We start from the raw sequence: 56,513 nt of genomic DNA, 5'->3' as shown, positions 1-56,513 counted from the left end.
CACCGCCCGCGCCGCGTACACCGGCGTACTCGAACTGCCGATGCCGACGATCGCGGCCGTGCACGGTTTCGCGCTCGGCGGCGGATTCGAGCTGGCCCTGTCCTGCGATCTGATCGTCGCCGACCGCACGGCGGTGGTGGGCCTGCCCGAGGTGTCGGTCGGTGTCATTCCGGGCGGCGGGGGTACGCAGCTGCTGCCGCGGCGGATCGGTGCGGCGCGCGCCGCCGAGCTGGTCTTCACAGCCCGGCGGGTGGAGGCGGCCGAGGCCCGTGATGCGGGGCTGGTCGACGAGCTGGTGGAGGCGGGGCGGGACCGCGAGGCCGCGCTGGCGCTCGCGGGCCGGATCGCCGCCAACTCCCCGGTGGGGCTGCGTGCCGCCAAACGGGCGCTGCGGCTCGGGCACGGCCTCGATCTCCGGGCCGGACTCGAAGTCGAGGACGCCGCCTGGCGTTCGGTGGCCTTCTCCGGTGACCGGGCCGAGGGTGTGGCCGCGTTCAACGAGAAGAGGAAGCCGAACTGGCCCGGCGAGTGAGCCGCGTATTCACAGGGACACGCAGCGGACGTCGTCGACGTACCAAACTGATCAAATCACTACAAAACTACATAAGCTGTAGCGATGGGTGGTGATGATGCGCGGCTGCGGGCCGTGGTTTCGCTTGCGCAGACGATGGCGGCGGCACACACCCCCCGGGGGTCGTGGCGAGCGGCTGCGCTGGGGGCGTGCGAGGCGTTGGGGGGCAGTTTCGCCGCGCTCTCCGTCTGGGAGCGCGAGCGCGGGCGGCTGCGCGTGCTGGTCAACGCGGGCGAACGGGCCGAAGGGGAGGAGGAGTTTCCCGAGGAGGAGACGTACCCGGTGCATCAGTTCCCGGAGATCGCCGAGTTCCTGCACGAACGGTGGGCCGGGGGTGGTGAGCCGGACGCCTGGGTGGAGACCGCCGACGGCCCGGTGGGCGGCATACAGGGCGGGGGCGCGGGGGTGCGGGGGTACGGGCATGTGTACTGCCACGAGCGGGTGGCCGCCCTGCGCCGGCGCCGGCGCGGCTGTTGCGTGGTTGCGCCGATCGTGCTGCACGGGCGGGCCTGGGGTGAGCTCTATGTGGCCCGCCCGGCGGGGGAGCCGGTGTTCGGGCGGGGGGACGCGGACCTCGCGACCGTGCTGGCTGCCGTCGTCGCCGCCGGGATCGCCCAGACCGAGCGGCTGGAAGAGCTCCGCAAGCTCGCCTTCACCGATCAGCTCACCGGGCTGGCCAATCGCCGCGCGGTCGATGTGCGGCTCGACGAGGCGGTGGAGCGGCATCGGACGGACGGGGCGGTGGTCAGCCTGGTCGTCTGCGACCTCAACGGTCTGAAGCGGGTCAACGACACCCATGGCCACGCGGTCGGCGACCGTCTGCTGGAACGTTTCGGCTCGGTGCTGTCCCGCTGTGGCGCCATGCTGCCCGGTGCGCTCGCGGCCCGGCTCGGCGGCGATGAGTTCTGCCTGCTCGCGGTGGGCCCCGAGACGGACGACGTGATCCGGATGGCCGCCGAACTCTGCGAACGGGCAGGCGAGTTGGAGCTCGGCGACGGGGTGGCGTGCGGGATCGCGTCGACCGGTGATCCGATCGGCCCGGTGGTGTCGGCGCGGCGGCTGTTCCGGCTGGCGGACGCGGCCCAGTACCGGGCGAAGGCGGCCCGCTCCACGAAGCCGGTGGTGGCGGGGCGCGACGGCGAGGTGATCCGGCTGGCCGACTTGCCGCCGAAGTCCCCGCACGACCGCCGCCACCTGCGTGGCAGCCGGCCCTGACCGTGTGACCGGATCGGTAAGGGGTCAACCGTACGACCACTAGTGACATGAAGGGATTCAATCCGTACGCTTCTGAATATGGATATGCATACAGTCGTGGTGGGGACGTCCGGTACCACCGCCCAGGACGTCATCGCCGTGGCCCGCGGCAACGCTCGTGTCGAGCTCTCCGCGGCCGCCGTGAGCGCACTCGCCGCCGCCCGCGAGATCGTGGACGCGCTCGCCGCCAAGCCCGAGCCGGTCTACGGCGTCTCCACCGGCTTCGGGGCGCTGGCCAGCCGGCACATCAGCCAGGATCTTCGCGCACAGCTCCAGCGCAACATCGTCCGCTCGCACGCCGCCGGCATGGGCCCGCGGGTCGAGCGCGAGGTCGTGCGGGCGCTGATGTTCCTGCGCCTGAAGACGGTCTGCTCCGGCCACACCGGCGTCCGCCCCGAGGTCGCCCAGACCATGGCCGACGTACTGAACGCGGGCATCACCCCCGTTGTGCACGAGTACGGCTCGCTCGGCTGCTCCGGCGACCTGGCACCGCTCTCGCACTGCGCCCTGACACTGATGGGGGAGGGCGACGCGGAGGGCCCCGACGGCACCGTGCGCCCCGCCGGTGAGCTGCTCGCCGCCCATGGCATCACCCCGGTCGAGCTGCGTGAGAAGGAGGGCCTTGCCCTCCTCAACGGCACCGACGGCATGCTCGGCATGCTCGTCATGGCCCTGGCCGACCTGAAGAGCCTCTACACCTCCGCCGACATCACCGCCGCCCTCTCCCTGGAGGCGCTGCTCGGTACGGACAAGGTCCTCGCCCCGGAACTGCACGCCATCCGCCCGCATCCGGGCCAGGGCGTCAGCGCCGACAACATGCTGAGGGTGCTCGCCGGTTCCGGCCTCACCGGTCACCATCAGGACGACGCGCCGCGCGTGCAGGACGCCTACTCCGTGCGCTGCGCGCCCCAGGTCAACGGCGCCGGACGCGACACCCTCGACTACGCCGGGATCGTCGCGGACCGCGAGCTGGCCTCCGCCGTGGACAACCCCGTGGTGCTGCCCGACGGCCGGGTCGAGTCCAACGGGAACTTCCACGGCGCCCCCGTCGCGTACGTACTCGACTTCCTGGCGATCGTCGCGGCCGACCTCGGTTCGATCACCGAGCGCCGCACCGACCGGCTGCTGGACAAGAACCGTTCGCACGGGCTGCCGCCGTTCCTCGCCGACGACGCCGGTGTGGACTCGGGCCTGATGATCGCCCAGTACACCCAGGCCGCCCTGGTCAGCGAGATGAAGCGGCTCGCCGTCCCCGCGTCGGCCGACTCGATCCCGTCCTCCGCGATGCAGGAGGACCACGTCTCCATGGGCTGGTCGGCCGCGCGCAAGCTGCGTACCGCCGTCGACAACCTCGCCCGGATCGTCGCCGTCGAGCTGTATGCGGCGACCCGCGCCATCGAACTGCGCGCCGCCCAGGGCCTCACCCCCGCGCCCGCCTCGCAGGCCGCCATCGAGGCGCTGCGCGCGGCAGGTGTCGAGGGCCCGGGACCGGACCGCTTCCTGTCGCCGGACCTGGCCGCGGCGGACGCGTTCGTACGTGCCGGGAAGCTGGTCGCGGCGGTCGAGCCGGTGACCGGACCTCTGGCGTAGGTCCGGCAGGGGGTCAGACGGACAGGGCGTCGGCGCGGCGTACCGAGTAGGTGACGAACGCTGCGCCGATGCCCAGGAACGCCGTGCCGCCGATCAGATACGGGGTGGTGTCGACCCCGGCCCCGGTGTCGGCGAGCCTCGGGCCGGCCGCAGTGTCCACGACGGCGGTGACCTGTCGGCTCCGTGCACCCGGTGTGCCGGTCGACTCGTCCGTCGCGTTGGCGGACGGTACGAACCACAGGGCGGCCAGCAACGTGCCCGCAGCGGTGGCGGTCAGGAGCGGGCGGCGAGCAGCGGCCACGGAATCGATCCCCCTTGTCACAGCCGTGAGTTAGGCCTGTACGCCGATGCTAGTGAAAGCAGCGGGTCGCAGGAAAGTCGCGAGGGCGGGGAGCTTACGCTCCGGCACATGAGTACTTCTGAGACATCACGGTTTGTTCGACTTCAGGTCGAAATGGTGCTGGAGATCACGGACCCCGCCGCCCTCAGCGGTACCGCACTGGAGTCCATCGCCGCCGAGTACGGGGAGCCCGGCGGCGAGTCCGCCGAGGAACGCATGCAGGCCGAGGCGGCCGTACGGGAGGACGGAGCGGAGGCCCTCGCCTCCCTCATCGATCCGTTCGACCTGGTCAGCGAGGTGCCGGGGGTCGAGCTCACCCAGGCGTCCTGGAGCAGTGAGACCGTCGACTACGACCCGGACGCCCCGGACGACTGGGACCTCGACGACGAGGACGAGGAGGGGGTCGCCGGCGACGTCCCGCACAATGGTGAGGACGACGGCGAGCACAGCGGCGCGAGCGGCGGTGCGGAGCGGCGGATCTAGCAGGCGGTGAGCCACGGCCCCGGCCCGCTTTCCGCGGACCGGGGCCGTCGTGCGTACCGGCCGTATATACGCGACCGGCACCGGGAACCACCGCCGACGCGGATGCGTCGATGAGTGTTGTTCCCCACATCCCTCTTGGATGTGGAACGGAAGACCCCTTCCATGGGTTCTAGGAACATTGACGGGTTTCGCCGGTCGTCGGCGGCTCTGCTCGGGGTTTTTGGGGATTAGGCAACGATGGAGAAACGTGTGATGACGGACAGCAAGCGGCGCAAGGGCCTGATGGCCGCGTCCGCACTGCTCGGTGGCGTTCTGGTGCTCACTGCCTGCAACGACAACGGCGCGAGCGCCGAGGGCTCGAAGAAGTCGCAGGCGGCCGAGGTCGACAAGGCGGCCGCCCAGGACGCGTCGGAGGCGCAGATCACCATCGCGCCGAAGAACGGTGCGACCAACGCGAGCATCAACAACGACGCCAAGGTCACCGTCACCAAGGGCACGCTGTCCCAGGTCGCCATGACCACGTCGGCCGGTGCGACCGTCAAGGGCACGCTCGCCGCCGACGGCAAGAGCTGGAAGCCGGACGTCCAGCTGGAGCGCTCGACCACGTACAAGATCAGTGCGGCGGCCAAGGACTCCAAGGGCCGCGAGGCGCACGAGAACTCCTCGTTCACCACCGTGTCGCCCGCCAACAGTTTCATAGGCAACTTCACGCCCGAGGACGGCTCCACGGTCGGCGTCGGCATGCCGGTCTCGATCAACTTCAACAAGCCGATCACGGACAAGAAGGCCGTGCAGGACGGAATCACCGTGACGTCCAGCAGCGGTCAGCAAGTCGTCGGCCACTGGTTCAACTCGCAGCGTCTCGACCTGCGCCCCGAGCAGTACTGGCAGGGCGGCTCCACCGTCACGCTGAAGCTCGCGCTGGACGGCGTCGAGGGCGCGGACGGCGTCTTCGGTGTGCAGCAGAAGACGGTCACCTTCAAGGTCGGCCGCAACCAGGTCTCGACGGTCGACGCCAACACGAAGATGATGACCGTCACCCAGAACGGCAAGACGATCAAGACCATCCCGATCTCTTCCGGCTCCTCCGCCAACCCCACGTACAACGGGCAGATGGTGATCTCCGAGAAGTTCAAGGAGACCCGGATGAACGGCGCGACGGTCGGCTTCACCGACTCCGACGGCAAGGGCGAGTACGACATCAAGGACGTGCCGCACGCCATGCGGCTGTCCACCTCGGGCACCTTCATCCACGGCAACTACTGGGGCGCGCGGTCGATCTTCGGCAGCGCCAACACCAGCCACGGCTGTGTCGGCCTCGCCGACGTGAAGGGTGCGAGCGACGCCAACCAGCCCGCCGCCTGGTTCTACAACAACTCCCTCGTCGGCGACGTGGTCATCGTCAAGAACTCCCCGGACAGGACCATCACCCCCGACAACGGCCTCAACGGCTGGAACATGAGCTGGGCCCAGTGGACGGCGGGCTCCCAGGCCTGACCCGCACGCACCTCCCCTCCCGCAGTACCGAACCCCCGTACGCAGGCGGCGGCACCCGGATCCCCTCGGATCCGCGGCGCCGCCGCCTGTGGCGTTCGCAGCGGTTCTCATCCGCCTCTCGTCGTGGACTTAACTCACCATCACGCCCCGTCCCTAGCCTCACGCCATGTTCTTCACCTACCTCCGGCGCGAGCTGCGCCGCCGCAGAAAGGCGGCGCTGGTCGTCGCCTCGGGACTGGCCCTGGGCATCGCGCTGGTCATCATCGTCAGCTCGGTCTCCTCCGGAATGAGCAAGGCCCAGGACAAGGTCCTGGAATCGCTGTACGGCCTCGGTACGGACATGACCGTCACCAAGGCCGCCGCCGCACCCGGTTCCGGAAAGGGCTTCGTGTGGGGCGCCGATCGGTCGGGTGGGCGTCCTGCCGTCGATCGGCGGGCGGGTCCGTCCGGCCTCGGCCGTGGTCCGGTCCGCCTCCCGGTGGTGGTCAGGTGCGGCCCCAGCGGTGTTCGGCCGCGGCGCTCCGGTGGGCCGCGAGGTCGCTGTGGCGGACCTGGCGCAGACCCACCGGATCGTCGTGCCCGCTGCTCCAGAAGGCACTGAGGGGGAGGACGCCGGGGCCCGCCAGGAACGAACTCATCGCGTACCAGGGCTGCAACGGCAGCCGGCACAGCCCGTACAGCCAGCGCCGCACCAGCCTGCAGGGCCCCGGCCGCCCGGCGTCGGGCAGTCTGATCACCCGTATCCCCATGATCAGCTTGCCCGCGCCGCCCCCGGCGATCGCGGTGAGGACCACCTGGTTGAGGAACGAGAACGCGAGCGTCGGGCCGAGCAGCAGACCGACGGTCTCGGGGACGCGGGCCGTGTCCACATACGGCCGGGCCAGTAAGCCGCCGGTGACCAGGCAGAGGTAGCAGTCGAGGCCGACGGCGAGATAGCGGCGCATGTCGCCCACACGCGGTGGGATTCGGGGCGCGGCGCGCTGCCCGGGGACGGGCGGGAGAGCCGGATGGGCGTACGGCCCGGCGGGTCTCGGGTGCCCCGGTCCGGGCGGTGTGCGGCCGGCCGGTAAGGCCGGCGCGGAACAGCTTCGGTTACGTCTGTGCCCCCGCGACGTGGTCATGACGGCATCATGTCCGATTGCCGGTCACCGTGTGCCCGGGACCGCTTTCCTGCTGCCCCGTACGCCGCATTAATCTCGCGGTCATGACCGCCGCCATAACTGCCATGATCACCGCAGTAGTCGGGGTGCTCGGCACCCTCTTCGCCCCGGTGTTCGCACAGCGCCTGACCGTGCGTCAGCGCGCCGAAGAGGCCCGACTGGTCGGTGAGCAGCGGAAGTTCGAGGAGCGGCGCGCTCAGTACACGGCCATGAACCGCGCCTCCCGGCAGTTCCACACACTCCTCAAGGACGCCCTGCACCGCATCCGCGACGGCGTCTACACCGAGCAGGAACGCACCCAGCTCGAAGAGGCCCGCCTCGACCACCGCGACCGCTACGCCGAGGCTCAGATGATCGTCCCCGAACGGATACTGCAGGCGTCCCGCGACCTCAACCGGGTCCTCGCCCTCGGTGACGCCGCCATCAAACGCCTCGACCGGGGCCTCGCCCGTGACGGCGAAAGCGTCGAACGGGCCCTGGAAGACCTGAGAGCGGCCGACCCCTGCCTCGACACGATGCGGGAACTGATGCGTCAGGACCTCGGCGTCACCGACTGAACCGCGACCTCGACGTCACCACTGACCGCCGAGCAGCGTCCGCCGGCAAGCCCCGGACGGCCACAGCCGGTAGCGCGAGTCCAGCCGGTACTCGCCGCCCCGCTCCACCGTGAGCCGCGTCCACTCACCGTCCTGCCGTACACACCCGCCGCCGTCGGCCCGCAGCCAGGGCGAGTATGCGATCCGTACCGTCACCGATCCGGCGGCGGGCATCCGTACCACCAGCGAGGCGTCGTCCCCGCGTACGACGGCGCCCGGCGCGGAGACCAGCGGGACGGCGCCCCGCACCCGGTAGATCCGCCACTCCGCGTCCTGCCACACCGGCTCCAGCCAGTCGGTCCCGCGCCGGACGATCTCCGCCTCCGCCTCGGCAGGGCCGTCCGGCCTGCCGCTGTGCAGCACCACGAGACCCACGCCCCACCGGTCCAGCCAGGCGCGGTACGCCGCCGGAGTCGGCTTTCCCCCGTAGAACAGCCGCCCGCGCTCCACGTCGAGCTGCCGGTTCCAGCCGCGCGCCATGTTCACATGCGGTGCGAGCACGGACGCCTCCCGGTGATTTCGGGCCGGTACGACCTCCACCCGGGTCCGTTCGGCACCGAGCCTGCGCAGCTCGGCGACCACACCGTCGGTGTGCGCCGCCCAGGCGGGCACGGCGGTGGAGACCCGCAGATCGTCATCGGTCTTGTCGACCAGCCAGCCGGTGTTGAACGCGAGCATCCCGACGAGCGCGACCGCCCGCACCCGCAGCAGCAGGCCGCCCCGCGCCCAACCGGCCAGGGTGGCCAGTGCCGCCGCGAGCAGCACGGGCGGGCCGGCCACCCCCACCAGCCGCTCCACATTCGTCCCGATGGGCGAGGGGATCAGGAAGGTCAGGACGACTCCGACCGCGTACACCACGCTCGCGAACCGGACCACCCGCCAACCGCCCTCGCGCGGCGCCGCGAGCCACAGGGCCGCGCAGGCGGCCAACGGCATCCACAACTTCCCCGGAGCCATCGGCTGTTCGCCCGTGAACGGAAACGACACCGTCGTCGCCACCACCACCGCGAACGGCGGTACGAGGAGCACGGCCGCCCGCCGCCACTGCCGGTCGAGCCCGTACGCCGCACCCGCCACCACCAGGAACAGCCCCGCCACCGGACTTGCCGCCGTCGCCAGCGCCGCGCATCCCGCGGCGACGCCCGCACGGTGGCGTACGTACAACAGCGCGGCCAGCCCGATCGCCACGCCCAGTGCGAACGTGGTACGCCCGGACGCGACATTGCACCAGAGCACCAACGACCCCAGCACCGAGACCGCGACCGGCCACCGCACCCCGGCCCGCACACAGAGCCGCCCCAGCGCCCACGACCCGCAGAGCCCGGCGGCGACGGTGACGGCCCGCACCCCGAACACCGCCATGAGCGGCGGCGTCAGCAGACTGTAGTTGGCGGTGTGCGCCCCTCCGTACCAGGAGAGGTTGTACGCGGACCAGGGATGCCGGGACGCGAACCCGGCCCAGGCGGACTGCGCCGCCAGATCACCGCCGCCGGTGGCCAGCACCAGCGCCCACACGAGGTACAACGGCACGACGACCAGCACCGCGAGACCCGGCACCCACCACCGCGCCGAGTCCGGATCCGTGACCGCTCGGCGCACACCGGCGCCGACCCGCTCGTCTCCCCGCCCGCGCGTCGCAGCTCTCTCGGTGATCCCCACCTCGCAAACCCTAACGGGACCGCTCGAACCGCACGATGGTTCAGCTGGCTACACCACGGATGTGGGGGACCGGTCCCTCGTGACGGCGGATACGCGCCGGGAGAATGGATCCATCACCCGACAACGGAAGGCGAAGCTCATGAAAGCACTGCTCTGGATCGTGCTCTGCGCGGCGATCGCCGCGAATGTCTCCCTGAACTTCCTCATGGACGACAGCGGTCTGCACATCGCGCTGAGCGTCGTCTCCGGCGTGGTCGTCCTCGCGTCCGGAGCGCGGCTGTGGATGCTGCGCCGCCCGGCGGAGTCGTAGACCCGGCCCAGAATGCGGACGCGGTGAACGATTCTCCGGGGCCATTGGGACAATCGATATGCCACAACGGTTCTGTACGTCGCTTCCGTGAGCCGCAGAGCGTGCGATGTCTGGGCGACGCCCTCAATGGGGAGGGGGACCGCTGGTGCCCCCGGGACGGGGCACCCACGCGCGCGATGCCGACCCAGGGAAGGTATGACCCACATGAGTGTCATCGAGCCGCTGTACGCGGAGATTCTCCGCCGCAACCAGGGCGAGAGCGAATTCCATCAGGCGGTACGGGAGGTCCTGGAGACCCTCGGCCCCGTCCTCGAACAGCGGCCGGAGTTCGTGGACGCCCGGATCATCGAGCGCATCTGCGAGCCGGAGCGCCAGCTCATCTTCCGGGTGCCGTGGTCCGACGACTCCGGCGACATCCATGTGAACCGCGGCTTCCGGGTCGAGTTCAGCAGCTCGCTCGGACCGTACAAGGGAGGGCTGCGCTTCCACCCCTCGGTCAACCTCGGCATCGTGAAGTTCCTCGGCTTCGAGCAGATCTTCAAGAACGCGCTCACCGGCATGCCCATCGGCGGCGGCAAGGGCGGCGCCGACTTCGACCCGAAGGGCCGCTCCGACGCCGAGATCATGCGGTTCTGCCAGTCGTTCATGACCGAACTCCACCGTCACCTCGGCGAGTACACCGATGTCCCCGCCGGTGACATCGGTGTCGGCGGCCGCGAGATCGGCTACCTGTTCGGCCAGTACAAGCGGATCACCAACCGTTACGAGTCCGGTGTCCTCACCGGAAAGGGCCTGGGCTGGGGCGGTGCCCAGGCGCGCACCGAGGCGACCGGGTACGGCTGTGTGCTCTTCACTGCCGAGATGCTCCGCAGCCGTGGCGAGTCCCTCGACGGGCAGCGCGTCGCCGTGTCGGGCTCGGGCAATGTCGCGATCTACGCGATCGAGAAGGCCCAGCAGCTCGGCGCGACCGTGGTGACCTGCTCCGACTCCAACGGGTACGTCGTGGATGAGAAGGGCATCGACCTCGCCCTGCTCAAGGAGATCAAGGAGGCCGGCCGCGGCCGGGTCTCCGAGTACGCGGAGCGCCGCGGCGAACACGTCAAGTTCGTCCCCGGCGCCGCCGGCCTCTGGAACGTCCCCTGCGATGTGGCCCTGCCCTGCGCCACTCAGAACGAACTGCACGAGGCCGACGCCCTGGCCCTCGTACGCAACGGCGTGAAGGCGGTCGCGGAGGGCGCCAACATGCCCACCACCCCGGAGGCCGTACGCATCCTGCAGGACGCGGGTGTCGCCTTCGCCCCCGGCAAGGCGGCCAACGCGGGCGGCGTGGCCACCAGCGCCCTGGAGATGCAGCAGAACGCCTCACGCGACTCCTGGACGTTCGCCCACACCGAGGAGCGGCTCGCGGAGATCATGCGCCACATCCACGACTCCTGCTACACGGTCGCGGAGCGCTACGGCAGCCCGGGCAACTACGTGGTGGGCGCCAACATCGCCGGCTTCGAACTGGTCGCGGACGCGATGCTCGCCCAGGGGCTCATCTGATCCGGCCGATCCGACGCCACACCGGCCCGGCCGCCTTCCGCGGCCGGGCCGCGCCGGTGCCCGGGTGTAAGAGCAAGTTCCAGGGTTCCCCTTGGCGCCGTTTCCGCTGGTCAGCTCGCTGATTGGGGCACAAGGCCCGTTGATTCCCAAGCCCGGAGCGCGAGTTCGATTCTCGTCACCCGCTTCAGCGAGACGGACTTCCTGTGACCTGCGCTACCCCGTCGCTGGTCGTACCTAGTCACCTATGTGAACGCCGTCGGGCCTCTCGGTTCCCCAACTGGCACATGAACTGGCCTGGACAGGCGCGAGGGTGCGGGACTTGCTGGGCGTCCAGGAACAGAGGCCGGTGCTCCGCCTGGTCCAGTAGCGGTCGCCACTCGGCCTCGGGAGCCGCAGGCGAGGTTCTGCTGCCCGGCACTCCGCCGCGGCCCTCCAACATTGGAACGCTGCTGTGCCGGCAGCGCATGGGCGCGCCGCCAGGGCCGACACATCTCGGTGCCGGCCCCGGTGGTGTGTTGATGTGCTCGAAGGCTCAGAGCGTTGCCTCGCCTCCGAGGCTTCCGGCACTGATGGCTCCCCGCAGAACGTGAGCGATCTCCTCAGGCTTCAGGTCGATGCCGTCGAGCCCCTCCACGGTCAGCGGGATTTCCTCCAGCGCGTATTCGCCGCGGCCTTCGGCGCTGAACTCGGGACCAGTGCGGTCATCGAAGGACCAGGTCACGATGCGAGCGAGGTAAAAGAGTTGACGCTCGTCGTCGGACTCCATCGTGTGGAGGAGGCGGATGATATCGGCCTTCCCCGCGATCTCCTCGTGGATCTCCCGGTGGAGGGCGGCCTCCCGGGACTCGTCGCTGGGTTCAACGCCGCCGCCAGGCAGGACCCAGTACTCGGGGATGCCGGGCCTGGTGCGGCGGATGACCAGCATCGTGTCGTCAGCGGTGACGAGGACGGCGCGGACTCGTTCGATCATTTCGGTTCGTCTCCTTGCTTGTTGGCGGTCTCAGTGCAGCAGCCAGCCGCCGTCGACGTGAACGGACTGCCCCGTGATGAACGAGGCGGAGGGGCCCACGAGAAACGCCACCAGGGCCGCGACGTCCTCGGGCCGGCCACGGCGAGGGACGCACTGGCGCTTGATCTGGTCCTCCGGCCGCGCACGGTGCTGGGCGGGGATGGTGTTCTCGGCCTCGACCTGGATGGCCCCGGGCATGACCGTGTTGACGCAGATCCCGTACGGGCCCAGTTCGCGGGCGAGGGAGCGGGTCAGGCCCAGCAGTCCGGCCTTCGCGGTGCTGTACGCGACGAGGTTCGTCCGGCCGACGCGTGCGTTGACGCTGCCGATGTTCGCGATCCGGCCCCAGCGGCGTTCGACCATGCCGGGGGTCAGCGCGTGGCAGGTGCGGTAGTGGGCGGTGAGGTTCACGTCAAGGGAGTAGTTCCAGGCGGTCTCGTCGGTGTTCTGCCAGGGGACGCGGGGGTAGGAACCGGCGTTGTTCACCAGGATGTCGACGGGTCCGATCTCGGCGCGGACGAGGTCGGCCATGGTCTGGACGGCACCCGGATCGGTCAGGTCGGCGTTCACCGCGATTCCGGGGCTTCCTGCGCGCTCGAAGGCGGCAAGGAGGGCGTAAGCGTCGGGGTCCTGGCCGAGGTGGTTGACCGCGACGGTCGCTCCGGCGGCGGCGAGCGCCCGCCCGATCTCAGCACCGATGCCGGTGGCCCCGCCGGTGACGAGGGCGTTGCGGCCCTGGAGCGGCCGGGTCTGGAGAGGGGTCTCAAGCAGGGGCAGGGACATTGCTGCTCCGTTCGCCAAGATCGGGGTGAGGGGCCGGTGTGGTGGTGAAGAAGGTGTCGATCGTCGTGCGCGGGTTCTGGCTATCGGCGAGCTTGATCAGTACGAGCAGGAGGTCGTGCCCGGTCAGCCGGGAGGCCGGGATGACCCCGAGGATGCGCAGGGCGAGGAAGGCGTGGATCTCCTCCAGGCCGCTGCCGTTCTCCCCACGAAGACCGTCCAGGGCCCGTGTGATGGCCGCACCGCGGCCGGGACCGGTGTTCCAGGAGTACCGGACGTCGATGTGCCGACTGCTCTGGTGCAGTTCCAGGTGCTCGATGCGCGGGCGGGACAGTGGCGGCAGGGCGAGGCGGAGGGTGCGGGCGTATACGTCGGGCTGGTAGCGGGGGACGAGCCAGCCGCCCAGGGCCATCAGGTACCAGAGCAGGTTGGCGGCCTCGCCCGCGACGGTGTTGCGGCCGGCGAACTCGAAGTCGAGCCAGCACAGCGGGTCGGCGATGTTCGGTTCCGTGGCATCGCCTTGCGTCAGACTGGCGAGCCGACGGCGGTCGGGAGCCAGGGCGTGGCGGAGGCTGTCGATGATGTCGACAACGTTCAACGTCAGCTGCCTGCCGTTGGCGGTGAGCGTGAAGTCGGCCAGCTCCCGGAGGGTGACGACCGTATCGGTGTGGGGCAGGGCGAGCGGCAGGTCACGGCGCAGATACCAGCGGTCCAGCCGACCACCGGGACGGATGCGGTCGAGGTAGAGGTCCGGGACGCACTCGGCCAGCGGCACGCTCTTCCCGGTCTCCTCGGCCGCCGCCCGCAGGTCGGTGCAGACGCCGTCCACGAGGCAGTCCAAGCGGGGCTGCACGGCCGGATCGCGGTCGGCGAGGGCGATCACGTCGCCCATGAGCAGCTCGCACCGGCCGGTGGCGAAGACGTCCTCGTAGACGAGGAGTTGTCTGTCCGGTAACGCGATCTGCCCGTGAAGGGCCGGAACCGCGATGCGGGAGGCGAGCCGCGCCCATCCCTTCGCCTCGGCTTCGGCCTGCTCGCGGGTCGCCACCGGCTTGTGGAAGGCGCCCGCTGTCGTCGGGGACCGCCGGGCGCTCGCGCTCACCGCGTCTCCCCGGGGAGGGTATCCAGCCAAGCCTGGAGAACGAGGCGTGCGAGCGCCTCAGCGGCGGGGCGCTCGGTGCGGGCGGTGGTGACCACGCTCGTGTCCTGCCGTCCGGCGTCGAGGAGGACGGTGAGGGCGTCGCTGTCGGAGGGGCACTCGATCCCCCTGAAGCGGAGCTGGATCTTCGCGAGCAGCGCGGTGACCTTGTAGAGGCCGCGGAGGTCGGGTGTTCCCTTGAGGAGCTGGCGGCGGATCTCGATGGCGGCCTGGATGCCGTCGCGCAGGCTCACGGCGACGTCGGTAGCCGCGTCCGGAGCGGGCAGGGCCAGGCCAGGGGTGGACCACAGAGGGACCAGCGCCCCGCTGCCGATGAGCGCGAGAACGTGGAGGAGTCGGGAGGTGACAGCGCCGGCCCGGCACTCGGCTCGGGTCAGTACGGTCAGACCGAGTTTGACCCCGCCGAGTTCGGCCTCCAGTTCCGCGAGGATCTGGCGCATCTCGTCGAGGGAGGAGGTGTCGGCCACGACCAGGACGTCGAGGTCGCTCCAACCGTGCTGGTACTTGCCCCGAGCACCGCTGCCGGTGACTGCCAGCAGGTCGATCAGCGGGCGCAGGCCGGTGGTGCGGTCGAGGAACTCGGCCAGGTAGGACTCCAGGTGCACGGGGAGTCCGAGTGCGTTGACCGGCATGGTGCAGGGCTGGTGCTCCGGCCAGCGGCGGTCGAGCGCGATGCGGTCCAACCGGCGCTCCAGCCTCAGGCGCGGCCCGTCGTTGCCGATGACCTCGTGGGCGATGGAGACGATCTTGTCCGCACCTCGTGCGCTCTTGACGAGGTCGCGGTCGGCGACGTCCTGGGCCCCGGCGGTGCCCCGCCGGGTGCGCGTGGCCTCGGAGGCGTCCAGGTAGGCGATGGTGAGCTGAGGTCCGAGCATCCGGGCGAGTTCGGCGGTCGAGTCGAAGTCGTGCAGCGACTCGATGCTGACGGAGTCGAGGAAGTGGTGGGCCTGGCAGAAGCGGTCCAGCGCGTCCACGATCAGCTCGGCCTGCACGACCGATCCCAGCCGGTACGGGTCGTGAATCCCCGCCCGGCCGGCCGCGTCCTCGATGAGGTACCCGATCTTGAGGCGAGCGTGGCCGTGCTGCGTGCGCAGGTACTCGCCGGCCGTGCTCTTGCCGCTCTCCGACATGCCGCCCAGCGCGGTGACGTGCACTCCTGCCAGGGCCCGGCTGGGCACGTTCGGGTGCAGGGGCGCCAGGAGCCGGCGCACCTCGTCCTGGATGGTGATGGTCGGCCGGCCTCCGATACGGATCGACATCGGGAAGCGGCCCTCGGCGACGAGCCGGTTGATCTGCTCGTGCAGGTGGCGCTGGTACGCCGCATAGGTATCGGTGACGGTCACCTCATGGGCCAGGCTTCGGCGGGCGCCTTCCTCGGGGTCGTCGCAGTGCAGGAGGACGAGGGCGTATTCGTCCTCCTCGGCGGCCCGCAGGTCGGCCTCGTACGGGGCCAGCAGGAGCCGAACCCTGTCCGCGGCGTGCGTGGTGCCCAAGTTCTCCCGTACGGCGACCGTCGCGGCGACGGTCGCCTCCAGCATGGGGATACCCCGGTCCAGCAGGCGCACCGGCGCGGAGAAGGGGTGACGGGAGCGTTCCAGGTAGGAGGTGGCGAGGACATCGGCGACCTCCTCGACCCGGCTGGTCTCGAACCACCAGCGGGCCATGCCGTCGGCCTTGATGGTGGCCCAGCGCGGGGCGTAGCGATCGAGCGGGCCCGCTGAGGTCGCGGCCGGGCCCATGCGCCGGGCGAGGATCCCGATCTGCTTGGTCTTCCCGGTGTTGTCGGGGCCGCTGAACGCGACCGACGCGGGGAGGGGGTACGTTTCGCTGGTGTACTGACTGGACATCAGCTTCCCTTCACTGGTGATGCGGAGCGTGTACGCCGCAAGGTGCCGTGGACGACCTGCGGCGAGAATGCGGTGGGGCTCCGGCTGGGTAGGACAGGCCGGGGCCGGAGTGCCTATCCGGGGCCGTCGGCCAACGGAATGTCCTCGGCGCTGAGCGTCGGATTCGCCAACGGGATCTGGGCGGAGGAGTGCTCGGCGTGGGCCAGAAGGCCGACCATGGCGAGTCCGGCAGCCGTGCCGAGGGCCCAGACCCAGCTCGGGGCCGTCTCCAGCGGGTCGGATAACGGGGAACGGCTCACCGGATCGCCTCTCGGGCGGCGGTGTGCTGTGCTGCACCGGGCCGTCGCGAAGGCGGGATCGTGCAGGTCCGTGCGCTGTCAGTGGGCATCGCCACCGTCGGTTCCTCTCACGTGTCCGGGCAGCCGCCAACAGGCCCTGAACGGGGCCTGTTCGAGCCATTCGGAGATCTGCGGGGTGATGTTCAGTGAACGGCGGTCCGCGGTCCCGGGACAGGGCCCAGGATGTAGTCCTGCGTAATCCCGCGTAATCCAGGTGGGGAGGGTGACGGAGTGCCGAGGAACCCGGCCGTCGCGGAACTGATCAAGCGGGCCTGCCAGGAACGTGGCTGGGGGCCCTCAGAGTTGGCACGCGCCCTCGGTCTCGCCGAATGCGGTGACCCGCGCCGCCTGCAGCGCCAGCACGCCCGGCGGTGGATCGAGGGCGAACGGACCCCTGGCCACTGGTGGCCCTACATCGCACAGGTGCTGGCACTGGACCCCGAGGCCATCAACCTCCCCGAGCCCATGCCTGCGGCACTCCACACAGATACCGTTGCGTCAGTCCTGCACCTGGGAAGGAGCGACGTGGAACGTCGGGAGTTCATCCTCGCCTCCAGCGGATACGCGCTGTCCGCACTCGGCCTGCCCGACATGGACAGCATCACCCGCCGGACCAAGACCGCCCTTCCCGGAGCCGTCCGCGTCGGCCAGGGCGAGGTGGCCGCCGTACGCCACATGGTCAAGGCCCTCGGCGACTCCGCTTCCGAACTCGGCGGCGGGCACGCCCGCCACCTGGCCGCCCGCTACCTCACCCAGGACGTCGCCCCCTGGCTGGAGGGCCGCTTCACCGAAGCCACCGGCCGTGATCTGTTCGCCGCCACCTCCCAGCTGGTCCACCTCGCCGGCTGGATGGCCCAGGACGAAGGCGACACCCCCGAACTGCGCGGGCTCGCCCAGCGCTACTACGCCCACTCCTTCCGCCTGGCCGCCGAGGCCGGCGATCCGGAGCTGTCGGCGACCGCTCTCCGCGGCCTCGCCGTGCAGTGCGTCGACCTCGGCTACCGGGCCGAGGCCGTCCAGCTCGGACTCGCGCCCGCCCTCGGTGGGCTGTACGCCGTCTGGCTCAGCCGCCCACTCGGCCGCCTTAAGTAGATGCCCGGGCCGCTCTTGTAGGTCCAGGCGGCGTACAAGAGCGGTCGCTGCATCACCCACACCCGGGCCCTGCTCATGCAACGGGGGCGAGACCGACCCCGGCGGGGAGAGAGCCCTGCCGCGCACAGCCTTCCCGGCCCCTCCCGGCGTGGCCAGCCAGACCAGCGACGCCCCTACGAACGGCTGAACTTCCCTCGCACTGCCATACGGGCCGCCCACTCCCTTGCTCTCGACACCGCTCCACCGGGGCTCCGCAGACGTGCCACAACGTGCCAGTAGAGGCGGTCAACAGCGGAGAACAAGGGGCCCGAAGAGGCCGCGAAACAGCGACTCCAGAGCGACGTTTCCGCAGGTCAGAGGCAACATTCGAGCTCTAGCACCGGGTGATTCCCAAGCTCAGAGCGCGAGTTCGATTCTCGTTACCGCTCTGCGCAAAGGCCCCATGGGCTCAGTCCTCGGTCGTCGGAGCAGCGGCGACACCGATCGGGCACGAAACCCCCGTCCCGCCGATCCCGCAGTACCCTGCCGGGTTCTTGTTGAGGTACTGCTGGTGATGTGCCTCCGCAGGCCAGAACGTGCGGCCCTCCGCCGGGAGGATCTCCGTGGTGATCTCGCCGTACCCGGAGCCCGTGAGGACCTGCTGGTAGGCCTCGCGGGAGGCTGCCACGGCTGCCGCCTGCTCGGGGGAGTGGGTGTAGATCGCCGAGCGGTACTGCGTACCGACGTCATTGCCCTGGCGGAAGCCCTGCGTCGGGTCGTGGGACTCCCAGAACAGCTTCAGCAGCTCGGCGTACGAGACGATCTTCGGGTCGAAGACGACGCGGACCGCCTCCGTGTGGCCGGTCAGGCCCGAGCAGGCCTCTTCGTACGTGGGGTTCTCCGTGTAGCCGCCCTGGTAGCCGACGAGTGTCGTCCAGACGCCGTCCGTCTGCCAGAACTTGCGCTCGGCGCCCCAGAAACAGCCCAGCGCGAAGTCCGCTACCTCCAGACCCTCCGGGTACGGGCCCAGCAGCGGGTTGCCCAGGACCGTGTGGCGGGACGGGACGGTGAATTCGGGGGTGGGACGGCCCTTCAGGGCCTCCTCGGGGGTGGGGAGCTGGGGGGTACGGCGGTGCAGGAACATGCGGGGGCTCCTCCGGGGGCTGACGTTTACGGTCCGTACAACGCGGTGCGGGCGCCGGAGATTCCGGCGTCCGCACCGAGTACGTGACGGTCAGTTGCCGTTCGCCTCCACGACCCGTCGGGCGCTGTAGCCGCGACATTGGACGTAGTACTTCTTCGGATCCCTGAAGTACGACCACGGGGCGGCGGCATCGAAATGGCCGTCGATCGCCCGGAACTGCTCCACCGCCTCCTCGTACCGGTCCTGCCAGTACAGCGTCCAGGCGAGCAGGTGGCGGGCCCGGAGGATCCGCCGGTCTCCGGGGTCGGCCGCCACGGCGGCGGCCACGTCGACGAGGCAGAGGTCCGCCGCGGCGATCAGCTCCGGGCTCTTGTAGTACACGTCCTCATCCGTGTTCCGGTCGGCCCGCTCCTGTTTGAACGCGGCGTACAGCGGGAGCAGCGAGAGCAGCCGGCCGGGGGCGCCCTGCCGCGCCGCCTCGCGTGCGAAACACTCGGCCGGCGCGTGCGAGCCGCGCCACTTGTGGCACCAGTACCGGAGCACCGCGTCGTGGGCCGCGAGGTGGGGCGCGTCGCGCTCGACGACCTCCGCCCACAGGGCACGGCACTCGGCGGGCTCGTAGCCGAGGCCCAGGGCGCAGGGGATCTCGGCGATGTACGGACACGGGTCGTCGCCCGCCAGCGCCTGGGCCTGGTGGCACGCCTCGCGGGCCCTGACCATCACCTGGTGGAAGACGGAGGACTGCTCCCACGTGGGGCGCTGCGTCGGCTTCGTACCGTGGACCTGCGCGGCGACGCCGGTCAACGCACCGGCGTGCACGAGGGCTGCACCCGCGTCCTTCGGCCGCGCGGCGCGCCAGGCCAGCAGCCAGGCGTCGTCGGCCGCGGCCTCGTCCTGGAGGACGGCGGCGCGCCGGTAACGCTCCTGCCAGTCCCGGCCCGCTTCGTCGAGGAAGGCGGCGCCCGCCCGCCAGTCGCCGGAGCGGACGGTGGCGCGTATCTCCTCGTCGCGCGGGTCGGGGGCGCAGGCGTCCGCGGTGTCGAGTTCGTCGGGCGGTACCAGGCCGAGTTCCGCGGTGGCCTCCGGCGGGCCGGGAGTGCTCTGCGCGGTCTGCGGCGGCTTCTTCCGGGCCTTTGCCCAGAGGTACCCGCACAGAGCGGCGGCCGACAGGAGCAGCAGGGGTGTCATGGAAAGTTCCGGTCCGGGTCGGAAGCGGGTACGGCGGTCAGGGGGTGAGCAGTTCGCGCAGCAACTTCGTGTCCGGGACATCCGCCACCGTCGCGTCCAGCGCCGCCGGGAGCATTTCCTCGTGGCCCCGCGGCAACTCCAGCGACGTGTCGTTGTCGATCCAGGACAGTCGCCAGCGGGCCCGCCCCTGCCGCACGTACTCGCTCTCGACCAGTTGCCTCAGCCCGTCGCGCAGCTTGGGCCTGGCGAACTCGCGGGCCGCGCGTCCGGTCGCCGCTCGGGCCTCGTCGGACTTGGGGAGGCGGTCGGCGATCTGCCACTGTGCGCCCGCGTCGAGCGCGTCGAGCGCGTCGAGCGCGTCGGTCACCGAGCCGTCGCCGCCGGTCACCTCGGCGACCGCCGTCCTGAACTTCTGCGCCGACCACATCCCGTACGTCGTCATCGACTCGTGCACCAGGTCCGGCCAGTCGACCCGGCGCAGCCGCAGCATCTGAGGTGTCAGCACCTGCTCCTCGACGGCGGCCAGTGTGCGCCCGGTGTCGACGAGCAGGCCCAGGGCCGGTTCCACGGGCTCCGACGCGCGCCCGTCGTCCGGCAGCGCCTCGATCCGGGCGATACGATCCGTGACCCACGGATGCGCGTAAGGGGCGGACGGCTCGAACGGCAGGGAGTCGCGCATCTCGTCCAGCTCGTCCCCGCGCGCGGCCAGCACATGCCGCAGGCCGCCGAGGACCTGGCCGGGCGGGGGCAGCATCCCGGCTGCCACACCGAGCGTGGCGTAGGTGTCCATGTAGTCCTCGTGAATGTCGAGGAGGACCTGGATTTCGCGCAGTGCGGACGCGGTCGCGTCACGGCCCGTGATCCGCACCGCGGCGGCGTCGGCCGCGAACTGCGCGCAGCGGCTGTCGGACAGCGTGACGCGCCGGGAGAAATTCGCGTACCGCCGGTACAGCGCCGTCATCCTACGGAGCGAGGCACCGGCGTCGCTCGGGTCGATCTTCTTGGCCTTCCTGCCCTTGGCGAGCGCCTTGGCGGCCTTCTTCTCCTGGCGTGCCCGCTCCGTGGCGACGGCCTTGCCCACCCACTCCTGGAAGTGGGTGATGGTGCGGGCGGTCTGGATCCGGCCGCGTGTGTTGATTGCGGTGAGGCGGGTGTCGGAGTTGGCGAAACGGCTCATCTCGTGCGCGAGCACGGAACGCAGCTGGGCCTCGGACAAGCCGATCATCAGCGGCAGCCCGACGTGGAGCCGGCGTCGGCCGGCGAGCAGGCCGAGGAACCTGGTGTCCTCGACGGCCGAGGTGTTCACCTGGTCGGTGAGCACGATCTCGTCGGGTGTGCGGGTGCCGACCCGGTCGGCGAGGTCGCGGACCGTGGCCCAGAGCCGGGGTTGCCGGGTGTCGTCGACGTGCAGTCCACGCACATCGTCGTTCTTCGGCATGCGCAGTACGAACATGCCTCGCACGATCGGGAGCGCCAGCGCGGAGGTGCGCGCGAGAACCATCACGGCGACGGGGATCCACGTCCAGCGGAACGCGGCCCAGTCGAGGACGCAGAGGACGCAGAGCAGGAGGATGCCCAGCAGGTAGAAGCCGGCGAACAGAGCAATGGCGCGGACGGCACGCAGAGTTGGGCTCATCGGACGGATTCCCCCACGGGAAGGGGACGGGTGGCGGTGACGGTGGTGCGCGTGGGGAATCGGAGTATGTCGTCCCGCGGACGGGCGCGGCAACGCGATATGCGGGCAGCCCGGGACCGGGGCCGTGCCGCCCTGGACATCGCCCGGAGAACGGGCGGCGGGCGGCCGCCCCGGTGGTGTCACCGGTCCGCCGCCCCCGACGTCACCGCTATGCCGCCCCCGGCTTCACCGGGCCGCTGCCCCGGCGGTGTCACCGGTTCGCCGCCGGGCAGCCGTTCGCCGTCGGTCGGTCGCCCGGGCAGTGCCTCGGCAGCGGGTGCCGGGGCTCGCGACTACCGCGGCAGCGCGTGGCGGGACTGCGCCGTTCGCCGACAGCGAGTGCCGGGCGCCGCGGCTCACTACTACCGCGGCAGCGTCGCCGGGCTGCCGCCGTTCGCCTCGTAGCCTGCCACCGCCAGGGCCCGGTAGACCGTGTACTCGGCGGCCGGGTCGGGGCTCTGGGTCCACGGCAGCGCGCCCACGTGGCCGTCGATGTGGACGAGCTGGTTCATCGCCTCCGACCAGCGTTCCATCCGGACCAGGAACAGCACCAGCAGATGGCGGACGTGCGCGAGCATCGGGTCGTCGGCGCGGGCCGCGTGCACCGCGAACAGGGCGCCCTCGACCGCCTTGGTCACCACTGCGCTCCGGTAGAAGCCCTGTACGAGATTGACCTCGGGCAGATGCTCGTACACCGCGAAGAGCGGCAGCGCGGCCAGCAGTGAGCCCTGCGGGGCGCGGGCGGCGGCCGTGGTGGCGAAGCGGTCGGCCGCCTCGCGGGAGCCGTGCCACTTCTCGCACCAGTAGTGCAGCGCGGCGATGTGCGCGCCCATGTGGGCCGGGGCCCGGTCGATCACCTTCGCCCAGAGCCGGTCGAACTCCTCGTGCGAGTAACCGAGTCCACGGGAGACCGCCAGCTCGACGAGGTACGGAACGGGGTCGCCCGGCGCCAGCAGCGCCGCCTCGCCGCAGACCGTACGGGCCTCCTCAAGGATGATCCGGAAGTCGTCCGTCCCCGCGGTCGACGAACGCCAGGCCTGCTGCACCAGGAATTCGGCGTGCACCGCCGCACCGCCGGCGTCCTTCGGCGCATCGGCCCGCCACTTGCGCAGCCACGAACCGCCGACACCGGGCTGCTGCGCCAGCTCCAGCGAGGCGGCACCGGCGAACGCCTGCACCCGCTGCCACCGCACCTCGTCCTCCTTGGGCGTACCGGCCAGCAACTGCGAGGCCGCCCGCCAGTCCTGGGAACGCTGCACGACATCGAGCACATCGAGAAGATCCTGGTCCGGGCCCGGCAGCCGGATGTCCAGCTCCTCCTGGCGCACGAAGCCGTAGGTGTCCGGATCGGCGGCGTCCGGGGAACCGGGCGCGACCTGCCGGATACCGCCGCGGCGGCGCAGCACGAAGGGGCCGATGACCGCGGCGAGCATGCACAGTGCGAGCAGGAACCAGAGAATGTCCATGCCCCCATTGTCACCGGACGGCCCGGTAGCCCGGTGGGCGCCCTCGCGACAAACTACGCTCGGGCCCTATGAGCGACCAGCACAGCTTCGAGACTCTCGCGATCCACGCGGGAAACACCGCCGATCCCCTCACCGGCGCCGTTGTTCCGCCCATTTATCAGGTGTCCACGTACAAGCAGGACGGCGTGGGCGGACTGCGCGGCGGCTACGAGTACAGCCGCAGCGCCAACCCGACCCGTACCGCCCTGGAGGACAACCTCGCGGCCCTGGAGGGCGGCCGCCGCGGACTCGCCTTCGCCTCCGGCCTCGCCGCCGAGGACTGCCTGCTCCGTACGCTGCTCACCCCCGGCGACCATGTGGTCATCCCGAACGACGCCTACGGCGGCACGTTCCGGCTGTTCGCGAAGGTCGTCTCGCGGTGGGGCGTGGACTTCTCGGTGGCCGACACCTCGGACGTGACGGCGGTACGGGCGGCGATCACCCCGCGCACCAAGGCGATCTGGGTGGAGACCCCGTCCAATCCGCTGCTCGGCATCACCGACATCGCCGCAGTCGCCGGTGTGGCCCGCGCGGCGGGTGCACGACTGGTCGTCGACAACACCTTCGCCAGCCCCTACCTCCAGCAGCCCCTCGCCCTGGGCGCCGATGTCGTGGTGCACTCCACCACCAAGTACATGGGTGGCCACTCGGACGTCGTCGGCGGTGCGCTGATCGTCAACGACCCGGAACTGGCCGAGGAGTTGGCGTACCACCAGAACGCGATGGGCGCGGTCGCCGGACCGTTCGACGCCTGGCTGGTGCTGCGCGGCATCAAGACCCTCGCGGTCCGTATGGACCGGCACAGCGAGAACGCCACGAAGATCGCCGATCTGCTGACCCGGCATCCCAAGGTCACCCAGGTCCTCTACCCGGGGCTGCCCGAGCACCCGGGCCACGAGGTCGCCGCCAAGCAGATGAAGGCCTTCGGCGGCATGGTGTCCTTCCGCGTCGTGGGCGGCGAGGACGCGGCGGTCCACGTCTGCAACCGGGCGAAGCTGTTCACCCTCGGTGAGTCCCTGGGCGGCGTCGAGTCCCTCGTGGAGCACCCGGGCCGCATGACGCACGCCTCGGCGGCCGGCTCCCCGCTGGAGGTGCCGGCCGACCTCGTCCGGCTCTCCGTCGGCATCGAGTCCGCCGACGACCTCATCGCCGATCTGACGCAGGCGCTCGGCTAGGGACTCTCGGGGCCGAGCGGAGGCGGGCGGGCTTGATCGTTCAGGCCCGGCCGCCCCTGGCCGCGTCCGCCCGATCAAAGGTCACCCGACAGGCTCTCAGACGCCGGCCTTCTCGTCGTCCAGAGACGCCCGGATCTGTTCGCGCAGTTCCGGGCTGTCGGCGTGCTCATGGACGGAGACCGCGTGCTCCGCCGCAGCCCTTACGACCTCTTCTTCCTCGCCGGAGATGGTGAGCGAGCAGTTCGTGACGCTCGGATACTTGCGGCAGTCGGCGACTTTCCTGGTCATCGCAGCCTCCTCGGCCGGTTCCCCGTGACGCCTCGTTCCAGGATAGGTCGCCCCGGACCGGCCCTCACCAGCCGTCGAGCGACGGCGTCGTCTCGGTGGGAGGCAGTTGCCACGGCTGCGCCGCCACCGCCCACACCGTGAAGGCGACCATCGCGGCGAACGCCACCAGCAGCACCAGCCTGCGGGCGAAACGGCGCCGGCGCAGCAGTCGGCCGCCGCGCTCCGCCGCCCGCTGTGCCAGATCGGCGGGCACCTGCGGATGCGGACCGTCCAGCATGCGCCGGACCTCGTCCTCGCGGCTGCTGCTGCGGCTCATGGCGCGACCCCCAGCGGCCGTTGCGACCCCCACCGCGCTGTGGGCCGGCGGGTGCCGCGCATCGTGGCCACCGAACGGTTGCAGATCGCCCGGATCCGCTCCACCGGAAGCCCGAGCAGCGCCGCGGCCTGCTCCTCCGCGACGCCCTCGTACAGCCGCAGCACGAGAACGAGACGCTCCTGCGGCGTCAGCCGGTCCAGCAGCCCGCCGCGCGGCCGGTGGTGCCGCCAGACCTCGTGGGCGAACCGGATGGCCAGCTCCCGCCGGGTGCGGTCGTACGGGTCCTCGCCGCGCAGCCGCCCCCACTGCGCGTACGTGCGTGTCAGCGCGGATGTGAGCATCCGCTGGGCCCGGGGGTTCGCTCCGGGTGGCTGCATGGGCTCGGCGGTCAGCAGCGTGGCCGTGTGCAGCAGTCGGCCGGCCGCGCCCGCCACGAAGGTCTCGAACTCCTGGGCGCGGCGCCGCTCCCGGCCCGCCTGGCGCTCTCGCACAGTCCTCATCCGAGCCGTTGCCGGGCTCCTGGTCAAGAGGCGTGCGCCCGACAGCCTGCGCGGCACCGTCAGGCGTTGCCGCTCCCGCTAGCCGGCGGGGGGCGCCTGGGGCGAGGTCTGGCGGGCGGCCAGTGCCAGATTGAACCGGGTGAGCAGCGTGCAGAACGTCTCGCGCTCCTCGGCCGTCCAGTCGTCCGTCACCTGTGTCATGAGCTCGCGCCGGGATTCGCGGACCTCGTCCAGCCGTGCCTGGCCGCGCGGCGAGAGCTGGAGCACGACGGCACGGCCGTCCTCCGGGTGCGAGGTGCGCTTGACCAGACCGGTGTCGACGAGGGGTGCGACCTGCCGGGTCACGGTCGAGGAGTCGATCCCCATGCCTGCGGCCAGTGCCTTGACGCCCATCGGGCCTTCCCGGTCCAGCCGGTTGAGCAGCAGATAGGCGGCCCGGTCCATGGAATTGCGCACCTGGCCGACACCGCCGAGGCGGGTCTGCTCGGCACGGCGGGCGAATACCGCGACCTGGTGCTGCAGCGCATCGAGGACGTGGTCGGAACCCGTGGGTTCGGGGGTGGCGCCCCCGGAAGGAGACGCAGCTGTCGTCATGTCCTGAGGGGGCATGGCCGGGGGCTCTCTTCGTGCGGTGTCGGATGGGTGGGGGACAGAGTACGCGGCCACGGGGCAACGCGTACCAGTGCTGCACAAACCTGTGGACAACGGCTCAGGACGGGACCGCACAAGGCGTCCGGCACCCTGCCGAGCTGCAAGACTTACGGTATGAAATTCCGTGCGCCCGGCCATCTTCCCCCACTGATCCTCGACGACATCCTCGGGGCGCAGAAGATGCTTTCCGGCGTGGCCAGAGTTACCGCCATGGAGGGCAGCCGCCATCTGACCGAGCTCGTGGGCGCGCCGGTCCACTTCAAGTGCGAGAACCTGCAACGGACCGGCTCGTTCAAACTGCGTGGTGCATATGTACGGATCGCGGGCCTGTCCCCGGTGGAGCGGGCGGCCGGAGTCGTAGCCGCCAGCGCCGGAAATCATGCGCAGGGTGTCGCACTCGCCTCTGCTCTGCTCGGCGTACGGTCGACGGTCTTCATGCCGGTCGGTGCGCCGCTGCCGAAGGTGGCCGCCACCCGCCAGTACGGGGCACAGGTCCGGCTGCACGGTCATGTCGTCGACGAGACGCTGGCCGCCGCCCAGGAGTACGCGCAGGAGACGGGTGCGGTCTTCATCCACCCCTTCGACCACCCCGACATCATCGCCGGACAGGGCACGGTGGGCCTGGAGATCCTCGAACAGTGCCCCGAGGTACGCACCATCGTCGTCGGGATCGGCGGCGGTGGTCTCGCCGCGGGCATCGCGGTGGCGGTCAAGGCGGTCCGGCCCGATGTGCGGATCGTCGGCGTGCAGGCGGCGGGCGCGGCCTGCTATCCGCCGTCGCTGGCCGCGGGGCATCCGGTGTCGATCGGCACGCTGAACACGATGGCGGACGGCATCAAGGTGGGGCGCCCCGGCGATGTGCCGTTCGAGCTGGTCAGGGAGCTGGTCGACGAGGTCCGTACGGTCTCCGAGGACGAGTTGTCCAGTGCGCTGCTGCTCTGTCTGGAGCGGGCGAAGCTGGTGGTGGAACCGGCCGGTGCGAGCCCGGTCGCGGCGCTGCTGAGCGATCCGAAGTCGTTCCGCGGGCCGGTCGTCGCGCTGCTGTCGGGCGGCAATGTGGACCCGCTGCTGATGCAGCGCATCCTGACCCACGGCATGGTGGCGGCCGGTCGCTATCTGAGCCTGCGGCTGCGGCTGACCGACCGCCCCGGCGCGCTGGCCACGCTGCTGGCCGTGCTCTCGGTCGTCGACGCCAACGTCCTCGACATCGGCCATGTGCGGACCGATCCCCGGCTCGGGCTCACCGAGGTCGAGGTGGAGCTGCAGCTGGAGACGAAGGGGCCGGAGCACTGCGAGGAGGTCTCGGCGGCGCTGCACGACGCGGGCTATCTGGTGATGAGCTGAGCCTCACGTGTCGCGATATATCGGCAGCGGCATGGATGTGCACCCGGTCCGGGCGTCGCTGCTCCGGTCGCTGCCGGCCCTGGGGTGCTTCCGCACGCCGGCGGTGCGCAAGTACCGGCAGGTCGCGGTCCGAGGGACGCCGCACATGCGGGGAGCCCCCGGCCCGTCGGGCCGGAGGCTCCCCGCATCAGTGGTGCGGGATCAGCCCGTGTAAGGCTTCGCCGCGAGAATCTTCACGGTGGCCGTCTTGCCGTTCGGCAGCTCGTACTCGGCGTCCTCGCCCATCTTCTTGCCGTTCACGCCGGTGCCGAGCGGCGACTGCGGGGAGTACGTCTCGATGTTCGAGCTCGCGTACTCGCGCGAGGCGAGCAGGAAGGTCATCGTGTCGTCCGGGTCGCCGTCGAAGGCGATCGTCACAACCATGCCGGGCTCGACCACGCCGTCGTCGGCAGGTGCCTCGCCGACCTTCGCGTGCTCCAGGAGCTGGGTGAGCTGGCGCACCCGCAACTCCATCTTGCCCTGCTCCTCCTTGGCCGCGTGGTACCCGCCATTTTCCCGGAGGTCACCCTCCTCACGGGCCGCCGCGATCTTTACGGAGATTTCCGTGCGCGCGGGACCAGACAGGTACTCCAGCTCGGCCTTGAGCTGGTTGTACGCCTCCTGCGTGAGCCAGGTGACGTTTTCGCTGGTCTGGGTCACAGGGTGCTCCTCGTCGGTACTGGGAATACAAAGCATCGCCCTACCCGTAAGCATGTGCCTCCACGGGTGGGCGAAACCACGAGCCTAACAATTCCCCAGGAAAAGGGGGAGCAGGTAAACCGTCAGGACTGTGTATGTGCAGGTCAGCGGCTACAACAGCGGTTCAGCGTCGGCGTGCGGCGGTCACTGTGCCGCCCCGCCGTCGGCGGTGCAGCCCAGCAGCTCGACGCTGGTCGCCCTGGATGTCGTGCGCAACGACAGGACGCGGTCGATACGGTCCGTGCGGGCGTCGAAGCGGAAGTCCTTGCGGGCCACGTCGCTGCCGTCCTCGTGCTGCGAGCGGAGCGTGCAGTAGCCCTTGGTGTCGGTGCCCTTGCGCACCTCCAGGTGCACATCGACCCGCTCGTCCGAGACGACCTCGAACTTGATCACCTCGGCGCTGATGCCCTGGCCGGCGATGTAGTCGTATCCGATCCAGCCGATCACGCCGAGAAGGGCGACGCCCAGCACCGAACCGATGATCTTGAGCTTGCGGTCCGCGCGCTGGTCCGCGGAGCGGCCGTAGCGGTTCTCCGGAAGCGCTTCACGCACCGCAGTCATGATCGTTCCTCCCGTACCGGGGATCGAGGAATTTTCCGCCCCCCGGTTCGGTCACTATAGAAGCCTGCCACCCGCCACCCGACCGCCACCCCGAACCGACGTCCCTTCGGGACGACACCTCTCCATGGCGTCCAATCAACGAGGATCGAGTCTTGACTGAGCAGCTGCGACTGATGGCCGTTCACGCCCACCCCGACGACGAGTCGAGCAAGGGCGCGGCCACCATGGCCAAGTATGTGTCCGAGGGGGTGGACGTGCTGGTCGTGACCTGCACGGGAGGCGAGCGCGGCTCCATCCTCAACCCGAAGCTCCAGGGCGACGCGTACATCGAGGAGAACATCCACGAGGTGCGCAAGAAGGAGATGGACGAGGCCCGGGAGATCCTGGGCGTCAAGCAGGAGTGGCTCGGCTTCGTCGACTCGGGTCTGCCCGAGGGCGACCCGCTGCCGCCGCTGCCCGAGGGCTGCTTCGCGCTGGAGGACGAGGAGAAGGCCGCGGGGCGTCTCGTCCGCAGCATCCGTGCGTTCCGGCCGCAGGCCGTCACGACGTACGACGAGAACGGCGGGTACCCGCACCCCGACCACATCATGACCCACAAGATCACGATGATCGCGTTCGACGGCGCGTCGGACACCGAGACGTTCCCCGAGTCGGAGTTCGGTCCGGCCTGGCAGCCGCAGAAGCTCTACTACAACCAGGGCTTCAACCGGCCGCGCACGGTGGCGCTCCACGAGGCGCTGCTGTCCCGTGGCCTGGAGTCCCCGTACGGCGAGTGGCTGAAGCGCTGGAAGGAGTTCGAGCGCGACGAACGCACGCTGACCACGCATGTTCCGTGCGCGGACTTCTTCGAGATCCGCGACAAGGCGCTGATCGCGCACGCGACGCAGATCGACCCCGACGGCGGCTGGTTCCGCGTCCCGATGGAGATCCAGAAGGAGGTCTGGCCGACCGAGGAGTACGAGCTGGCGAAGTCCCTCGTCGATACCTCCCTCCCCGAGAGCGACCTCTTCGCGGGCATCCGCGACAATGCCTGATATGTACGCGACCCAGGCACTGACCCATCTCGTCCCTCTCGCCAAGGAGCTCGACGACAACAAGGTGACCCCCGGCGTTCTCGGCTTCATCGTCTTCGCGGCGCTCGCCGCGGGCGTGTGGCTGCTGATGAAGTCCATGAACCGCCACATGGGCAAGGTCGACTTCGAGGAGGCCCCGGACCCGGAGGCGGAGTCCGGTGGCGCCGTTGCCGCGGGTGCGGGGTCCGCGAAGCGGAAGTAGGCGCGGGGCGGTACCGGGGCATCCGGTAGCCGCCTCGTGCGCCTGGCGCCGGACGGGGCGGTTGTGCCCGGCCGGGGCCAAAGACGTCCTCACACGCCGGACGGGCCGGTCATGGCCGGACAGGTACGCCCATGACCTCCCGTGCGTGGCGTGTGGGTGTCATGCCCAGGCGCCACGCCTGCCAGCCGTCCTCCAGGTCCACGCCGCGGTTCAGCACCACGGTGAACGCCTCCGCGCAGTCCTCCAGCTTGCTGTCGCGCGTCGGGTGGCCGGCCAGGAGCAGGTCGGCCAGTTCCTGCTGGGCCACCACCGTGCCCACCTCGCTGCCGCCCGGTGACGCGTACGGCAGCAGTGTGCAGCGCAGGAAGCGGGCCCAGTCCTCGCCCCGTCTGTCGCCGTAGGAGTCGAACAGCTCGGCCGCCTCGCCGCACAGCTCCAGCGCCTGCGGGGCGCGGTTGTTGCCCGCGTCGATCAGGGCCAGCTCCAGGCACGTCCAGGCTTCGCCGTGGGCGACCCCGATGCGCCGGAAGTCGGCCCGGGCGTCGACCAGGAGCTGGCGGGCGAAGCCGGAGTTGCGGAGGTTCCCGGTCTGGGCGGCCCGCTGGTCGCGGGTGACCCGGCCCGAGTGGTGCCGGGCGCACGCCAGCCCGTACGTGTCCCGCATCCGGGAGAACATCGTGCGCGCCCGCTCCAGCTGCCGCACCGCCTGGTCGGTGTCGCCGTTCTCCTCCAGTGCCTGGCCCAGGTAGTACAGCGTCCACGCCTCGCCGCGCGCGTCCTCGTTGTCGCGGTGGCGGGCCAGGGCCTGGTCCAGCTGCCCGACGGCCGGGGCCGGGTCGCCGTCCAGCAGCCGCGCGCGGGCCAGCTGGGTCAGCGCCCACGCCTCGCCGCGCTCGTCGCGGGTGCGGCCGTACAGGTCCAGGGCCGTACGCAGCGCCTCCTCCGCCCGCTCCACGTCGCCCATCCGCAACAGGGTCTGGCCCAGCTGGAACTGCGTCCACGCCTCGCCGTGCAGCGACTCGCCCTCCCGGTGCAGGGCCAGCGCGGTGTCCAGGAGATCCATCGCCTCCGCGACATGGGCCCGGTCGCGTTCCACGGCGGCCAGGGCGTGCAGCGACCAGGCCCGGTCCTCGGCCTGCTCCTCGGAGGACTGCAGCTCGATCGCCTCGCGCAGCCGCGCCGACGCCTCGGTCAGATTGCCCTGGTGGTGCAGGGTGATGCCGAGCGAGCAGAGCGCCAGCGCCGTACCCGCCTCGTTCTGCGCCTCGCGGTACAGCCCGACGACCGACGACAGCGTGGTGCGCGCCTTGTCCAGCTCGCCGAGCTGACGGGCCGCGATGCCGGTACGCCACTGCACGGACCGCTCCAGCAGCCCCTTGTCCACGGCCTGCGTCAACTCGCTGATCTCGCCCAGCCGGTAGAGGTCGCCGCGCAGCAGGCAGTAGTCGCACAGCGCGCCCAGGAGATCCAGTACGGCCCCCTGGTCGACGCCCTCTGCGTGCCGCAGCGCCGAGGTGATGAAACTCGACTCCTCGTCCAGCCAGCGCAGCGCAGAGTCCAGCGAACCGAACCCGTGCGAGCCGAACTGCCCGGCCCGGGTGGACATCTTGCCGTCCACCATGCGGATCACGGCACCGGCCAGCTCCGCGTAGTTCTTGATCAGCCGCTCCTGGGCCGCGGTACGGTCCGCCACCTCCTCCTCGTCCCGCAGCCGGGCCAGGGCGAAGCCCCGTACGAGATCGTGCAGCCGGTAGCGCGAGCCCCGCACATGGTCCAGGAGCCCGGCCCCCGCCAGCGCCGTCAGCAGCCGCTCGGCCTCCTGCTCGTCGGCCGAGAGCAGCGCGGCCGCCGCCGCGGCGCCCAGGCTGGCCCGCCCGGCCAGCGCGAGCCGCCGAAGCAGCCGCCGCGCCTGCTCGGACTGGTCGGTGTAGCGCAGCCACAGCGCCCGCTGGGCCGGTGCGACCGGGCCGTACGCGGCGAGATCGGTGGCGAGCGCGCTCCGGGTGCGTGGACCGAGCGAGGAGCCCGCTATGCGCAGCGCCAGCGGCAGCCCGCCGCACAGCTCGACGACCGTGTCCGTCGACTGGGAGTCGTACGGCCCCTGCTCCTGCGCCTCGGCGGCCTCGCGCAGCAGCTCCTCCGCGCCTGCCGCGTCCAGTGCGCCGACCGGCAGCTGATGGACCCGGGCCGGGATGTCGGCGGGCAGCTCCAGGGGCTCGCGGGCGGTGACGAGGACGAGGCTGTCGGAACGCTCGGGAACCAGCGTGCGGACCTGGGCGGCGTCGCTGGCGTCGTCGAGGACGATCGTCACCGGGGTGCCGGTCAGATGCTGGTGGTACAACTCGCTCAGCCGCCGCACCTGCTGCTCGGCAAAGGCCCTTCCCCGAGTTCCCGACTCCGCTCGACCGGGGGAGCCTCCCTCTCGGAACAGCAGCTGTTCGCGGGGCGCGCCCAGCCGGTTCAGCAGATGCAGCAGCGCGTCACGCGTCGCCAGCGGCGCCTCCCCGGCCACGTCGCCGCGCAGGTCCACCACGCAGGCGCCCCGGAACTGGTCCTTCAGGCTGTGCGCCGCCCGTACCGCGAGCGTGGTGCGCCCGGCGCCGGGCGCACCGTGCAGGACGACGACGGTCGGCTTGGTCTCCGTCGACGCACGGGCCTCCCGCACCCACTGCGCGATCTGCGCCAGCTCGGCCCGTCGCCCGGCGAACGGCCCCTCGGACGCGGGCAGATGACCGAACGACTGGTCAAGGATCGCGCGCATACGGGCCGCTGCGCTGCGGTCCCCGCCGCGCAGCGACGGGGCGGTCCGCGACTGCGCGGGGACCTTTTTCGCCGGTGTGCGCGACGAGGCGGTGAGCATCCGCTGCTGGTCGAGGAACGGACGGATGCCCCGTACTTCCAGCGCCGCCAGCCACTGCAGCCGCAGCTGTTCGGCGCCGCCGGGCTGTCCGAGTGCACCTGCGCGCCGGTGGGCGGCGGGCCAGTGCGATGCGGTGATCTTGGCGACGGTCGCCGTGGCCCCCGCGACCGCGACGACGGCGCCCGCGCCGAGGGCCGGCCCCGCCGCCGTACCGAACGCGACATCCGCGCCGAAGGCGGCGACCGCGGCAACTCCGGTCACCAGCAGTGGAGTTCCCATGGCCGATCGGCTGAACCGCTGCGACAGCGGCTGCTGTCCGGCCTTCGCCGCGTCCAGCGCCTGGAGGTACGCGGCGTACTCGTCGGCAGCCCCGGCCGCCAGGGAGTCGAGCGCGGCCCGCCCGCGTGCCGTCAGCGCACCGGCGTCCGCCCGGCCGCCCGACCGCCGTACCTCCTCCTCGACGGCGCGTACCAACAGCCGTTCGGCTTCGGCCCGATGGCTGTCCCGCATGTGTGTCCCCCTCCGGATACGACGATTGCAACTGCCCCTGCTGTCATCGCCGCCCAGTGTGCTGGGTACGGCGCGTCAGCGCGAGAGAGCGATGCGATCAACCGGGCCTGAGAGAGGATGTGGGTATGCCGAATCGCCTGGACCGTGAGACTTCCCCGTACCTCCTCCAGCATGCCGACAATCCGGTCGACTGGTGGCCGTGGTCGCCCGAGGCTTTCGAGGAGGCACGCAGGCGGAATGTGCCGGTGCTGCTCAGCGTCGGCTACGCGAGCTGCCACTGGTGTCATGTGATGGCGCACGAATCGTTCGAGGACGACCGGGTCGCGGCCTATCTGAACGAACACTTCGTCCCGGTGAAGGTCGACCGGGAGGAGCGGCCCGACGTCGACGCCGTGTACATGGAGGCCGTGCAGGCGGCGACCGGCCAGGGCGGCTGGCCGATGACCGTCTTCCTGACCGCCGACGCCGAACCCTTCTACTTCGGCACGTACTTCCCGCCCGAGCCGCGCCACGGCATGCCCTCCTTCCATCAGGTGCTCGAAGGTGTCGCGGCCGCCTGGTCCGACCGGCCCGACGAGGTCGCCGAGGTCGCCGGACGCATCGTCCACGACCTCACCCAGCGCTCCCTCGCACACGGCGGCGAAGGCCTGCCGGGCGAACCCGAACTGGCGCAGGCGCTCCTCGGGCTCACCCGGGAGTACGACGAGAAGCACGGCGGGTTCGGCGGCGCGCCCAAGTTCCCGCCGTCCATGATCATCGAGTTCCTGCTGCGCCACCACGCCCGCACCGGGGCGGAAGGCGCCCTGGACATGGCCGCCGACACCTGCGCGGCGATGGCCATGGGCGGTATGTACGACCAGCTCGGCGGGGGTTTCGCCCGCTACTCGGTGGACCGGGAGTGGGTGACGCCGCACTTCGAGAAGATGCTTTACGACAACGCGCTCCTCTGCCGGGTGTACGCCCACCTGTGGCGGTCGACGGGCTCGGAACTGGCCCGCCGGGTCGCTCTGGAGACCGCCGACTTCATGGTGCGCGAGCTGCGCACGCCGGAGGGCGGTTTCGCCTCCGCGCTCGACGCCGACAGCGAGGACGGGGCCGGCCGGCATGTCGAGGGCGCGTACTACGTATGGACGCCCGAGCAGCTGAGGGAGGTCCTCGGCGATCAGGACGCGGCTTTCGCCGCCGAGCACTTCGGGGTGACGGAGAAGGGCACGTTCGAGGAGGGCGCCTCGGTCCTCCGGCTCGCGCGGACGGGCACCGTGGTGGACGCGGACCGGGCCGCCGACGTACGGGCCAAGCTGCTGGCCGCCCGTGAGCTGCGCCCGCGTCCCGGGCGGGACGACAAGGTGGTCGCCGCCTGGAACGGCCTGGCGATCGCCGCGCTCGCCGAGACGGGGGCGTACTTCGACCGGCCCGATCTGATCGAGCGCGCCACCGAGGCGGCGGATCTGCTGGTACGGGTGCACATGGGCGACGTGGCCCGGCTGACCCGTACGTCGAAGGACGGGAGGACCGGCGGGCACGCCGGGGTCCTGGAGGACTACGGCGATGTCGCGGAGGGTTTCCTCGCCCTGGCCGCGGTCACCGGTGAGGGCGTCTGGCTGGAGTTCGCCGGCTTCCTGCTCGACATCGTGCTCCAGCACTTCACCGGCGAGGGCGGGCAGCTGTACGACACGGCGGACGACGCCGAGAAGCTCATCCGCCGCCCGCAGGACCCCACCGACAGCGCGACCCCGGCGGGCTGGACGGCGGCGGCCGGTGCGCTGCTCTCGTACGCCGCTCACACCGGCTCGGAGGCCCATCGCACCGCAGCGGAGGGGGCGTTGGGCGTGGTGAAGGCGCTCGGCCCGCGGGTTCCCAGGTTCATCGGCTGGGGGCTCGCCGTCGCTGAGGCGCTGCTCGACGGGCCGCGCGAGGTCGCGGTCGCCGGACCGGTCGGCGGCGAACTGCACCGTACGGCGCTGCTGGGGCGGGCGCCCGGTGCGGTGGTGGCGGCGGGGGAGACGGCAGGGACGGAGTTCCCGCTGCTGGCGGACCGGCCGATGGTGGGCGGGGCGCCGACGGCGTATGTGTGCAGGCACTTCGTCTGCGATGCGCCGACGACGGACCGGGAGGCGCTGGCGCGGAGCCTCGGATCAAGTCTGTCCGACGACTGACGACGGAGCCGTCCCGGGACTGAGGGCGAAGCCCCGGCTACAGCGTCAGCCCGGCTTCGAGCGTGTCCAGTGCCTGGTTGATCAGCGCGATCAGGTCGCCCTCCTGGCCGTGCTCGCCCCAGTACAGCGTCACCTCGCGCAGCGCCCCCAGCACCGCCGCGATGAACACCCTGACCTCCAGGTCGTCCGGGCCGCGGCCGCTGCGGTCGGCGAGCGCCCGGGCCAGCACCTTCGCCGTGTCCGACATGGTCTCCGTCATCCGCGCCCGGATGGCGGGGACCTCCACCATCAGCCGGGTGCGCTGCCGCAGTTCTTCCTCCTCGCTCGCGAGGAACGCCGTCAGCGCCTCGGCCATGATGAACCGCAGCGACTCCAGCGGAGGTTCGTCGGCCGGCCGGTTCCGCAGCTCGGCCTCCATGATCGGGTCGTACTCGTCGGTGAGGACGATGTCCTCCTTGGTCGCGAAGTACCGGAAGACGGTGCTCGGCGACACCTCGGCCGCCTCCGCGATCTGCTCGATCGTCGTCGCGTCGTACCCCTGCTCGGAGATCAGCCGGTATGTCGCCCGGCGGATCGCGATCCTGGTCTTGAGCTTCTTCCGCTCGCGCAGCCCCATCGCGGGAGGCGTCCCGGGGGCGGAAACGGAAGGGGTACGAGAGGTGGCGGCCATGGTCGCCATTGTCAGGCATCGACGGGCGCGGGGGCCACGTCCGCCCCCTCCCGGGACTCGGTGGGGAGGTTGGTCAGGAACGCCCCGACCAGCAGCGCGGACACCAGGGCCGTGACAGCGATCACGAGCAGGACCACGCTCATGCCGTGGACGTACGCCGCGTCCGCGGAGCCGGCCAGCCGCTGCGCGCCGAGCTTCGCCGCGACGACATGGGCGGCGACGACCGAGTCCCCGGCCGTGTCCGCGGCGGCGGCCGGTACGCCGGTGGTGTCGAGCCGGCCGCTGTACGCACCGGCGAGCAGGCTGCCCAGCAGCGCGATCCCGAGGGCGCTGCCCGTCTGCCGTACGGTCATCAGCAGCCCCGAGCCGCTGCCCGCACGGTCCGCGGGCAGGGCGGCCAGCGCGGCGTCCATCGCGGGGACGACGGCGAAGCCGAAGCCGACCCCGGCGACGGAGAGCCACAGCGCCGTGAAACCGTAACCGCTGTCGACGGTCGTACGGCTGCCGAGGAGCGCGGCGAAGGCGAGCACGACCAGGCCCGCCGTCATCGTGGCGCGCGCCCCGAACCGCCGGGTGACGGGGGCGCCCGTCTTCGCGGCGACGAGCAGCCCGCCCATCATCGGCAGCATCCGCAGCCCCGTACCGAAGGCGTCGTGGCCCAGGACTGCCTGGAGGTAGCCGGGCAGGATGAACATCAGCCCCGACATCACGAACATCACCAGGGTCGCGGCGAGCACGCTCAGCAGGAACGGCCGCTGCCGCAGCAGGGACATGTCGAGCATCGGGCGTTCGGCGCCGCGTTCCCGTACGACGAGCGCACCGATCAGTACGGCACCGGCGGCCAGCATGCCCAGCACCAGCGGGTCGCCCCAGCCGCGTCCGGGGGCCTCGATGATCGCGTAGATCAGCGTGCCGAGACCGGCCGCGGTCAGGGCGGTGGAGACGGCATCGACCTTCGGGGAGGCCGGGTCGCTGGTCTCCGGGAGCAGGAACACGCAGGCAGTGATGGAGATCGCCACCATCGGGATGTTGATCAGGAAGATCGAGCCCCACCAGAAGTGGTCCATCAGCCAGCCGCCGAGGATCGGGCCGAGCGGCAGCCCCAGCGCGGAGGCGGCCGAGACGATACCGATGGCCTTGACCCGGTCCTCGGGCGCGCCGAACAGCGACGGAAGCACGGCCAGCGCGAGCGGCATGACGAGCGCCGCGCCGATGCCCATCACACAGCGGGCGGTCACGACGGCGGGCACGGCGTCGGCGAGCGAGCCGATGAGCGAGCCGATCAGAAAGATGCCGAGGCCGGTGATGAGCATCCGGCGACGCCCGAACCGGTCACCCAGCAGCCCGGCCGGGAGCATCAGAGCGGCGAAGACCACGACGTATGCGTCGGCCATCCACTGCTGCTCGCCGGTGGTCGCGCCGAGCTGTTCGGTCATGGTCGGCAGCGCCACGTTGAGGATCGTCATGTCGAATCCGAGGACGAGCATGCTCGCGACCAGCGCGCCCAGGGCCCACCAGCGTCGGTTCATGGGAAGACTCCTTCGAGAGTTACAGTCAAGTGGAAGTAACTCTCAAAAGATTGTGAGTGTCAATATGTATCGCCTGTCCGGGCCCGGGAATGAGCAATGGCCGCGGCTTTCAAGCCACGGCCATTGCGGGGAGGAGAGGGAAGGGGGCGCTCAGCTGTGGTTGTAGGCCACCAGTGAGATGCCGACGTAGTGCACGACGAAGGCCGCCAGGGTCAGCGAATGGAAGACCTCATGGAAGCCGAACCACCGCGGTGACGGATTGGGCCGTTTGATGCCGTAGATGACACCGCCGGCGCTGTAGAGCAGCCCGCCGACGACGACCAGCACCAGCACCGCGATCCCGCCGGTTCGCATGAAGTCCGGCAGGAAGAAGACCGCGGCCCAGCCCATCGCTATGTAGCAGGGCGTGTAGAGCCAGCGCGGTGCGCCGACCCAGAACACCCGGAAGGCTATGCCCGCGGTCGCCGCCGCCCAGACCGCCCACAGGAGTGGCGTCCCGGTCGACTCGGGGAGCAGGAGGAGGGTCAGGGGGGTGTAGGTGCCCGCGATGATCAGAAAAATATTGGCGTGGTCGAGCCGGCGGAGCACCGCCTCGCCGCGCGGACCCCAGGTGCCGCGGTGGTAGAGCGCGCTCACGCCGAACAGCAGGCACGCGGTCAGGACGTAGATGCCGCAGGCGATCCGGCCGCGGACGCTGTCCGTCAGGGCGATCAGCACGATCCCCGCGACGATCACGGCGGGAAACATTCCGGCGTGCAGCCAGCCACGCATTCGTGGTTTCGCCGGGACGGCGTCGGACTCGGCTGTTTCCAGCCCGGCTGGCTCGGGCGCGGCGGCGGCAGCAGTCATTCCCGCATCGTACCTACGCAACCGTAGGTAACGAATGCGAGTGGCAATGCTCACGTGGGCGGCCCCCTGGACATATGGGCGAATCGGTCGGATGATCAAATGAGTGCGTTCGGCACCGGATGAGCGGCTACGAAGCATCCGGGTCGCGGCCCCCACGGGGCGACTACCAAACAGACACCCTCACCAAGGAGCGATCGTGGCGCGCGACATCGCGGCTCCCCTCACTGCCCCCACCGACCACCAGGAGCTCGTTTCCTGGGTGAATGAGATCGCAGCCATCACCGAGCCGGACCGGGTGGTCTGGTGCGACGGCTCCGAGGCCGAGTACGAGCGCCTGTGCGGGGAGCTCGTGGCCAAGGGCACGTTCACGAAGCTGGACGAGATCAAGCGCCCGAACTCCTACTACGCCGCGTCCGACCCCAGTGACGTCGCGCGCGTCGAGGACCGCACCTTCATCTGCTCCGAGAAGGAGGAGGACGCGGGCCCGACGAACCACTGGAAGGCCCCCGCCGAGATGCGGGAGATCTTCACCGGTGAGAAGGGTGTCTTCCGCGGCTCCATGCGCGGTCGCACGATGTACGTCGTCCCGTTCTGCATGGGCCCCGTCGGCTCCCCGCTCTCCGCGATCGGCGTCGAGATCACCGACTCCGCGTACGTCGCCGTCTCGATGCGCACCATGACGCGCATGGGACAGGCCGTCCTCGACGAGCTCGGCACCGACGGATTCTTCGTCAAGGCCGTCCACACGCTGGGCGCGCCCCTGGAAGAGGGCCAGGAAGACGTTCCGTGGCCGTGCAACACCACCAAGTACATCTCGCACTTCCCCGAGGACCGCGAGATCTGGTCGTACGGCTCCGGCTACGGCGGCAACGCCCTGCTCGGCAAGAAGTGCTACGCGCTGCGCATCGCCTCCGTCATGGCGCGCGACGAGGGCTGGCTCGCCGAGCACATGCTGATCCTCAAGCTCACGCCGCCGCAGGGTGAGCCGAAGTACGTTGCCGCCGCGTTCCCGAGCGCCTGCGGCAAGACCAACCTCGCCATGCTGGAGCCCACGATCTCCGGCTGGACCGTCGAGACCATCGGCGACGACATCGCCTGGATGCGGTTCGGCGAGGACGGCCGCCTCTACGCGATCAACCCCGAGGCCGGTTTCTTCGGCGTCGCGCCCGGCACCGGCGAGCACACCAACGCCAACGCCATGAAGACCATGTGGGGCAACTCCGTCTTCACCAACGTCGCGCTCACCGACGACGGCGACGTCTGGTGGGAGGGCATGACGGAGACCGCTCCGGCCCACCTCACGGACTGGAAGGGCAACGACTGGACGCCCGCGTCCGACACGCCCGCCGCCCACCCCAACGCCCGCTTCACCGTCCCGGCCGGCCAGTGCCCGATCATCGCGCCCGAGTGGGAGGACCCGAAGGGCGTGCCGATCTCGGCCATCCTCTTCGGTGGCCGCCGCGCCTCGGCCGTACCGCTGGTCACCGAGTCCTTCAACTGGCAGCACGGCGTCTTCCTCGGAGCCAACGTCGCCTCCGAGAAGACCGCCGCCGCCGAGGGCAAGGTCGGCGAGCTGCGCCGCGACCCGTTCGCCATGCTGCCGTTCTGCGGCTACAACATGGGCGACTACATGAACCACTGGATCAAGGTCGGCGCGGACAAGCCGGACCAGTCGAAGCTCCCGAAGATCTACTACGTGAACTGGTTCCGCAAGAACGACGCGGGCAAGTTCGTGTGGCCCGGCTTCGGCGAGAACAGTCGCGTCCTGAAGTGGATCGTCGAGCGCCTGGAGGGCAAGGCCGAGGGCGTCGAGACGCCGATCGGCATCCTGCCCGCCAAGGGCGCCCTGGACACCGATGGCCTGGACCTCTCCGAGTCCGACCTGGACTTCCTGCTCGACGTCGACAAGGAAGTCTGGCGCGAGGAGGCGGGGCTGATCCCCGAGCACCTCAACACCTTCGGTGACCACACACCGAAGGAACTGTGGGACGAGTACCGCGCGCTGGTCCAGCGCCTGGGCTGAGGCCCCGGGCGCACCCCGCGTGGGCGCGCCCCCACGCACCCCGCGGCCGGGTCTTCAGACATCCGCCCTGACCTGTGGGGTCAACGGCCCGCCGCGGTACGGCCCCCGGAATCCCCTTACGGTTCCGGGGGTCGCCCTTTCCCGCCCCTTTTGTATCGACGGCGTCGGCGACGGTACGGGTCCGCAACCAGCCGCGCTCGTGGCCATGTTGTGACCGGGTGAGTACTCCGAGTGCGGCATGGTCCGGCTTACGACCTCGCCCACGATTGGCAGTGGGAGAAGGAGCGGTGTCCGGGGCCTCGAATCCAAGGCGGAGGAGGGAGTCGACGCGGAGCGTCGGCGACTGACGACAACGCCGGAGGCGGAGGTCCCGGACACCGCGACGCCGCTGACAATCGCGGGCGAGGTCGTTACCGTGAGCCGGACCATGCCGTTGGTGTGCGGGATCCGTGGGGGGATCATGACGTATTCCGGTGAGCCGCTCTTCCCGGGGCGGCGGAACAGAATCCCGCCCTGGGTGATGGCCGTGATCGTGCTGTCCGTCGTCGTGGTGATCCTGGTCCCGGTCGGCTTCGTCGTGAGCTTCTTCTACGTATGGGGGAAGAACCACGAGAACCTGCGCTTCCCGTCCGACGACGTGACTCTCTCCTCCTGCCGACAGGACGCGGTGACCGGTCGCCCGGTGGTCGAGGTGCTGGTGGTCAGCGAGGCGGCGCAGCGCGGGACCTTCACGGTCCACGTCGAGTTCCGCGACGCAAGAGGCAAGGGCAAGGGCAAGGGGGAGGGCAACAGCAGCCCGGCCGGGAAACGTACCGTCGTCTTCAAGGACCTGGAGCGGGGCGGCACGGAGACCGAGGAGGTTGTCGGGCCGGCCCCGGTGCGGGGGCGGCCGGAGTGCGTGGTCGCGGACGCGACGTTCCTGTCGACCGCCTTGGCCGCGACATCCCGGCCGGGAGCGCCATGAATGAGTGGCACCCGGTCCACGCGCCTCGGCGGCCCGTGGACCGGGGCCGTCAGAGGGCGCCGACCAGTCGCGAGGGGGCGGCGGGGGCGGTGGCAGCGGCGACCGCCGCCGTGTGGGCGTCCATGCGCTCGGCCGCGAGAATCGCGACGGCCGTGTCGGCGCGGGACGCGGCCACCACCAGTGCGCGGCCCGCGAGGGCATGGGCGCGGCGGTGCAGCGCGAGTGCGGGTGCATCGGTTCGACCGGCGTGCCGGGCGGGTGGCGCACCGCGCAGCCTGGCCACCTGCTCGGCGATGCGGTCGCCCGCCGCGCCGAGGTCCAGCTCGTCGGTGACCGCGAGAAGTGCGGCCAGGTGTCCGGCGAGCTGGATGTCCAGCTCTTCCTCGCGGGAGCGGTGCGGGAAGTCGTCGGCGTGGTCGGCCGGTGTGTGGACCGATTTGGTGCGGATCGGTTCGTACATGGATGGCCTCCTGGTGTTGCTGTGGAACCATCCTACATTGGATTCAGTCTAAAGTTATCTGCAATCGATTCCGCGGTGGAGGGGGAGCGGCCGCCCGCTAAGGCTGGCCGTATCCGTCCAGGAAGTGCGCGATCCGGGTCACCGCGTCCGTCAGGTCCTCGGTCGAGGGCAGCGTCACGACACGGAAGTGATCGGGCTCCGGCCAGTTGAACCCGGTACCGTGCACGACCATGATCTTCTCGGCCCGCAGCAGGTCGAGGACCATCTGCCGGTCGTCCTTGATCTTGTAGACCTTGGGGTCGAGGCGCGGGAAGAGATACAGCGCCCCCTTCGGCTTCACGCAGGTCACGCCGGGGATCTGGGTCAGCAGGTCGTACGCGACATCCCGCTGCTCCAGGATCCGCCCGCCCGGCAGCACCAGATCGTTGATCGACTGCCGCCCCCCGAGCGCGGTGGCCACGGCGTGCTGCGACGGCATATTGGCGCACAGCCGCATATTGGCGAGGATCGTCAGCCCCTCGATGTATGAGGAGGCGTGAGCCTTCGGACCGCAGACCGCCATCCACCCCGAGCGGTATCCGGCCACCCGGTAGTTCTTGGAGAGTCCGTTGAAGGTGAGCACCATCAGATCGGGCGCGATCGTCGCGGTCGGGGTGTGGGTCGCTCCGTCGTACAGGATCCGGTCGTAGATCTCGTCGGAGCAGACGACCAGATTGTGGCGCCGGGCGATCTCCGTCAGCCCGCGCAGCATCTCGTCGTCGTACACCGCACCCGTCGGATTGTTCGGGTTGATGATCACGAGCGCCTTGGTGCGGTCGGTGATCTTCCGCTCGATGTCGGCGAGGTCCGGCATCCAGTCGGCCTGCTCGTCGCACCGGTAGTGCACGGCCGTACCGCCAGCCAGTGACACCGAGGCGGTCCACAGCGGGTAGTCCGGAGCCGGTACGAGGACCTCGTCGCCGTCGTCCAGCAGTGCCTGCATCGACATCTGGATCAGCTCGGAGACGCCGTTGCCCAGGTAGATGTCCTCGACGTCGAGGTCGATCCCCTTGGTCTGGTAGTGCTGCATCACCGCCCGGCGCGCGGACAGCAGCCCCTTCGCATCGCCGTAACCGTGCGCCCCGGAGAGGTTGCGCAGTATGTCTTCGAGAATCTCGGGCGGGCACTCGAACCCGAACGCGGCAGGGTTACCGGTGTTCAACTTGAGGATGCGGTGACCGGCTGCTTCCAGCCGCATCGCCTCCTCGAGCACGGGGCCCCGGATTTCGTAACAGACATTGGCGAGCTTCGTGGACTGGATGACCTGCATGTCTGGGAGCTTACGACTGCGTTTCACGCGCCGCCCGGGCTTTCCCCTCCGGTTGCCCCACCCGGGTAACCCCGGCGCCCCGCTCCGTCTTCCATAGCCATGCGCCCACCGCCCCCGAACCGTGGGAACGCCGGTCCGGGACGGAGCGGGGCTTGGAATGGGCCGGAATGGGGGCGTGACGGACGCGGACGGGTGAGATGCGCCACGTGAGCGGCAGTGTTCGGGGCGTGAGGGGCGTGAGGGGCGCTGGGAGGCGTGAGGGGCGCGTCCCTCACGTCACTCCGGCAGCCGTGTGCCCCGGGGGAGGTGGATGCCGAAGTCGGCTGCCAGGACCCGGAGCACCTCGGCGCCGTCCGTCAGCTCCCGTTCCTCGCGGCTGCCGTCGTTCGCCGTGACCGCCAGTGTGCGGCCTGTGAGGGACAGATGGGCGTCCGGGGTGGTGCGCTGGATGTACACCTGGTGCTGGAACGGGGAGCGCGGGTTGGTCGCGATGTGCCAGTTGATGACCTCGTAGTCCGGCGCCTCGAACGGTTCCAGCGTGAAGGCGTACTGGGCCTCCCACCTCCCGTCGGCGGTCCGCGCCTGGAGCTCCCACTGCTCCAGCGGCCCGTCGTGCGGGGTGTGCACGAGCCGGTGGCGGCGCGGGGCGTCGTGCAGCTCCGCGTCCGCGACCAGGGGGATCGGCTCCAGCAGCGAGCCGGTGGCGCCGAAGCCGACATCGGCCAGATACGGGATCGGCTCGCCCGGCACCTCGGCCCGCATCAGCATGTGGGTGCGCGGCCGTACGTCCCCGGGCCCGGCCCCCAGCACGACCCGTGCGCAGAGCAGCGTGATCCTGAACCCGAGCGCGGTCAGCGCGGCGGCGAGCAGGGTGTTCTGCTCGTAGCAGTACCCGCCGCGCCCACCCCGTACGAGCTTCGCCTCCAGGTCCGCGAGCGCGAGCGAGGGCGCGTTGCCCAGAACGGGGTCCAGGTTCTCGAACGGGATGCCCAGTGCGTGGGCGCGGTGCACGGAGCGCAGTACCTCCGCGGTCGGCCGGCGCTCCCCGGTCCAGCCGATGCGGGCGAGATAGGCGTCGAGGTCGAGGCCGGGGGCGGTGCGGTGGCCGTGGGCGGCTTCGCGGTCGGATGTCATGCGCCGACCGTACGCAATCGGGTGGGGTCAGAGTGCCAGCAGGTCGACCACACCCGTCGTGCTCTCGTTGCCGCGCCCGTTCGCGAGAAGACGTTCCATCAAGGTCAGGTAAGGAGTGAGGAGTTCGGCGCTGACGCCCTGTTCTTCGGCCGTGCGCAGCAGGGTGGCGTTGCCCGCGACCTGCATGGCGAGATTGGACACCACCCCGCGCGTGTAGTCCCCCTCGGCCAGTTGGGCGGCGGCCGCGTGCACGGAGGACGTCATGGCGACGAGCCAGTCGGCGAGCAGCGGGGCGAAGGCCGTCGGCTCGATGTTCTCCTTGCGGATCAGCGCGAACGCGTGCGAGATCCCGGCGAACATCCCGTTCATCGCGCTCAGCAGCGCCACGTCGTGCAGGGCGGCGAAGCCGGCGTCCTCGCCGACGTAGGAGGTGCCGGCCGGTACGGCCAGGGTGTCGCGGTGGGTGTCGAAGAGGGCGCGGGAGCCGCTGTAGAAGACATGGGCGCCGGAGCCCGGGGCGCCGATCATCGGCGGGACCGCCATGATCCCGCCGTCCACGAAGCGGGCCCCGTGCTCGCGGGCCCGGACGGCTCGGGCGCGGGCCTGGGCGGGCGTGGAAGTGGTGAGGTTGACCAGGTCCTTGCCGGCCAGGTCCACGCCGGTCAGGGCCTCGTCGACCGAGGCGTCGTCGAGCAGGCAGACCACGACCAGCCTGCCGGCCGCCACCGCCTGCGCGGCGGACCCGGCGACGGCCGCCCCTTCGGCGGCGAGCGGCTCGGCCCTGCCGGGGCTGCGGTTCCAGACGGTGAGCGGATGCCCGGCGGCGAGCCAGGTGCGGGCGAGCGCGGTACCCATGGCACCGAGCCCGAGGAGAGTGAGCGGCGACTTCTCAATGGCGTTGTCGGTCATGCCGATTAGGCTTGTCGCAGGCCCGGAAGTGATCAAGTACGCACTTCGAAGTGGGTGGTTACCGCCGGGTGAGCGAGCAGGTGGGAGGGGCGGACCATGGGTACCGTACGGAGGCCGGGGGCGTACGTCTGCGGGATCGACGCCGCGATGGATGTGATCGGCGGCAAGTGGAAGGTGCTGATCCTCTGGGCGCTCAATGAACAGGTGTGCCGCTTCGGCGAGCTGCGCAGGATGGTCCCCGGAGTGACGGAGAAGGTGCTCACGTCACATCTGCGGGAGCTGGAGGAGGACGGCATCGTGCACCGCGAGGTGCATGCGGAGGTGCCTCCGCGCGTCGAGTATTCACTGACCCCGCTGGGTGTCGGACTCAACGAGGCGCTGGGGCCGCTCGGCGCGTGGGGAAGGGAGAACATCCTTCAGGGCACGGCACCGCCCCAGCCGTGATGAATCACGTCCGGGCGCGTTCCTACGTCTCGCGGGCCGCCATCAGCAGTTCCACGGCCCGTTCCAGTTCGACGATGCGGTCGGCGAGGTCGGCCCGGCCGGGGCTGTCCGCGTCTCGCAGCAGGAGTTCCGCCTGGGCGAGTTGGCCGGCGACCTCGGCGAGCCGGTCGGGCGCTTCCGGGGGCGCCGGGTGTTCCGCGGAGTCCGCAGGGCCCGCGTGGTCCGTACCGTACGACGGCTCGGCGGATGCGCGAGCCGGGTCGGGGGCGGCCGACGGGATCCCGGGGTGGCCGCCTTCGGCCGTCAGGAGACGCTTCAACTGCTCGGCCTGGTCGACGAGTTGGCGGTTCTTGCGGTGCAGGTCGAGGAAGACGTTGACCTTGGTCCGCAACAGCCAGGGGTCGAACGGCTTGATCAGGAAATCGGCAGCGCCGACCGTATAGCCGCGGTAGGCGTAGTTCGGATCGACTGCGGCACCGGTCAGCAGGATGATCGGGACGTCCTTCGTCTGGTCGAGGCCCTTGATGTTGGCGGCGGTCTCGAAGCCGTTCATGCCCGGCATCATCACGTCGATGAGCACGACCGCGAACTCCTGGCGCAGCATCGCCTTGAGAGCTTCCTCGCCCGATTGTGCGCGGACCACTTGGGCCAGCGAGCCGAGTACGGCTTCGAGGGCGACCAGATTCTCCTCCATGTCGTCGACGATGAGGATGCTGGAGGTCTCCGATGCTGCGTCCCGTGTCGCCGTCATGATGGCCGCCCTGTCGCGTCGTTGTCGTCGTTCCTGTCGGTGGGGGTGCCGTCGTCGTCCTGGTCGGGGAGGATGTCGCTCCGGTCCCGGTCCGTGGAGCGGGTGTTGTCGGAAGGACCGGGCCGCGGCTCCGGCGAAGTGCACTGCGGGTCGAGGAGCCGGCAGATCACGGACAGCAGGCGGTCGACGTCCACCGGCTTGGGGACGTAGTCGTTCGCGCCGCTCTCGATGGCTTTCTCCCGGTCACCGGGCATGGCCTTCGCGGTGAGCGCGATGACCGGCAGGTCCGCGAAACGAGGTGTGCGGCGGATCGCCGCGATCATCTCGTACCCATCCATTTCGGGCATCATGATGTCCATCAGTACCAGTGATACGTCAGGCGTCCGATCGAGGACCTCAAGGCCCTCGCGGCCGTTCTCCGCGTATTTGACGCTGATGCCGACGCGGCCCAGCACATGCGTCAGCGCGAAGACGTTCCGGATGTCGTCGTCGACGATGAGGATGCGACGGTTGGCCAGCACGCCGGCGGCGCGGCCGGTCAGCCAGTCCTTGAGCCGGGTCGTCTCGGGCCAGCTGACGCCGTCGTCGTCGCTGTCGGGCCGGGTTCCGGTGCGGGACAAGGAATCCTGGGTGCTGAGCGCATCGGTCTGCGCGGCTCCGGGCCGGGCCGCGGGCCGGCCGACCAGGCGGGCGGGTCCGGCGATGGCCCGGGTGGCGCCGCTCGCGGGGCGCGGTTCGACCGCGGGGACGGCGTCGGAGGGCGGACTTGTGTAGTGCGCGGGGACGAAGAGGGTGAAGGTGGAACCGGCGTCCGGCTCGCTCTCGGCGATGATCCGGCCGCCGAGCAGGCCCGCCATTTCCCGGCTGATGGAGAGGCCGAGCCCGGTGCCGCCGTATTTGCGGTTGGTGGTGCCGTCGGACTGCTGGAACGCCTCGAAGATCGCGTCGAGCTTCTCCGGCGGGATACCGATTCCGGTGTCCTTGACGCTCATGGCGATGACGGCGTCGGCATTGCGCAGCGTCTCCTCCTCGAAGTCCGAGGGCGTCGCGCGTTCGACGAGCAGTTGCACTCCGCCGGACGAGGTGAACTTCATCGCGTTGGAGAGGAGGTTGCGGAGGATCTGCTGGAGACGCTGCTCGTCGGAGAAGAGTTCGAGGGGCACGTCCTCGCCGACCTCGATGTCGAACGACAGGCCGCGGTCCCGGGAGAGCGGCTGGAACGTCGCCCGTACGTAGTCGAGCAGCTTGTTCAGCGGCAGCGTCTTGGGATGCACATCCATCCGGCCTGCTTCGATCTTCGACAGATCGAGGATGTCGTTGATCAGTTGCAGCAGGTCGGAGCCCGCCCGGTGGATGGTGACGGCGAACTCCACCTCCTGCGGGGAGAGGTGGTCGTCGGGGTTGTCGGCGAGCAGCCGGGACAGCACGAGGAGCGAGTTGAGCGGGGTGCGCAATTCGTGCGACATGTTTGCCAGGAATTCCGACTTGTACTGGGAGGACGTGGCCAGCAGCGCCGCCTTCTCCTCCAGCTCGGCGTTGGTGAGCTGCAACTCGTCGGAACGCTTGCGCAGTTCGACGGTGAGGCGCTGGGATTCCGAGAGGAGCGACTCGGTACGGGAGTTGGCGATGATGGTGTTGATGGAGACACCGATGGTGTTCACGAACTGGTCGACAAAAGCGAGGTGGACCTCGCTGAAACGGCTGAACGAGGCCAGTTCGATGACTCCGAGCACCCGGTCCTCGAAGAGGATCGGCAGGATGACGACACTGGCCGGGGGCGCGGCGCCGAGGCCGGAACTGATGGTGATGTATTCCGTGGGGACCGCCTCGATGAGGATCCGCCGTTTCTCCGTGGCGGCCTGGGTGATCAGACCCCAGCCGGGAGCGTCGAGGCTGAGCCGGGTACGCCGGCGGCGGCCTTCGGGCTGTCCGGTGCCGTAACCGGCCAGGAGCTCAAGATCCTCACCGGGTGCCGCACCCGCCTCGGCCAGGAAGAACGCGCCGTACTGGGCGTTCACCAGAGGGGTCAGCTCGCGCAGGATCAGGTCGGCGACCTCGACCAGGTCGCGGTGGCCCTGCATGAGTCCGGCGATACGGGTCAGGTTCGACTCCAGCCAGTCCTTGGCGCGGGTGGTCTCACGGAGGTTCGCCACCATGAGGTTGATGTTGTTCTTCAGGGCGGCGACCTCGCCCTGGGCCTCCACCGAGATGGAGCCGGACATGTCGCCCTGCGTGACGGCGCTGGCGACCTCGGCGATCGCGCGCACCTGGGTGGTCAGGTTCAGTGCCAGCTCATTGACGCTGGTGGTCAGTCCCTTCCATGTCCCGTAGACGCCCTCCACCCGGGCCTGGCCGCCCAGCTGCCCCTCGCTGCCCACTTCGCGGGCCACTCGTGTCACCTCGGAAGCGAACGCGGAGAGCGTGTCGACCATGGTGTTGATCGTGGACTTGAGTTCCAGGATCTCGCCGCGCGCGTCCACGTCGATCTTCTTCGACAGGTCACCCTCGGCGACCGCGGTGGCGACCTGGGCGATGTTGCGGACCTGGGAGGTGAGGTTGTCGGCCATGAAGTTGACGTTGTCGGTGAGGTTCTTCCAGACCCCCGAGACGCCGTGGACCTGGGCCTGGCCGCCGAGTCGCCCCTCGGTGCCGACCTCGCGGGCCACCCTGGTCACCTCGTCCGCGAACGCCCGCAGCTGCTGGACCATCGTGTTGACGGTGTCCTTCAGCTCCAGGATCTCGCCGCGCGCGTCCACGTCGATCTTCTTCGACAGGTCGCCGTTGGCGACGGCGGTGGTCACCTGGGCGATGTTGCGGACCTGAGAGGTCAGATTGAGCGCCATGCGGTTGACGTTGTCGGTGAGGTCCTTCCAGACCCCGGAAGCGCCCCTGACCTGCGCCTGACCGCCCAGGTTGCCCTCGGTGCCGACCTCGCGGGCGACGCGGGTGACCTCGTCGGCGAAGGCGGAGAGCTGGTCGACCATGGTGTTGATCGTCGACTTCAGCTCCAGGATCTCCCCCTTGGCCTCCACGGTGATCGTCTTGCCGAGGTCGCCCTCGGCGACCGCGGTGGCGACCTGGGCGATGTTGCGGACCTGGGAGGTGAGGTTGTCGGCCATGAAGTTGACGTTGTCGGTGAGGTCCTTCCAGACCCCGGACACGCCCCTGACGTGGGCGCGGCCGCCGAGCTGGCCCTCGGTGCCGACCTCGCGGGCGACCCGGGTGACCTCGTCGGCGAAGGCGGAGAGCTGGTCGACCATGGTGTTGATCGTCGACTTCAGCTGCAGGATCTCGCCCCGCGCGTCCACGGTGATCTTCTGACTGAGGTCGCCGTTGGCGACAGCGGTGGTCACCTGGGCGATGTTGCGGACCTGGGACGTCAGGTTGGACGCCATGAAGTTGACGTTGTCGGTGAGGTCCTTCCAGACCCCGGACACGCCCCTGACCTGGGCACGGCCGCCGAGCTGGCCCTCGGTGCCGACCTCGCGGGCGACCCTGGTCACCTCGTCGGCGAACGCCCGCAGCTGGTCGACCATGGTGTTGACCGTGAGCTTCAGCTCCAGCAGCTCGCCGGTGGCTTCGACCGTCACCTGCTGCGTCAGGTCGCCGCGTGCCACCGCCGTCGTCACGACCGCGATGTCCCGCACCTGCGCCGTAAGCCGGGACGCCATCGTATTGACCGCTTCGGTCACATGGAGCCAGTCGCCCGACAGCCCCTGCGCCTTCGCCCGGCCGCCGAGACGGCCCTCGGTGCCGACCTCGCGGGCGACCCGGGTCACCTCACCGGTGAAGAGGGAGAGCTGGTCCACCATGCGGTTCACGCCGATGCCCAGGCGCCGCAGGTCGCCGCGGAGCTGGCGGCTCCCGTCGTGCAGATCGACGTGCTGGGTCAGATCACCGTCCGCGACGGCGTCGAGCACCCGGGTGGCCTTGGCGACCGGTACCACCAGCGCTTCGAGCACCGTATTGGCGGCCTCGATGTTCGTCGTCCAGGTCCCCGAGCCGGGACTCGCCGAGATCCGCTCGTCCAGCCGTCCCTGTCGGATGATCTCGTGGCGTACCCGCTGGAGCTCCGAGGCGAGATGCGCGTTCCGCGCGACGATCTGCTGGAACACCCCGGCCATTTCGGCCGGCACCCCGTCGGGCAGCGCCACTCCGCCCCGTTCCTCCGATTCCTCCACCCGCGCCGTGAAATCTCCGTCGCACAGGGCCTTCATCGCGGCGAGCAACGGGCGCAGATCGCTCGCACGAACCCACTGTCCGTCTGACTGTGTGCCGGGCCGGGCCGGGGCCAGTGCCATGGAAACACCCTCCGCCCAAGATCCATTGGTGCTCACCGGAGATTCATTCAGTGACGCATGTCATAGTATAAAGCGCACGAAAGCACTCTTTCTCGTGCGTATTTGGTGCATACGGGAGGAATGGTGATCCCGTTGTCCGTACACGCGAGCCAGTCCGTGTCCAGGAAGGGGCTGTCGGCGAACCAGCTGGCGGCCGCCCGGGCGCGGGAATTCGTGTGTGCGGCGCTCCATGGGTGGACGGCGGAGCTCGCGGACGGGAGCGGGGCGTCGGCCACCGATGCGACTCCCGATGCGGGCGCGGCCCCTGCTCCGGTTCCGATCCCCGGGGAGATCGAGGAGCTCGTCGATGACGCCGTCCTGCTCGTCAGCGAACTGGTCACCAATGCCGTCATGTACGCCGGCACCGATATCGACGTGGTCTGCCGCCTGGAGCGGAACCCGGTCACCCGGGTGGGTGTCGTCGTGGAGGTCGTGGACCGTCACCCCTCCAGAGGGGTGCGCGGCCCAGTGGACACCCGGCACGGTGAGCCCGGCTTCGGGCTCCAGCTGGTGAACGCGCTCTCGGAGTCCTGGGGCGTGACCTACCGGCGGGCGGAGAAGCGGGTCTGGTTCCGGCTGGAGGTCGCGGCGAGAGAGACACCTGTGACAGAGCCGGCCTCCTCCGGGCCCGGTACCGCCGAGCCCGGCAGTGACGCACGGTCCCATGACGCAGGGCCCCCCGTACATCCGGCGCATGCCCACGGGTACACCCCCGAGTGGACCGACCGCGGCGGCCCGTCGTTCCTCGCCGAGACCAGCGAACTCCTGGCGGGGCAGCTCGACGAAGCCATGGTCACCGCGCTCGCGGCCCAGATGCTCGTACCCCGGCTCGCGGACTGGTGCGGCATCTGGCTCAGCACGCCGGGGAGGGGCCTGCAACTGTCCCGGGTCTGGCACGCCGACGAGCAGCGCATCGCTCCGCTGCGCGAGGAACTGGAACGGATTCCGCCGCCCGCCGCGCTCCGCAGCGGGGGTACGCCCTGGCCGTGGCCCGAGAGTGCCGGCGCCGACCGTGCGGGCGGGTCGGCGTTCGCCTTCCCGCTTGTCGCCCGCGACACCGACCAGGGCGTACTGCTGCTCGGCCGGGCCGGGCAGTCGCAGATGACCGACACCGTGGTGCGGATGGTGCAGGACGTGGCCCGCAGGGTCGCGCAGGCCGTGTTCACCGCCCGCCAGTACACCCGGCAGCGCAGGATCAGCGCCGCGCTCCAGCGCAGGCAACTGCCGGCGACGCTGGCCAGGATCGCCGGCGTCGACACGGCGATCGTCTACGAGCCGCACGGCGAGGGCCAGACCGTCGGCGGCGACTTCTACGACATCTTCCCGATGGGCGAGGACCGCTGGTGCTTCCTGCTCGGGGACGTGCAGGGAAAGGACCCGGAGGCGATGTCCGTCACCGGCCTCGCCCGGCACCTGGTGAGACTGCTGGCGCGCGAGGGGCATGGCGTGGAGTCGGTGCTCGGCCGGCTGAACGTCGCCATGGCGGAAGAGAGCGCCGAGGCATTCGCCCTCGGCGCCGAGCTGACGGGCTCCCGCTTCCTGAGCCTGCTGTACGGGGAGTTGATGGTCGACCCGGGCGTGGCCGGAGCCCGCTGCACGGTCGCCAGCGCAGGTCATCCCCCGCCGCTGCACATGTTCGCCGACGGCAGGGTGGAACCGGCCTCCGAACCCCAGATGCTGCTCGGCATCGATGAGGGTGCTGAATTCCGGGCCGGCACCTTCCGCCTCGCGCCCGGCGAGACATTGTTGTGTGTGACCGACGGAGTCACCGAACGCCGCTGTGGCAACTGGCAGTTGGACGACAACGACGGTCTGGCCGATGTGCTCCGGCAGGGTATGGGGCTGGGCGCGAAGGCCCTTGCGGAGCACGTACGGCGCGCGGCGCACGACTTCGGGGTGGGGCCGCTCGAGGACGACCTCTCGGTACTGGTGCTGCAAGCGGTGGCGGGGGACTCCCGTGAGCGGCGAACCTGGACGTCGACCCGGGCGGACAAGGCCTGATACCGGCGGCCTGACGCAATCCGGGTGCGGCGGCGAACCCCACTCCGGCACACTGCGCCGGTGAACGCAGCCCCATACCCGTCGCCGCAGGCGCGGGCCCTGAGCCATGTCGAGTCCCGGTCCGCGGGCAGGCGGCTCGACATGGTCTGGCACTGCCTGGCCCGCTTCGGCGCACCGCCCCATCCGACCCGACCGATCCGGGCACAGAATGTCGGGTCCGACGGCGTGCGCGCTTCCTAACGTGAGTGCTCGTAAGGGAAGGAGTCCGGGGTGCTGGAACGGCTGAACCAGGCCATGGAGCACATCGAGTGCCGCCTCGATCAGCGGATCGATGCGGCCGAGCCGGCGCGGATCGCGCTGACGTCGGAGTATCACTTCCGGCGGATGTTCTCGGCGTTGGCCGGGATGCCCCTGTCGGAATACATCCGGCGCCGACGACTGACGATCGCGGGTGCCGAGGTGCTGGCAGGGGAGCGGACGCTGCTGGAGATCGCGGTGCGCTACGGCTACACCTCGGGCGAGGCGTTCGCGCGGGCGTTCCGGGTCATGCACGGCGTCGGTCCCGGCGAGGCCAGACGGACCGGTGCGGCTCTGCGGTCCCAGCCCCGGATGTCCTTCCACCTCGTGGTCGAAGGGAGCGGCAGCATGCGGTACCGGATCGTGGAGAAGGAGGAGTTCCGTGTGGTCGGGAAGAAGGCGCGGGTTCCGCTCGTGCACGAGGGGGTGAACCCGGCCATCGCCGAGTTCATCCGGGGCATCGGACAGGAGACGATGCGGCGCATCGCGGAACTGTCCGACCAGGAACCGGAGGGGATCGTCTCGGTGAGCGACAACCTCGCCGACAGCCGGGCGGAGGGGACCGAACTCGACTACTACCACGCCGTGGTGACCGGTGGGGCCGTGCCCGAGGACCTGGACGCACTGGTGGTCCCGGCGGGCACCTGGGCCGTCTTCGAGAACTCCGGGCCCTACCCGCAGGCACTTCAGTACCTGTGGCGGGATGTGTTCACCCAGTGGTTCCCGTCCAATCCGTACCGGAGCAGGCCCGGTCCCGAGATCCTGCGCACCCGGGTGTCGCAGGACGCCGGGGAGGCCGAGGCGGAGCTCTGGATCCCGGTGGAGCGGACCACGGCCTGAGGCCGGGGGCTCGGTCCGGACGGCTTGAGACCGAACGGCCTGAGACCCGACGGCTTGAAACCACCCCTTGTGGGGGCCCCTGCCGTGCGCCAACATGCGCATGTCAAAACCGAAGCAATTTCGGTAGCAGGGGCCACTTGGGCCCTGCACAGGTCACTGGAGGGGACCCCCACATGAAGAAGCCTCTCGTCGGCGCGCTCTTCACCGTTCTGCTGCTCGGGGCGGGAATCGCACCCGCGACCGCGGTTGCCGGCCACGACGTGGCATCGGCCGGCACCGTCAAGACGAAGCTCAGGCCCAAGGCGGTCAACTTCGCCGGGACCGTCGCGCTCAGCAACTGTTCCGGCTCCGTCGTCCGTACGCCCGGCTCCCAGCCCACCGACCCCGCGCTCGTGCTCTCCAACGGGCACTGCATGGAGTCGGGATTCCCGGGGCCGGGAGAGGTCGTGTTCGACCAGCCGTCCACCCGTAGCTTCACCCTGCTGAACGCCTCGGGCAGCGGAGTCGGCACCCTGCGGGCGAGCAAGATCGCGTACGGGACGATGACCGACACCGACATCTCGGTGTACCAACTCACCCGCACCTATGCCCAGATCGAGAGCAGCTACGGCATCAAGGCGCTGGAGCTCAACACCGCGCACCCGGTCCAGGGCACCGCGATCACGGTGGTCTCCGGCTACTGGAAGCGCACGTACGCCTGCAATGTGGACGGTTTCGTCTACCGCCTCAAGGAGGGTGAATGGACCTGGAAGGACTCGGTCCGCTACACCCCCGCCTGCCAGACCATCGGCGGTACATCCGGCTCCCCGGTGATCGACAACGCGACCGGCAAGGTCGTCGCCGTCAACAACACCGGCAACGAGGACGGGCAGCAGTGCACGGACAACAACCCGTGCGAGGTCGACGAGAGCGGCAATGTGACGGTGCGCCAGGGCATCAACTACGCCCAGGAGACCTACGGCATCGTGCCGTGCATCGGCGCCGGCAACAAGTTCGACCTCAACCGGCCGGGATGTGCCCTGCCCAAGCCGTGAGTTCATGAGCCACGCCGCCGCCGCGATGCCGACCGGGCACCGCGGCGGCGACGCGCGCTCGTGGGCTCACGGCGCGCCCGTACGCCGGATCGCCGCCTCGATCCCGTCGAGCAGCACATCGAGTCCGACGGTGAACGTCTCCCGCGCCTCGCGTTCCAGGTACGGCATCGCCTCCTCGCCGGGGGCGGAGGGTGGCTGCTGCGGGGTGCCCTCGCTCTCCATCGCGCTCAGGCTCGGATAACGGTCCGTGAAGTCGGGCGCCACCTCGCCCAGCAGCGCCGAGCGGGCGAACCACCACTCCTCGTCCGGCTCGCCCGTCACCGCCGCGGCCTGCCGCGCCTCGGCGACCGTCCCGGCGCAGCCGCGGACGAAGTGGGTCAGCGTGCCCACCAGCCGCCGCAGGAGCGGGGCGTCGAGCCCGGTTCCGTTCAGCAGGCGTACGAGCGTGTCGAGGCCGGCGTACTCGTGCGGGCCGAGGACCGGGCGGGCCTGGGAGACCTGGAGCACCCAGGGGTGGCGGAGGAGGAACGCGAGCGTGTCCCGCGCCCAATCATCCAGTCCCGTACGCCAGTTGTCGATGCCGGCGTACTGGGTGGGCAGCTCGGCGTGGACGGCGTCATACATCAGGTCCAGCAGCTCGCTCTTGCTGGGGACGTAGGTGTAGAGCGCCATCGCCGTACGGCCCAGCCGCTCGCCCACCGCGCGCATCGAGAGCGCGGCCATGCCGTCCTCGTCGGCGACGGCGATCGCTGCGGTCACGATCGCGTCCACGCTCAGCCCCGGCCTGGGGCCCGGCCCGGGGCTGCGGCGCGGCTGCGCCGACTGCTCGGCGCGCCACAGCAGGGACATCGAACGGCGGGCGTCGCCCTGTCCGGCAAAGACCACCACTTGCGACTCCTTACGCCATAAAGTAACTTCGCCGAGGTAATTCCTTACGGCATAAACTATCAGTCGCAGAGAGTGGGTGCCGCGATGGGGCAGGCATTGCCCGTGTCGTACGTACGGGTCGTGGGCGTGGAGCGGATCGCCCCGCGGACGGCACGCATCACCTTCGCCGGGGACGCGTTGGCGGAGCTCATGGAGGACCGGCCCGACCAGCAGATGAAGCTCTGCTTCCCGAGGGAGGGGCAGGACGTGCCCCGGCTGCCGGAGCCGGACGCCGACGACACGTACGGCATGCGGTGGTACGAGGCCTACCTCGCGATCCCCGAGCCCGAACGTCCGCTGATGCGGAGCTTCACGGTTCGCGCGTACGACCGACGGCTCGGTCTGATGGCCGTCGACTTCGTGCTCCACGGCGACGAAGGACCCGCCGCCCGCTGGGGCCGGGCCGCACGCCCCGGGGACGTCCTCGGCATGGTCGGCCCGTCGTCGATGTACGCCCGGCCGCTGCCTGCCGCCGACTGGCTGCTGCTGGCCGGGGACGAGACGGCGCTCCCGGCGATCGGGACGCTCCTGGAATCCCTCCCGGCCGGGGCGCGGGCGGTGGTGTACGCCGAGGTGGCCGACAAGGCGGAGGAGCAGGTGCTCGACTCGCCCGGCGAGGTGACCGTCCACTGGGTGCACCGGGACCGGGGCGAGACGTTGACGGACGCGGTGAGGGGTGCCGGACTGCCCGCCGGGTCCGGTGCGGCGTGGCTGGCCGGCGAGGCCGGGGCGGTGCGGGCCCTGCGCCGCCACCTGGTCGAGGAGCGCGGACTGCCCAGGGCCGCCGTGGAGTTCAGTGGCTACTGGCGGGCGAGCCTCACCCAGGACGACGCCCCGACCGAGGAGGACCTGGCCTGGGCGAAGGGGCGGGCGGCGGAGGACCGGGACCCGTCCTAGTGCTCCCGCGGCTCCCGCTTCGAAACGCTGAGGCCCGCCG

General features: G+C 70.4%; 51 protein-coding genes and 1 pseudogene (1 of these 52 running past the window's edge). 23 read left to right on the top strand and 29 right to left on the bottom strand.

The window, feature by feature from the left end:
• The 3 genes from OG609_RS15115 to hutH all read left to right on the top strand — a co-directional run.
• A protein-coding gene (locus OG609_RS15115) for an enoyl-CoA hydratase/isomerase family protein (protein WP_327273302.1) crosses the window boundary here: on the top strand, positions 1 to 532 show its 3' portion. 281 nt of this gene lie to the left of the window's left edge; only the last 532 of its 813 coding nucleotides appear in the window; its start codon lies beyond the left edge, outside the window; the stop codon is at positions 530 to 532.
• An 84-nt stretch (positions 533 to 616) separates the two neighbouring features.
• Entirely contained in the window at positions 617 to 1,786 is a 1,170-nt protein-coding gene (locus tag OG609_RS15110; protein WP_327273301.1) for a GGDEF domain-containing protein, read from the top strand.
• Between the two features lie 78 nt (positions 1,787 to 1,864).
• On the top strand, positions 1,865 to 3,415 hold the full coding sequence (hutH, locus tag OG609_RS15105) for a histidine ammonia-lyase (RefSeq protein ID WP_327273300.1): 1,551 nt from the start codon (positions 1,865 to 1,867) through the stop codon (positions 3,413 to 3,415).
• Positions 3,416 to 3,428: 13 nt separating this feature from the next.
• Here hutH and OG609_RS15100 read toward each other — a convergent pair whose 3' ends face one another.
• Positions 3,429 to 3,716 (bottom strand): hypothetical protein, encoded by a 288-nt coding sequence (locus OG609_RS15100; protein WP_327273299.1) that lies wholly within the window; start codon positions 3,714 to 3,716, stop codon positions 3,429 to 3,431.
• A gap of 153 nt (positions 3,717 to 3,869) precedes the next feature.
• Between OG609_RS15100 and OG609_RS15095 the strand changes: the two genes are divergently transcribed.
• From OG609_RS15095 to OG609_RS15085, 3 genes and pseudogenes are all read left to right on the top strand, one after another.
• A complete protein-coding gene (locus OG609_RS15095) occupies positions 3,870 to 4,238 on the top strand; it encodes a hypothetical protein (protein WP_327278058.1) in 369 nt (122 codons plus the stop codon).
• 237 nt (positions 4,239 to 4,475) lie between these two features.
• Complete coding sequence (locus OG609_RS15090) at positions 4,476 to 5,735, top strand: L,D-transpeptidase (RefSeq protein WP_327273298.1); 1,260 nt, start codon at positions 4,476 to 4,478, stop codon at positions 5,733 to 5,735.
• 166 nt (positions 5,736 to 5,901) lie between these two features.
• Positions 5,902 to 6,114, top strand: a pseudogene (locus tag OG609_RS15085) (ABC transporter permease); the annotation flags it as partial.
• A gap of 106 nt (positions 6,115 to 6,220) precedes the next feature.
• On the opposite strand, the gene OG609_RS15080 reads toward OG609_RS15085, so the two are convergent.
• Positions 6,221 to 6,679, bottom strand: coding sequence for an RDD family protein (locus OG609_RS15080; RefSeq protein WP_327278057.1), 459 nt, complete (start codon positions 6,677 to 6,679; stop codon positions 6,221 to 6,223).
• A 260-nt stretch (positions 6,680 to 6,939) separates the two neighbouring features.
• Here OG609_RS15080 and OG609_RS15075 point away from each other — a divergent pair, with 260 nt between their 5' ends.
• Positions 6,940 to 7,452 (top strand): hypothetical protein, encoded by a 513-nt coding sequence (locus tag OG609_RS15075; RefSeq protein WP_327273297.1) that lies wholly within the window; start codon positions 6,940 to 6,942, stop codon positions 7,450 to 7,452.
• A gap of 15 nt (positions 7,453 to 7,467) precedes the next feature.
• Here the strand turns inward: OG609_RS15075 and OG609_RS15070 are convergent, their stop codons facing one another.
• Complete coding sequence (locus OG609_RS15070) at positions 7,468 to 9,048, bottom strand: hypothetical protein (protein ID WP_327278056.1); 1,581 nt, start codon at positions 9,046 to 9,048, stop codon at positions 7,468 to 7,470.
• A gap of 241 nt (positions 9,049 to 9,289) precedes the next feature.
• On the opposite strand from OG609_RS15070, the gene OG609_RS15065 reads away from it, so the two are divergent.
• Positions 9,290 to 9,460 (top strand): hypothetical protein, encoded by a 171-nt coding sequence (locus tag OG609_RS15065; RefSeq protein ID WP_266358465.1) that lies wholly within the window; start codon positions 9,290 to 9,292, stop codon positions 9,458 to 9,460.
• 204 nt (positions 9,461 to 9,664) lie between these two features.
• A complete protein-coding gene (gdhA, locus tag OG609_RS15060) occupies positions 9,665 to 11,005 on the top strand; it encodes an NADP-specific glutamate dehydrogenase (protein WP_327273296.1) in 1,341 nt (446 codons plus the stop codon).
• Positions 11,006 to 11,537: 532 nt separating this feature from the next.
• Here gdhA and OG609_RS15055 read toward each other — a convergent pair.
• The 5 genes from OG609_RS15055 to OG609_RS15035 all read right to left on the bottom strand — a co-directional run bounded on the left by OG609_RS15055 (position 11,538) and on the right by OG609_RS15035 (position 16,099).
• A complete protein-coding gene (locus tag OG609_RS15055; RefSeq protein ID WP_327273295.1) occupies positions 11,538 to 11,975 on the bottom strand; it encodes an NUDIX hydrolase in 438 nt (145 codons plus the stop codon).
• A gap of 30 nt (positions 11,976 to 12,005) precedes the next feature.
• Positions 12,006 to 12,797, bottom strand: a complete 792-nt coding sequence (locus OG609_RS15050; RefSeq protein ID WP_327273294.1) for an SDR family NAD(P)-dependent oxidoreductase — start codon at positions 12,795 to 12,797, stop codon at positions 12,006 to 12,008.
• Positions 12,778 to 13,896: a hypothetical protein gene (locus OG609_RS15045; protein ID WP_327273293.1), complete on the bottom strand. Its 1,119-nt coding sequence runs from the start codon at positions 13,894 to 13,896 to the stop codon at positions 12,778 to 12,780. The genes OG609_RS15050 and OG609_RS15045 overlap by 20 nt, the downstream gene beginning before the upstream one ends.
• Positions 13,893 to 15,800, bottom strand: coding sequence for a nucleotidyltransferase domain-containing protein (locus tag OG609_RS15040; protein WP_327273292.1), 1,908 nt, complete (start codon positions 15,798 to 15,800; stop codon positions 13,893 to 13,895). Before OG609_RS15040 ends, OG609_RS15045 begins: the two co-directional genes overlap by 4 nt.
• 113 nt (positions 15,801 to 15,913) lie before the next feature.
• Positions 15,914 to 16,099 (bottom strand): hypothetical protein, encoded by a 186-nt coding sequence (locus tag OG609_RS15035; protein ID WP_327273291.1) that lies wholly within the window; start codon positions 16,097 to 16,099, stop codon positions 15,914 to 15,916.
• A gap of 270 nt (positions 16,100 to 16,369) precedes the next feature.
• Here OG609_RS15035 and OG609_RS15030 point away from each other — a divergent pair, with 270 nt between their 5' ends.
• Positions 16,370 to 17,230 (top strand): hypothetical protein, encoded by an 861-nt coding sequence (locus tag OG609_RS15030; protein ID WP_327273290.1) that lies wholly within the window; start codon positions 16,370 to 16,372, stop codon positions 17,228 to 17,230.
• A 448-nt stretch (positions 17,231 to 17,678) separates the two neighbouring features.
• Here OG609_RS15030 and msrA read toward each other — a convergent pair whose 3' ends face one another.
• From msrA to OG609_RS15010, 4 genes are all read right to left on the bottom strand, one after another.
• Positions 17,679 to 18,353 (bottom strand): peptide-methionine (S)-S-oxide reductase MsrA, encoded by a 675-nt coding sequence (gene msrA, locus OG609_RS15025; protein WP_327273289.1) that lies wholly within the window; start codon positions 18,351 to 18,353, stop codon positions 17,679 to 17,681.
• A gap of 90 nt (positions 18,354 to 18,443) precedes the next feature.
• Complete coding sequence (locus tag OG609_RS15020; protein WP_327273288.1) at positions 18,444 to 19,541, bottom strand: hypothetical protein; 1,098 nt, start codon at positions 19,539 to 19,541, stop codon at positions 18,444 to 18,446.
• A 37-nt stretch (positions 19,542 to 19,578) separates the two neighbouring features.
• On the bottom strand, positions 19,579 to 21,177 hold the full coding sequence (locus OG609_RS15015) for a M48 family metallopeptidase (protein WP_327273287.1): 1,599 nt from the start codon (positions 21,175 to 21,177) through the stop codon (positions 19,579 to 19,581).
• 401 nt (positions 21,178 to 21,578) lie between these two features.
• The gene (locus OG609_RS15010; RefSeq protein ID WP_327273286.1) at positions 21,579 to 22,682 is read right to left on the bottom strand and encodes a hypothetical protein; all 1,104 of its coding nucleotides are present in this window, start codon (positions 22,680 to 22,682) and stop codon (positions 21,579 to 21,581) included.
• A 68-nt stretch (positions 22,683 to 22,750) separates the two neighbouring features.
• Between OG609_RS15010 and OG609_RS15005 the strand changes: the two genes are divergently transcribed.
• Complete coding sequence (locus OG609_RS15005; protein WP_327273285.1) at positions 22,751 to 23,896, top strand: cystathionine gamma-synthase; 1,146 nt, start codon at positions 22,751 to 22,753, stop codon at positions 23,894 to 23,896.
• Positions 23,897 to 23,992: 96 nt separating this feature from the next.
• Here the strand turns inward: OG609_RS15005 and OG609_RS15000 are convergent, their stop codons facing one another.
• The 4 genes from OG609_RS15000 to OG609_RS14985 all read right to left on the bottom strand — a co-directional run bounded on the left by OG609_RS15000 (position 23,993) and on the right by OG609_RS14985 (position 25,609).
• Entirely contained in the window at positions 23,993 to 24,184 is a 192-nt protein-coding gene (locus OG609_RS15000; protein WP_327273284.1) for a DUF1059 domain-containing protein, read from the bottom strand.
• Between the two features lie 64 nt (positions 24,185 to 24,248).
• Positions 24,249 to 24,500, bottom strand: a complete 252-nt coding sequence (locus tag OG609_RS14995; RefSeq protein WP_327273283.1) for a hypothetical protein — start codon at positions 24,498 to 24,500, stop codon at positions 24,249 to 24,251.
• Positions 24,497 to 24,991: a sigma factor-like helix-turn-helix DNA-binding protein gene (locus OG609_RS14990; protein WP_327278055.1), complete on the bottom strand. Its 495-nt coding sequence runs from the start codon at positions 24,989 to 24,991 to the stop codon at positions 24,497 to 24,499. The genes OG609_RS14995 and OG609_RS14990 overlap by 4 nt, the downstream gene beginning before the upstream one ends.
• 87 nt (positions 24,992 to 25,078) lie before the next feature.
• Entirely contained in the window at positions 25,079 to 25,609 is a 531-nt protein-coding gene (locus OG609_RS14985; RefSeq protein ID WP_114246329.1) for a MarR family winged helix-turn-helix transcriptional regulator, read from the bottom strand.
• A gap of 156 nt (positions 25,610 to 25,765) precedes the next feature.
• Here OG609_RS14985 and ilvA point away from each other — a divergent pair, with 156 nt between their 5' ends.
• Positions 25,766 to 26,995: a threonine ammonia-lyase gene (gene ilvA, locus OG609_RS14980; protein ID WP_327273282.1), complete on the top strand. Its 1,230-nt coding sequence runs from the start codon at positions 25,766 to 25,768 to the stop codon at positions 26,993 to 26,995.
• A gap of 201 nt (positions 26,996 to 27,196) precedes the next feature.
• On the opposite strand, the gene greA is transcribed toward ilvA, so the two are convergent.
• Both greA and OG609_RS14970 read right to left on the bottom strand, forming a co-directional pair.
• On the bottom strand, positions 27,197 to 27,694 hold the full coding sequence (greA, locus tag OG609_RS14975) for a transcription elongation factor GreA (protein WP_266358450.1): 498 nt from the start codon (positions 27,692 to 27,694) through the stop codon (positions 27,197 to 27,199).
• Between the two features lie 183 nt (positions 27,695 to 27,877).
• Entirely contained in the window at positions 27,878 to 28,294 is a 417-nt protein-coding gene (locus tag OG609_RS14970) for a DUF4307 domain-containing protein (protein ID WP_327273281.1), read from the bottom strand.
• A 152-nt stretch (positions 28,295 to 28,446) separates the two neighbouring features.
• On the opposite strand from OG609_RS14970, the gene mca reads away from it, so the two are divergent.
• Both mca and OG609_RS14960 read left to right on the top strand, forming a co-directional pair.
• Positions 28,447 to 29,328 (top strand): mycothiol conjugate amidase Mca, encoded by an 882-nt coding sequence (gene mca / locus OG609_RS14965; RefSeq protein ID WP_327273280.1) that lies wholly within the window; start codon positions 28,447 to 28,449, stop codon positions 29,326 to 29,328.
• Between the two features lies 1 nt (position 29,329).
• Positions 29,330 to 29,569 carry a hypothetical protein gene (locus tag OG609_RS14960; protein ID WP_327273279.1) on the top strand — a complete coding sequence of 80 codons (240 nt, stop codon included), beginning with the start codon at positions 29,330 to 29,332 and terminating at the stop codon, positions 29,567 to 29,569.
• A gap of 109 nt (positions 29,570 to 29,678) precedes the next feature.
• Here the strand turns inward: OG609_RS14960 and OG609_RS14955 are convergent, their stop codons facing one another.
• On the bottom strand, positions 29,679 to 32,939 hold the full coding sequence (locus OG609_RS14955) for a tetratricopeptide repeat protein (RefSeq protein ID WP_327273278.1): 3,261 nt from the start codon (positions 32,937 to 32,939) through the stop codon (positions 29,679 to 29,681).
• Positions 32,940 to 33,064: 125 nt separating this feature from the next.
• On the opposite strand from OG609_RS14955, the gene OG609_RS14950 reads away from it, so the two are divergent.
• Positions 33,065 to 35,095 (top strand): thioredoxin domain-containing protein, encoded by a 2,031-nt coding sequence (locus OG609_RS14950; RefSeq protein ID WP_327273277.1) that lies wholly within the window; start codon positions 33,065 to 33,067, stop codon positions 35,093 to 35,095.
• Positions 35,096 to 35,132: 37 nt separating this feature from the next.
• Here OG609_RS14950 and OG609_RS14945 read toward each other — a convergent pair whose 3' ends face one another.
• The 3 genes from OG609_RS14945 to trhA all read right to left on the bottom strand — a co-directional run bounded on the left by OG609_RS14945 (position 35,133) and on the right by trhA (position 38,143).
• Entirely contained in the window at positions 35,133 to 35,765 is a 633-nt protein-coding gene (locus OG609_RS14945) for a TetR/AcrR family transcriptional regulator (RefSeq protein WP_327273276.1), read from the bottom strand.
• An 11-nt stretch (positions 35,766 to 35,776) separates the two neighbouring features.
• Positions 35,777 to 37,294: an MFS transporter gene (locus tag OG609_RS14940; protein WP_327273275.1), complete on the bottom strand. Its 1,518-nt coding sequence runs from the start codon at positions 37,292 to 37,294 to the stop codon at positions 35,777 to 35,779.
• Positions 37,295 to 37,444: 150 nt separating this feature from the next.
• Positions 37,445 to 38,143, bottom strand: a complete 699-nt coding sequence (gene trhA / locus OG609_RS14935) for a PAQR family membrane homeostasis protein TrhA (RefSeq protein ID WP_327273274.1) — start codon at positions 38,141 to 38,143, stop codon at positions 37,445 to 37,447.
• A 196-nt stretch (positions 38,144 to 38,339) separates the two neighbouring features.
• Here trhA and OG609_RS14930 point away from each other — a divergent pair, with 196 nt between their 5' ends.
• Positions 38,340 to 40,166 carry a phosphoenolpyruvate carboxykinase (GTP) gene (locus OG609_RS14930; RefSeq protein WP_327273273.1) on the top strand — a complete coding sequence of 609 codons (1,827 nt, stop codon included), beginning with the start codon at positions 38,340 to 38,342 and terminating at the stop codon, positions 40,164 to 40,166.
• A gap of 460 nt (positions 40,167 to 40,626) precedes the next feature.
• A complete protein-coding gene (locus OG609_RS14925) occupies positions 40,627 to 41,130 on the top strand; it encodes a hypothetical protein (protein WP_327273272.1) in 504 nt (167 codons plus the stop codon).
• A 49-nt stretch (positions 41,131 to 41,179) separates the two neighbouring features.
• Here OG609_RS14925 and OG609_RS14920 read toward each other — a convergent pair whose 3' ends face one another.
• The 4 genes from OG609_RS14920 to OG609_RS14905 form a co-directional block, all read right to left on the bottom strand.
• Positions 41,180 to 41,590, bottom strand: coding sequence for an SCO4983 family protein (locus tag OG609_RS14920; protein ID WP_327273271.1), 411 nt, complete (start codon positions 41,588 to 41,590; stop codon positions 41,180 to 41,182).
• A gap of 97 nt (positions 41,591 to 41,687) precedes the next feature.
• On the bottom strand, positions 41,688 to 42,899 hold the full coding sequence (locus tag OG609_RS14915; RefSeq protein WP_327273270.1) for a pyridoxal phosphate-dependent aminotransferase: 1,212 nt from the start codon (positions 42,897 to 42,899) through the stop codon (positions 41,688 to 41,690).
• Positions 42,900 to 43,175: 276 nt separating this feature from the next.
• Positions 43,176 to 44,033: an arylamine N-acetyltransferase family protein gene (locus OG609_RS14910; RefSeq protein WP_327273269.1), complete on the bottom strand. Its 858-nt coding sequence runs from the start codon at positions 44,031 to 44,033 to the stop codon at positions 43,176 to 43,178.
• Positions 44,034 to 44,060: 27 nt separating this feature from the next.
• A complete protein-coding gene (locus tag OG609_RS14905; RefSeq protein WP_327273268.1) occupies positions 44,061 to 44,942 on the bottom strand; it encodes an NAD(P)-dependent oxidoreductase in 882 nt (293 codons plus the stop codon).
• Positions 44,943 to 45,038: 96 nt separating this feature from the next.
• Here OG609_RS14905 and OG609_RS14900 point away from each other — a divergent pair, with 96 nt between their 5' ends.
• Positions 45,039 to 45,386, top strand: a complete 348-nt coding sequence (locus OG609_RS14900; RefSeq protein WP_327273267.1) for a winged helix-turn-helix transcriptional regulator — start codon at positions 45,039 to 45,041, stop codon at positions 45,384 to 45,386.
• Positions 45,387 to 45,408: 22 nt separating this feature from the next.
• Here the strand turns inward: OG609_RS14900 and OG609_RS14895 are convergent, their stop codons facing one another.
• Positions 45,409 to 46,137, bottom strand: a complete 729-nt coding sequence (locus OG609_RS14895) for a response regulator (protein ID WP_327273266.1) — start codon at positions 46,135 to 46,137, stop codon at positions 45,409 to 45,411.
• Positions 46,134 to 50,354 carry a HAMP domain-containing protein gene (locus tag OG609_RS14890; protein WP_327278054.1) on the bottom strand — a complete coding sequence of 1,407 codons (4,221 nt, stop codon included), beginning with the start codon at positions 50,352 to 50,354 and terminating at the stop codon, positions 46,134 to 46,136. Before OG609_RS14890 ends, OG609_RS14895 begins: the two co-directional genes overlap by 4 nt.
• Before the next feature lie 204 nt (positions 50,355 to 50,558).
• Between OG609_RS14890 and OG609_RS14885 the strand changes: the two genes are divergently transcribed.
• The 4 genes from OG609_RS14885 to OG609_RS14870 all read left to right on the top strand — a co-directional run bounded on the left by OG609_RS14885 (position 50,559) and on the right by OG609_RS14870 (position 54,649).
• A complete protein-coding gene (locus OG609_RS14885; protein ID WP_327273265.1) occupies positions 50,559 to 52,478 on the top strand; it encodes a SpoIIE family protein phosphatase in 1,920 nt (639 codons plus the stop codon).
• 60 nt (positions 52,479 to 52,538) lie between these two features.
• Positions 52,539 to 52,718: a hypothetical protein gene (locus OG609_RS14880; protein ID WP_327273264.1), complete on the top strand. Its 180-nt coding sequence runs from the start codon at positions 52,539 to 52,541 to the stop codon at positions 52,716 to 52,718.
• 30 nt (positions 52,719 to 52,748) lie between these two features.
• Entirely contained in the window at positions 52,749 to 53,615 is an 867-nt protein-coding gene (locus OG609_RS14875) for an AraC family transcriptional regulator (protein ID WP_327273263.1), read from the top strand.
• A gap of 173 nt (positions 53,616 to 53,788) precedes the next feature.
• Entirely contained in the window at positions 53,789 to 54,649 is an 861-nt protein-coding gene (locus OG609_RS14870; protein ID WP_327273262.1) for a S1 family peptidase, read from the top strand.
• A 66-nt stretch (positions 54,650 to 54,715) separates the two neighbouring features.
• On the opposite strand, the gene OG609_RS14865 is transcribed toward OG609_RS14870, so the two are convergent.
• Positions 54,716 to 55,537, bottom strand: coding sequence for a TetR/AcrR family transcriptional regulator (locus OG609_RS14865; RefSeq protein ID WP_327273261.1), 822 nt, complete (start codon positions 55,535 to 55,537; stop codon positions 54,716 to 54,718).
• 84 nt (positions 55,538 to 55,621) lie between these two features.
• Between OG609_RS14865 and OG609_RS14860 the strand changes: the two genes are divergently transcribed.
• Positions 55,622 to 56,473, top strand: coding sequence for a siderophore-interacting protein (locus OG609_RS14860; protein ID WP_327273260.1), 852 nt, complete (start codon positions 55,622 to 55,624; stop codon positions 56,471 to 56,473).
• The last annotated feature ends 40 nt before the right edge of the window (positions 56,474 to 56,513 follow it).

Origin of the sequence: Streptomyces sp. NBC_01224 (assembly GCF_036002945.1) — a bacterium.
Lineage (GTDB): Bacteria > Actinomycetota > Actinomycetes > Streptomycetales > Streptomycetaceae > Streptomyces.
This window is presented reverse-complemented; position numbering and strand designations above follow the sequence as displayed.

Coding starts and splice junctions, on each gene's coding strand:
- OG609_RS14970 (WP_327273281.1), bottom strand. CDS start 28,294: ATGACTGCGGTGCGTGAAGCGCTTCCGGAGAACCGCTACGGCCGCTCC.
- msrA (WP_327273289.1), bottom strand. CDS start 18,353: ATGTTCCTGCACCGCCGTACCCCCCAGCTCCCCACCCCCGAGGAGGCC.
- OG609_RS14870 (WP_327273262.1), top strand. CDS start 53,789: ATGAAGAAGCCTCTCGTCGGCGCGCTCTTCACCGTTCTGCTGCTCGGG.
- OG609_RS14920 (WP_327273271.1), bottom strand. CDS start 41,590: ATGTACGAACCGATCCGCACCAAATCGGTCCACACACCGGCCGACCAC.
- OG609_RS14945 (WP_327273276.1), bottom strand. CDS start 35,765: ATGGCCGCCACCTCTCGTACCCCTTCCGTTTCCGCCCCCGGGACGCCT.
- OG609_RS14950 (WP_327273277.1), top strand. CDS start 33,065: ATGCCGAATCGCCTGGACCGTGAGACTTCCCCGTACCTCCTCCAGCAT.
- OG609_RS15015 (WP_327273287.1), bottom strand. CDS start 21,177: ATGAGCCCAACTCTGCGTGCCGTCCGCGCCATTGCTCTGTTCGCCGGC.
- OG609_RS14985 (WP_114246329.1), bottom strand. CDS start 25,609: ATGCCCCCTCAGGACATGACGACAGCTGCGTCTCCTTCCGGGGGCGCC.
- OG609_RS15095 (WP_327278058.1), top strand. CDS start 3,870: ATGGTGCTGGAGATCACGGACCCCGCCGCCCTCAGCGGTACCGCACTG.
- OG609_RS15010 (WP_327273286.1), bottom strand. CDS start 22,682: ATGGACATTCTCTGGTTCCTGCTCGCACTGTGCATGCTCGCCGCGGTC.
- OG609_RS14895 (WP_327273266.1), bottom strand. CDS start 46,137: ATGACGGCGACACGGGACGCAGCATCGGAGACCTCCAGCATCCTCATC.
- OG609_RS15000 (WP_327273284.1), bottom strand. CDS start 24,184: ATGACCAGGAAAGTCGCCGACTGCCGCAAGTATCCGAGCGTCACGAAC.
- OG609_RS15090 (WP_327273298.1), top strand. CDS start 4,476: ATGGAGAAACGTGTGATGACGGACAGCAAGCGGCGCAAGGGCCTGATG.
- OG609_RS15110 (WP_327273301.1), top strand. CDS start 617: ATGGGTGGTGATGATGCGCGGCTGCGGGCCGTGGTTTCGCTTGCGCAG.
- OG609_RS14960 (WP_327273279.1), top strand. CDS start 29,330: ATGTACGCGACCCAGGCACTGACCCATCTCGTCCCTCTCGCCAAGGAG.
- ilvA (WP_327273282.1), top strand. CDS start 25,766: ATGAAATTCCGTGCGCCCGGCCATCTTCCCCCACTGATCCTCGACGAC.
- OG609_RS14995 (WP_327273283.1), bottom strand. CDS start 24,500: ATGAGCCGCAGCAGCAGCCGCGAGGACGAGGTCCGGCGCATGCTGGAC.
- hutH (WP_327273300.1), top strand. CDS start 1,865: ATGGATATGCATACAGTCGTGGTGGGGACGTCCGGTACCACCGCCCAG.
- OG609_RS14885 (WP_327273265.1), top strand. CDS start 50,559: ATGGTGATCCCGTTGTCCGTACACGCGAGCCAGTCCGTGTCCAGGAAG.
- OG609_RS15020 (WP_327273288.1), bottom strand. CDS start 19,541: ATGACACCCCTGCTGCTCCTGTCGGCCGCCGCTCTGTGCGGGTACCTC.
- trhA (WP_327273274.1), bottom strand. CDS start 38,143: ATGACTGCTGCCGCCGCCGCGCCCGAGCCAGCCGGGCTGGAAACAGCC.
- OG609_RS15055 (WP_327273295.1), bottom strand. CDS start 11,975: ATGATCGAACGAGTCCGCGCCGTCCTCGTCACCGCTGACGACACGATG.
- OG609_RS14900 (WP_327273267.1), top strand. CDS start 45,039: ATGGGTACCGTACGGAGGCCGGGGGCGTACGTCTGCGGGATCGACGCC.
- OG609_RS15080 (WP_327278057.1), bottom strand. CDS start 6,679: ATGCGCCGCTATCTCGCCGTCGGCCTCGACTGCTACCTCTGCCTGGTC.
- OG609_RS14955 (WP_327273278.1), bottom strand. CDS start 32,939: ATGCGGGACAGCCATCGGGCCGAAGCCGAACGGCTGTTGGTACGCGCC.
- OG609_RS15075 (WP_327273297.1), top strand. CDS start 6,940: ATGACCGCCGCCATAACTGCCATGATCACCGCAGTAGTCGGGGTGCTC.
- OG609_RS15040 (WP_327273292.1), bottom strand. CDS start 15,800: ATGTCCAGTCAGTACACCAGCGAAACGTACCCCCTCCCCGCGTCGGTC.
- OG609_RS14910 (WP_327273269.1), bottom strand. CDS start 44,033: ATGACATCCGACCGCGAAGCCGCCCACGGCCACCGCACCGCCCCCGGC.
- OG609_RS14890 (WP_327278054.1), bottom strand. CDS start 50,354: ATGAAGGCCCTGTGCGACGGAGATTTCACGGCGCGGGTGGAGGAATCG.
- OG609_RS14940 (WP_327273275.1), bottom strand. CDS start 37,294: ATGAACCGACGCTGGTGGGCCCTGGGCGCGCTGGTCGCGAGCATGCTC.
- OG609_RS14860 (WP_327273260.1), top strand. CDS start 55,622: ATGGGGCAGGCATTGCCCGTGTCGTACGTACGGGTCGTGGGCGTGGAG.
- OG609_RS15050 (WP_327273294.1), bottom strand. CDS start 12,797: ATGTCCCTGCCCCTGCTTGAGACCCCTCTCCAGACCCGGCCGCTCCAG.
- OG609_RS15065 (WP_266358465.1), top strand. CDS start 9,290: ATGAAAGCACTGCTCTGGATCGTGCTCTGCGCGGCGATCGCCGCGAAT.
- OG609_RS14925 (WP_327273272.1), top strand. CDS start 40,627: ATGACGTATTCCGGTGAGCCGCTCTTCCCGGGGCGGCGGAACAGAATC.
- OG609_RS15005 (WP_327273285.1), top strand. CDS start 22,751: ATGAGCGACCAGCACAGCTTCGAGACTCTCGCGATCCACGCGGGAAAC.
- OG609_RS14905 (WP_327273268.1), bottom strand. CDS start 44,942: ATGACCGACAACGCCATTGAGAAGTCGCCGCTCACTCTCCTCGGGCTC.
- OG609_RS14915 (WP_327273270.1), bottom strand. CDS start 42,899: ATGCAGGTCATCCAGTCCACGAAGCTCGCCAATGTCTGTTACGAAATC.
- gdhA (WP_327273296.1), top strand. CDS start 9,665: ATGAGTGTCATCGAGCCGCTGTACGCGGAGATTCTCCGCCGCAACCAG.